At 74.9% G+C, this 56,343-nt stretch carries 46 protein-coding genes (2 of these 46 running past the window's edge); 26 read left to right on the plus strand and 20 right to left on the minus strand.

The genetic code is table 11. The features are described from left to right. The 12 genes from nuoL to M0638_RS00340 form a co-directional block, all read left to right on the plus strand. Positions 1-268, plus strand: partial view of an NADH-quinone oxidoreductase subunit L gene (gene nuoL / locus M0638_RS00285; protein WP_248664935.1) — the final stretch only. It extends 1,649 nt beyond the left edge of the window; only the last 268 of its 1,917 coding nucleotides appear in the window; the start codon falls outside the window, past its left edge; its stop codon occupies positions 266-268. Continuing rightward, positions 265-1,785 (plus strand): NADH-quinone oxidoreductase subunit M, encoded by a 1,521-nt coding sequence (locus M0638_RS00290; RefSeq protein ID WP_248664936.1) that lies wholly within the window; start codon positions 265-267, stop codon positions 1,783-1,785. The genes nuoL and M0638_RS00290 overlap by 4 nt, the downstream gene beginning before the upstream one ends. After that, positions 1,782-3,203, plus strand: a complete 1,422-nt coding sequence (nuoN, locus tag M0638_RS00295; RefSeq protein ID WP_248664937.1) for an NADH-quinone oxidoreductase subunit NuoN — start codon at positions 1,782-1,784, stop codon at positions 3,201-3,203. The genes M0638_RS00290 and nuoN overlap by 4 nt, the downstream gene beginning before the upstream one ends. After that, the gene (locus tag M0638_RS00300; protein WP_248664938.1) at positions 3,200-3,997 is read left to right on the plus strand and encodes a biotin--[acetyl-CoA-carboxylase] ligase; all 798 of its coding nucleotides are present in this window, start codon (positions 3,200-3,202) and stop codon (positions 3,995-3,997) included. The genes nuoN and M0638_RS00300 overlap by 4 nt, the downstream gene beginning before the upstream one ends. 2 nt (positions 3,998-3,999) lie before the next feature. Then, positions 4,000-4,800, plus strand: coding sequence for a type III pantothenate kinase (locus tag M0638_RS00305; RefSeq protein ID WP_248664939.1), 801 nt, complete (start codon positions 4,000-4,002; stop codon positions 4,798-4,800). Between the two features lie 153 nt (positions 4,801-4,953). Next, positions 4,954-6,597 carry a ribonuclease J gene (locus tag M0638_RS00310; protein WP_248664940.1) on the plus strand — a complete coding sequence of 548 codons (1,644 nt, stop codon included), beginning with the start codon at positions 4,954-4,956 and terminating at the stop codon, positions 6,595-6,597. A gap of 3 nt (positions 6,598-6,600) precedes the next feature. After that, positions 6,601-6,864 carry a DUF1467 family protein gene (locus M0638_RS00315; RefSeq protein WP_248664941.1) on the plus strand — a complete coding sequence of 88 codons (264 nt, stop codon included), beginning with the start codon at positions 6,601-6,603 and terminating at the stop codon, positions 6,862-6,864. A 691-nt stretch (positions 6,865-7,555) separates the two neighbouring features. Next, positions 7,556-8,890 (plus strand): proline--tRNA ligase, encoded by a 1,335-nt coding sequence (gene proS / locus M0638_RS00320; protein ID WP_248664942.1) that lies wholly within the window; start codon positions 7,556-7,558, stop codon positions 8,888-8,890. A gap of 16 nt (positions 8,891-8,906) precedes the next feature. Further along, complete coding sequence (locus M0638_RS00325) at positions 8,907-10,160, plus strand: lipoprotein-releasing ABC transporter permease subunit (RefSeq protein WP_248664943.1); 1,254 nt, start codon at positions 8,907-8,909, stop codon at positions 10,158-10,160. Then, complete coding sequence (locus M0638_RS00330) at positions 10,153-10,881, plus strand: ABC transporter ATP-binding protein (protein ID WP_408902661.1); 729 nt, start codon at positions 10,153-10,155, stop codon at positions 10,879-10,881. Before M0638_RS00325 ends, M0638_RS00330 begins: the two co-directional genes overlap by 8 nt. Positions 10,882-10,987: 106 nt before the next feature. After that, positions 10,988-11,191 (plus strand): hypothetical protein, encoded by a 204-nt coding sequence (locus M0638_RS00335; protein ID WP_248664944.1) that lies wholly within the window; start codon positions 10,988-10,990, stop codon positions 11,189-11,191. A 130-nt stretch (positions 11,192-11,321) separates the two neighbouring features. After that, entirely contained in the window at positions 11,322-12,002 is a 681-nt protein-coding gene (locus M0638_RS00340; RefSeq protein ID WP_248664945.1) for a hypothetical protein, read from the plus strand. 59 nt (positions 12,003-12,061) lie between these two features. Here M0638_RS00340 and M0638_RS00345 read toward each other — a convergent pair whose 3' ends face one another. Then, on the minus strand, positions 12,062-12,442 hold the full coding sequence (locus M0638_RS00345) for a response regulator (RefSeq protein ID WP_248664946.1): 381 nt from the start codon (positions 12,440-12,442) through the stop codon (positions 12,062-12,064). Positions 12,443-12,862: 420 nt separating this feature from the next. On the opposite strand from M0638_RS00345, the gene M0638_RS00350 reads away from it, so the two are divergent. Beyond that, complete coding sequence (locus M0638_RS00350; RefSeq protein WP_248664947.1) at positions 12,863-13,783, plus strand: NAD(P)-dependent oxidoreductase; 921 nt, start codon at positions 12,863-12,865, stop codon at positions 13,781-13,783. A 101-nt stretch (positions 13,784-13,884) separates the two neighbouring features. Here M0638_RS00350 and M0638_RS00355 read toward each other — a convergent pair whose 3' ends face one another. Continuing rightward, positions 13,885-14,112: a hypothetical protein gene (locus M0638_RS00355; protein WP_248664948.1), complete on the minus strand. Its 228-nt coding sequence runs from the start codon at positions 14,110-14,112 to the stop codon at positions 13,885-13,887. 143 nt (positions 14,113-14,255) lie between these two features. Continuing rightward, complete coding sequence (locus M0638_RS00360) at positions 14,256-15,770, minus strand: amidohydrolase family protein (RefSeq protein WP_248664949.1); 1,515 nt, start codon at positions 15,768-15,770, stop codon at positions 14,256-14,258. Positions 15,771-16,235: 465 nt separating this feature from the next. Here M0638_RS00360 and M0638_RS00365 point away from each other — a divergent pair, with 465 nt between their 5' ends. Further along, the gene (locus M0638_RS00365; protein WP_248664950.1) at positions 16,236-17,240 is read left to right on the plus strand and encodes a tripartite tricarboxylate transporter substrate-binding protein; all 1,005 of its coding nucleotides are present in this window, start codon (positions 16,236-16,238) and stop codon (positions 17,238-17,240) included. A gap of 48 nt (positions 17,241-17,288) precedes the next feature. Here the strand turns inward: M0638_RS00365 and M0638_RS00370 are convergent, their stop codons facing one another. From M0638_RS00370 to M0638_RS00380, 3 genes are all read right to left on the minus strand, one after another. Then, positions 17,289-17,438, minus strand: coding sequence for an entericidin A/B family lipoprotein (locus M0638_RS00370; RefSeq protein ID WP_248664951.1), 150 nt, complete (start codon positions 17,436-17,438; stop codon positions 17,289-17,291). Positions 17,439-17,643: 205 nt separating this feature from the next. Beyond that, positions 17,644-18,735: an aromatic amino acid exporter YddG gene (yddG, locus tag M0638_RS00375; RefSeq protein ID WP_456316018.1), complete on the minus strand. Its 1,092-nt coding sequence runs from the start codon at positions 18,733-18,735 to the stop codon at positions 17,644-17,646. Next, positions 18,728-19,534, minus strand: coding sequence for an SDR family NAD(P)-dependent oxidoreductase (locus M0638_RS00380; protein ID WP_248664953.1), 807 nt, complete (start codon positions 19,532-19,534; stop codon positions 18,728-18,730). The genes yddG and M0638_RS00380 overlap by 8 nt, the downstream gene beginning before the upstream one ends. Before the next feature lie 126 nt (positions 19,535-19,660). Here M0638_RS00380 and M0638_RS00385 point away from each other — a divergent pair, with 126 nt between their 5' ends. The 3 genes from M0638_RS00385 (at position 19,661) to M0638_RS00395 (ending at position 22,361) form a co-directional block, all read left to right on the plus strand. Then, a complete protein-coding gene (locus M0638_RS00385; protein ID WP_282571749.1) occupies positions 19,661-20,596 on the plus strand; it encodes a YicC/YloC family endoribonuclease in 936 nt (311 codons plus the stop codon). Between the two features lie 169 nt (positions 20,597-20,765). Next, on the plus strand, positions 20,766-21,386 hold the full coding sequence (gmk, locus tag M0638_RS00390; protein ID WP_248664954.1) for a guanylate kinase: 621 nt from the start codon (positions 20,766-20,768) through the stop codon (positions 21,384-21,386). A gap of 48 nt (positions 21,387-21,434) precedes the next feature. Then, positions 21,435-22,361, plus strand: a complete 927-nt coding sequence (locus tag M0638_RS00395) for an AEC family transporter (protein ID WP_248664955.1) — start codon at positions 21,435-21,437, stop codon at positions 22,359-22,361. A gap of 142 nt (positions 22,362-22,503) precedes the next feature. Here M0638_RS00395 and M0638_RS00400 read toward each other — a convergent pair whose 3' ends face one another. The 7 genes from M0638_RS00400 to M0638_RS00430 all read right to left on the minus strand — a co-directional run bounded on the left by M0638_RS00400 (position 22,504) and on the right by M0638_RS00430 (position 33,501). Beyond that, positions 22,504-24,552: a tetratricopeptide repeat protein gene (locus M0638_RS00400; RefSeq protein ID WP_248664956.1), complete on the minus strand. Its 2,049-nt coding sequence runs from the start codon at positions 24,550-24,552 to the stop codon at positions 22,504-22,506. 170 nt (positions 24,553-24,722) lie between these two features. Then, positions 24,723-25,517 carry a 16S rRNA (adenine(1518)-N(6)/adenine(1519)-N(6))-dimethyltransferase RsmA gene (rsmA, locus tag M0638_RS00405; RefSeq protein ID WP_248664997.1) on the minus strand — a complete coding sequence of 265 codons (795 nt, stop codon included), beginning with the start codon at positions 25,515-25,517 and terminating at the stop codon, positions 24,723-24,725. A 183-nt stretch (positions 25,518-25,700) separates the two neighbouring features. Then, positions 25,701-27,188 (minus strand): peptidylprolyl isomerase, encoded by a 1,488-nt coding sequence (locus M0638_RS00410; RefSeq protein ID WP_248664957.1) that lies wholly within the window; start codon positions 27,186-27,188, stop codon positions 25,701-25,703. Positions 27,189-27,255: 67 nt separating this feature from the next. Next, positions 27,256-29,676 (minus strand): LPS-assembly protein LptD, encoded by a 2,421-nt coding sequence (locus M0638_RS00415; protein ID WP_248664958.1) that lies wholly within the window; start codon positions 29,674-29,676, stop codon positions 27,256-27,258. A gap of 4 nt (positions 29,677-29,680) precedes the next feature. Next, positions 29,681-30,811: an LPS export ABC transporter permease LptG gene (lptG, locus tag M0638_RS00420; protein WP_248664959.1), complete on the minus strand. Its 1,131-nt coding sequence runs from the start codon at positions 30,809-30,811 to the stop codon at positions 29,681-29,683. Continuing rightward, entirely contained in the window at positions 30,808-32,046 is a 1,239-nt protein-coding gene (lptF, locus tag M0638_RS00425) for an LPS export ABC transporter permease LptF (protein WP_248664960.1), read from the minus strand. Before lptF ends, lptG begins: the two co-directional genes overlap by 4 nt. A gap of 315 nt (positions 32,047-32,361) precedes the next feature. Continuing rightward, entirely contained in the window at positions 32,362-33,501 is a 1,140-nt protein-coding gene (locus tag M0638_RS00430) for a branched-chain amino acid ABC transporter substrate-binding protein (protein ID WP_248664961.1), read from the minus strand. A 379-nt stretch (positions 33,502-33,880) separates the two neighbouring features. On the opposite strand from M0638_RS00430, the gene M0638_RS00435 reads away from it, so the two are divergent. Further along, entirely contained in the window at positions 33,881-34,900 is a 1,020-nt protein-coding gene (locus M0638_RS00435; protein ID WP_248664962.1) for a YMGG-like glycine zipper-containing protein, read from the plus strand. A gap of 17 nt (positions 34,901-34,917) precedes the next feature. Further along, complete coding sequence (locus M0638_RS00440; protein WP_248664963.1) at positions 34,918-38,355, plus strand: caspase family protein; 3,438 nt, start codon at positions 34,918-34,920, stop codon at positions 38,353-38,355. Between the two features lie 57 nt (positions 38,356-38,412). Here M0638_RS00440 and M0638_RS00445 read toward each other — a convergent pair whose 3' ends face one another. The 3 genes from M0638_RS00445 to M0638_RS00455 all read right to left on the minus strand — a co-directional run bounded on the left by M0638_RS00445 (position 38,413) and on the right by M0638_RS00455 (position 40,833). Beyond that, on the minus strand, positions 38,413-38,817 hold the full coding sequence (locus M0638_RS00445; protein ID WP_248664964.1) for a hypothetical protein: 405 nt from the start codon (positions 38,815-38,817) through the stop codon (positions 38,413-38,415). Between the two features lie 329 nt (positions 38,818-39,146). Further along, on the minus strand, positions 39,147-40,013 hold the full coding sequence (locus M0638_RS00450) for an ABC transporter permease (protein WP_248664965.1): 867 nt from the start codon (positions 40,011-40,013) through the stop codon (positions 39,147-39,149). Then, positions 40,003-40,833 carry an ABC transporter ATP-binding protein gene (locus M0638_RS00455; protein WP_248664966.1) on the minus strand — a complete coding sequence of 277 codons (831 nt, stop codon included), beginning with the start codon at positions 40,831-40,833 and terminating at the stop codon, positions 40,003-40,005. Before M0638_RS00455 ends, M0638_RS00450 begins: the two co-directional genes overlap by 11 nt. A gap of 493 nt (positions 40,834-41,326) precedes the next feature. Between M0638_RS00455 and ypfJ the strand changes: the two genes are divergently transcribed. Continuing rightward, positions 41,327-42,220: a KPN_02809 family neutral zinc metallopeptidase gene (ypfJ, locus tag M0638_RS00460; RefSeq protein ID WP_248664967.1), complete on the plus strand. Its 894-nt coding sequence runs from the start codon at positions 41,327-41,329 to the stop codon at positions 42,218-42,220. 222 nt (positions 42,221-42,442) lie between these two features. Here ypfJ and M0638_RS00465 read toward each other — a convergent pair whose 3' ends face one another. Continuing rightward, entirely contained in the window at positions 42,443-42,853 is a 411-nt protein-coding gene (locus M0638_RS00465) for a DUF1674 domain-containing protein (RefSeq protein ID WP_248664968.1), read from the minus strand. A gap of 197 nt (positions 42,854-43,050) precedes the next feature. Here M0638_RS00465 and htpX point away from each other — a divergent pair, with 197 nt between their 5' ends. After that, on the plus strand, positions 43,051-44,013 hold the full coding sequence (htpX, locus tag M0638_RS00470; protein ID WP_248664969.1) for a zinc metalloprotease HtpX: 963 nt from the start codon (positions 43,051-43,053) through the stop codon (positions 44,011-44,013). A gap of 317 nt (positions 44,014-44,330) precedes the next feature. Here the strand turns inward: htpX and M0638_RS00475 are convergent, their stop codons facing one another. Then, a complete protein-coding gene (locus M0638_RS00475; RefSeq protein WP_248664970.1) occupies positions 44,331-46,238 on the minus strand; it encodes an ArnT family glycosyltransferase in 1,908 nt (635 codons plus the stop codon). 126 nt (positions 46,239-46,364) lie between these two features. On the opposite strand from M0638_RS00475, the gene M0638_RS00480 reads away from it, so the two are divergent. The 3 genes from M0638_RS00480 (at position 46,365) to M0638_RS00490 (ending at position 50,618) form a co-directional block, all read left to right on the plus strand. After that, a complete protein-coding gene (locus M0638_RS00480; protein ID WP_248664971.1) occupies positions 46,365-47,930 on the plus strand; it encodes an RsmB/NOP family class I SAM-dependent RNA methyltransferase in 1,566 nt (521 codons plus the stop codon). A 284-nt stretch (positions 47,931-48,214) separates the two neighbouring features. Then, positions 48,215-48,886 carry a ribulose-phosphate 3-epimerase gene (gene rpe, locus M0638_RS00485; RefSeq protein WP_248664972.1) on the plus strand — a complete coding sequence of 224 codons (672 nt, stop codon included), beginning with the start codon at positions 48,215-48,217 and terminating at the stop codon, positions 48,884-48,886. Positions 48,887-48,971: 85 nt separating this feature from the next. Continuing rightward, on the plus strand, positions 48,972-50,618 hold the full coding sequence (locus M0638_RS00490; RefSeq protein ID WP_248664973.1) for a heparinase II/III family protein: 1,647 nt from the start codon (positions 48,972-48,974) through the stop codon (positions 50,616-50,618). 548 nt (positions 50,619-51,166) lie between these two features. Here M0638_RS00490 and M0638_RS00495 read toward each other — a convergent pair. Then, positions 51,167-52,255, minus strand: coding sequence for an amidohydrolase family protein (locus M0638_RS00495; protein WP_248664974.1), 1,089 nt, complete (start codon positions 52,253-52,255; stop codon positions 51,167-51,169). A gap of 122 nt (positions 52,256-52,377) precedes the next feature. On the opposite strand from M0638_RS00495, the gene M0638_RS00500 reads away from it, so the two are divergent. After that, positions 52,378-53,487: a glycosyltransferase family 4 protein gene (locus M0638_RS00500; protein WP_248664975.1), complete on the plus strand. Its 1,110-nt coding sequence runs from the start codon at positions 52,378-52,380 to the stop codon at positions 53,485-53,487. A 25-nt stretch (positions 53,488-53,512) separates the two neighbouring features. Here the strand turns inward: M0638_RS00500 and M0638_RS00505 are convergent, their stop codons facing one another. Continuing rightward, positions 53,513-54,334, minus strand: a complete 822-nt coding sequence (locus M0638_RS00505) for a hypothetical protein (protein WP_248664998.1) — start codon at positions 54,332-54,334, stop codon at positions 53,513-53,515. A 456-nt stretch (positions 54,335-54,790) separates the two neighbouring features. On the opposite strand from M0638_RS00505, the gene purH reads away from it, so the two are divergent. Beyond that, positions 54,791-56,343, plus strand: partial view of a bifunctional phosphoribosylaminoimidazolecarboxamide formyltransferase/IMP cyclohydrolase gene (gene purH / locus M0638_RS00510; protein ID WP_248664976.1) — the 5' portion only. The gene runs 25 nt beyond the window's last position; the window shows 1,553 of its 1,578 coding nt (coding positions 1-1,553); the start codon lies at positions 54,791-54,793; its stop codon lies beyond the right edge, outside the window.

Genomic DNA, 56,343 nt, shown 5'->3' on the forward strand with positions numbered 1-56,343 from the left:
CTACCTGTTCCTGCTGAACAAGTGGTACTTCGACGAGCTGTACGACGCGATCTTCGTCCGCCCGACCCGTCGGCTCGCCATGTTCCTCTGGAAGGTCGGCGATGCGCGCATCATCGACGGCGTGCCGAACGGCGCCGCGGCGCTCTCGGTCGACGCCTCGCGCGGGCTGGTGCGGCTGCAGAGCGGCCGCGTCGCCAGCTACGCCTTCGCGATGCTGATCGGCCTCGTCATCCTCGTCTCCCTGTTCCTGATCGGGCGCATCCGATGAACGCCGCCGGCTTCCCGCTGCTCTCGCTGCTCACCTTCCTGCCGCTGGCGGGGGCGGTGTTCATCATGTCGGTGCGCGGCGACGACGCCACCGTCGCGGCCAATGCGCGCTGGACGGCGCTCTGGACCAGCCTGCTGGTCTTCGCCCTCAGCCTGATCCTCTGGTTCCGCTTCGACACCTCGACCGCCGACTTCCAGTTCGTCGAGCAGATCGACTGGCTCCCGGAATTCGGCGTCGGCTACCACATGGGCGTGGACGGCATGTCCGTCCTCTTCGTCCTGCTCTCCACCCTGCTGACGCCGCTCTGCATCCTCGCCTCCTGGGAGTCGGTGCAGACCCGCGTGCGCGACTACATGATCGCCTTCCTGGTCCTCGAGACCATGATGGTCGGCATGTTCTGCGCGCTCGACTTCATCCTGTTCTACATCTTCTTCGAGGCCGTCCTGATCCCGATGTTCCTCATCATCGGCGTCTGGGGCGGGCCGCGCCGGGTCTACGCGGCGTTCAAGTTCTTCCTCTACACGCTGCTCGGCTCGGTGCTGATGCTGCTGGCGATCCTCGCCATCTGGTACCGCTTCGGCACCACCGACATCCCGACCCTCTTCGCCCAGCCCGCGCTGCCGACCTCCTGGCAGGCCTGGATCTTCTTCGCCTTCCTCGCCAGCTTCGCGGTGAAGGTGCCGATGTGGCCGGTCCACACCTGGCTGCCCGACGCACACGTCGAGGCGCCGACGGCGGGCTCGGTGATCCTGGCCGGCGTGCTGCTGAAGATGGGCGGGTACGGCTTCCTCCGCTTCTCCCTGCCGCTGCTGCCCAACGCCAGCGCCGAGTTCGCGCCGCTGATCTTCGCCCTCTCGGTGATCGCCGTCGTCTACACCTCGCTGGTGGCGCTGGCGCAGGAGGACATGAAGAAGCTGATCGCCTATTCCTCGGTCGCCCACATGGGCATCGTCACGATCGGCCTCTTCACCTTCAACCAGCAGGGCCTCGCCGGCTCGATCTTCCAGATGCTGAGCCACGGCGTCGTCTCCGGCGCGCTGTTCCTCTGCGTCGGCGTGCTCTACGACCGCGTCCACAGCCGCGAGATCGCCCGTTACGGCGGCGTCGCCAAGATCATGCCCTCCTACGCGCTGGTCTTCATGCTGTTCACCATGGCCAGCATCGGCCTGCCCGGCACCGCCGGCTTCGTCGGTGAGTTCCTGGTGATCGTCGGCGCCTGGCACGCCAGCCCCTGGCTCGCCTTCGGCGCGGCGCTCGGCATGATCCTCGGCGCCTGCTACATGCTCTGGCTGTACCGCCGCGTGATCTTCGGCCGCATCACCCGCGACGACCTGCGGGCGCTGCTCGACCTCAGCCCGCGCGAATACGCCGTCTTCGCGCCGCTGATCCTGCTGACGCTGTGGATGGGCGTCTATCCGCAGTCCTTCCTCTCCTTCTTCGAGGTGAGCGTCGCCGCGCTGATCCAGCGCCACGAGGCCGCCCTCAGCCTGCCGCGCCTCGCGGGGATCGCGCCATGAACTGGACGCTCGCCATGCCGGAGCTGGTGCTCGCCTGCGCCGGCCTCGCCATCCTGCTCGTGGGCGTGATCCCGCGCGCCAACATGAACCAGATCGTCTCGATGCTGGTGATCGGCGCGCTGCTGCTGGCCGGCGTGCTGCTGCTCGGGCAGGAGGACGGCATCGCCTTCGGCGGCCAGTACGTCGCCGACGCCTTCGGCCGCTTCATGAAGCTGCTGGTGCTGGTCGCGGCCGCGCTCGGCCTCGTCCTCGCCCTCGACTTCAACGAGAGGGAAGGGCTCGCGAAGTTCGAGTTCCCGGTCCTGCTCCTCTTCGCCACCGTCGGCATGATGATCATGGTCTCGGCCAACGATCTGATGTCGCTCTATCTCGGGCTGGAGCTGCTCTCGCTCTCCCTCTACGTGGTCGCCGCCTTCAACCGCGATTCCGGGCGTTCCGCCGAGGCCGGCCTCAAGTACTTCGTGCTCGGTGCGCTCGCCTCCGGCCTGCTGCTCTACGGCACCACGCTGGTCTACGGCTTCGCCGGCACCACCAACTTCACCCGCCTCGCCGAGGCGCTGAACGCGCCCGAGAGCGCCCCCACCGGCGTCGTGCTCGGCATGGTGTTCATCGTCGCCGGCCTCGCCTTCAAGATCTCGGCCGTCCCCTTCCACATGTGGACGCCGGACGTGTACGAGGGCGCGCCGACGCCGGTCACCGCCTTCTTCGCCTCCGCGCCCAAGCTCGCCGCCATCGCGCTGCTGGTGCGCGTGCTGATGGGGCCCTTCGGCGACCTCGCCGCGCAGTGGCACCAGATCCTGGTGCTGCTCTCCGCCGCCTCGATGATCCTCGGCGCCTTCGCCGCGATCGGCCAGCGCAACATCAAGCGCCTGATGGCCTACTCCTCGATCGGCCATATCGGCTACGCGATGATGGGCATCGCCATGCACTCCCGCGTCGGGCTGCACGGCACGCTGCTCTACATGGCGATCTACCTGTTCATGAACGCCGGCACCTTCGCCGTGCTGGTCGCCATGCGCCGCGGCGGCCGCACCGTCGAGCGGATCGACGACCTCGCCGGCGTCGGCCGCACCGACCCGGCCATGGCCTTCTGGATGGCCGTGTTCATGTTCTCGATGGCCGGCATCCCGCCGCTCGCCGGCTTCTTCGGCAAGCTCTACGTCTTCCTGGCGGCGGTGCAGGGCGGTGTCTGGTGGCTGGCCGTGATCGGCGTGCTGACCAGCGTCGTCTCCGCCTACTACTACCTGCGCATCATCAAGGTGATGTACTTCGACGCGCCGGCAGGGGCGCTGGACGCGCGTCCGGCCAGCCTCTCCATGGTGATGGCGGGAGCGGGCATCCTCAACATCCTGTTCTTCCTGTTCCCCGCCCCGGTGCTCGCGGCGGTGCAGGTGGCGGTGGCGGCGCTGATGGGGTGACGGCCGCGCCGTCCTCCCCGGGGGCCACCCCGCTGCGGCCGCCTCCCGACTGGCGGCTGGAATTGCACGATTCGCTGCCCAGCACCGCCGACCTGATCGCGGCGCGCGCCGCCGGGGGGGAGGCGGAGGGGCTGGCCGTGCTGGCCCGCCGGCAGACCGCCGGCCGGGGCCGGCAGGGCCGTTCCTGGGTGGGCATCGAGGGCAACCTGTTCCTCAGCGTGCTGCTGCGCCCCGAGACGATGCTGCGCGAGGCGCCGCAATGGTCGCTGCTCGCCGGCGTCGCCCTGGTCGATGCCGTCCTCCCGTTGCTGCCCGATCCGTCCCGGCTGCGCCTGAAGTGGCCGAACGACCTGCTGCTCGGCGGTGCCAAGCTGGCCGGCATCCTGGTCGAGAGCAGCGCCGGCCCGGAAGGGCGGCTCGCCTGGCTCAATCTCGGCTTCGGGGTCAACCTCGCCGACGCGCCGCCATTGCCGGACCGGCCCGTCACCAGCCTCGCCGCCGCCGGGATCGCGCCGCCCGCGCCGGAAGCCTTCGCCCCCCGCCTCCTGGCGATGCTGGACCGCTGGCGCCGCGTTCCAGCCGCCGAGGGCTTCGCCCCGGTCCGGGCCGCCTGGCTGCGCCACGGCCCACCCCTGGGCAGCGCGATCTCGGTGCGCCAGGCGGATGGAATCCGTTCCGGCCACTTTGCCGGCCTCGACGGCGATGGCAGGCTGCTGCTCGAGGCGTCCGGCCGCCTCCTCGCCCTTTCGGCCGGCGAGGTGGCGGCCGGGGAGATCGCGGCTCCGGGAGGATAGCCATGCTGCTGGCCATCGACGCAGGCAACACCAACGTCGTCTTCGCCGTGCACGATGGCGCGGAATGGCGCGGCCGCTGGCGGATCGCGATGCGGCCCGACCGCACCAGCGACGAGTACGCCGTGTGGCTGCTCGCCCTGCTCCAGCACACCGGGCTGCAGCCGGCCGCGATCGGCCGTTGCGTCATCGGCACCGTGGTCCCGGCCGCGCTCTACAACCTGCGCCGCCTCTGCCGCGAATGGTTCGACTGCGAACCGCTGGTGGCCCGCGCCCGGCTCGACTGGGGCTTCGAGATCCGGGTGGACAACCCGGAGGATGTCGGCGCCGACCGGCTGCTGAACGGCCTCGCCGCGCACCACCTCTACCACGGCCCCCTGGTGGTGATCGATTTCGGCACCGCCACCACCTTCGACGTGGTGGACCGGGACGGCTCCTATCTCGGCGGCGTGATCGCCCCCGGCATCAACCTTTCCATCGAGGCGCTGCACCAGGCGGCGGCCCGGCTGCCCCGGATCGGCATCGGGCGGCCGCAATCGGTGATCGGGCGCAACACCGTCGCCGCCATGCAGTCCGGCATCTACTGGGGCTATGTCGGCATGGTGGAGGGGCTGGTGGCGCGCACCATCGCCGAGTACGGCGCCCCGCTCCAGGTGGTCGCGACCGGCGGCCTCGCCCCGCTCTTCGCCGAGGGCACCACCGTGATCGGCCGCATCGACCCCGACATCACCCTGGAGGGGCTGCGCCTGTTGGCGGACCGCAACCCGGTCCCCATCTCTGCCAGAACCGCCCGCGACTCCGTCTGAGAACCAGTGGCAGACCGTCCGATCAGGCCCGAGGCCGACCGGGAAAGCCCCGCGATTTCAGCAGGTGTTCTTGCGCAGGCCCGATTTCCTGACAAACTCTGACCCGATCGGATACCCGACATTGACGAACTGCCACGCGCCATGGATGCCCTGATGCAAGACGGGGACGATTTCGCGTTCATCCCCCTGGGCGGCACCGGTGAGATCGGCCTCAACCTCAACGTCTACCGCTGCGACGGGCACCTGCTCGCCGTCGATTGCGGCATCGGCTTCGGTGGGCCGGAGAACCCCGAGATCGAGGTGATGGTGCCGGACCCGGCCTGGCTGGCCGAGCGCCGCGGCCGCCTCGTCGGCCTCGTCATCACCCACGCCCACGAGGACCATGTGGGGGCGGTGGCGCATCTCTGGCCGCAGCTCCGCTGCCCGGTCTACGCCAGTCCCTTCGTCTCGGCGGTGCTGCGGCGCAAGCTGGGCGAGGCGGGGATCCTGGGCGAGGTGACGCTGCACACCATCCCGCTCGGCGGCCGCTTCACCCTGCCCGGATTCGACCTCGAATTCCTCCGCGTGGCCCATTCCGTGCCCGAGGCGCAGGCGCTGGCGCTGCGCACCCGCCACGGCACGGTGCTGCACACGGGCGACTGGAAGCTCGACCCCGACCCGCTGATCGGCCTGCCCACCGACGAGGAGGCGTTCCGCCGCCTCGGCGACGAGGGCGTGCTGGCCATGGTCTGCGATTCCACCAACGCGCTGGTGGAGGGCCATTCCGGCTCCGAGGGCGATGTCCGCCGCAGCCTGACCAGCCTGATCCGCGGCCTGCGCGGCCGCGTCGCCGTCACCTGCTTCGCCACCAACCTCGCCCGCGTCGAGAGCATCGCCAAGGCCGCCGAGGCGGCCGGCCGGCAGGTCTCGCTGTTCGGCCGCTCGCTGCGCAACGCCGAGGCGGCGGCGCGCGAATGCGGCTACCTCCAGGGCGTCGGCCCCTTCGTGCCGGAGGAGGAGGCGGGCTTCCTGCCCGACGATTCCCTCCTCATCATCTGCACCGGCAGCCAGGGCGAGCCCCGCTCCGCCCTGGCCCGCATCGCCGCCGACACCCACCCGCACATCTCGCTGGGGGAGGGGGACACGGTGATCTTCTCCTCCCGCCAGATCCCGGGCAACGAGCGCGCCATCCTGCGCATCCAGGACGAGCTGTCGCGCGCCGGGGCGAAGGTGATGACCGACAGCGACCACATGGTCCACGTCTCCGGCCATCCCGCCCGCGACGAGCTGCGCCGCCTCTACGCCCTGGTGCGGCCGCGCTACGCCGTGCCGGTGCACGGCGAGTGGCGGCACCTCTCCGAGCACGCCGCGCTGGCCAAGTCGCTCCAGGCCGCCCCGGTCCTGGTCGAGGATGGCGACGTGCTGCGCCTCTCCCCCGGCGTGCCGGAGGTGGTGGAGGGGGTCCCCACCGGCCGCCTCGCCATCGACGGCGACCGGCTGCTGCCGGTCGAGGGCGGGGTGCTGGCGGCGCGCAAGAAGATGCTGCTCAACGGCGTGGTGATGGCCTCGGTGGCGGTGGACGGCGCCGGCCGGGTGCTGGGCACGCCGCAGGTCTCCGCCCCTGGCCTGTTCGACATGGCCGACCTCGCCCCCGGCCAGATCGCCATCGAGCTGGCCCGCACCGTCAACGACCTGCCGGCCGCCCTCAAGCGCGAGGACGACCAGCTGCGCGAGGCGGTGCGCAGCGCCCTGCGCCGCGCCGTGGGCCGCCGCCTGCGCAAGCGGCCCACGGTCGAGGTCCATCTGCTCCGGGTCTGAGCCATGGGCTGGGTCAGCGGCACCGTCGTCTTCTTCCTGATCTGGTGGACGGTGCTGTTCGCCGTCCTGCCGATCGGCACGCGGCCCGAATCGGAGGGCAGTGCCGCCAGCGGCGGCTGGCGCGGCACGCCCGAGCGGCCCGGGCTCGGGCGCAAGATCCTGATCACCAGCGCGGTGACCGTCATCCTCTGGCTCGGCGTGGAGCTGATCGTCAGCAGCGACTGGCTGAGCTTCCGCCATGGCTGGCTGGCGATGCCGGAATCGTGAGGTTGATTGCCCAAGAAAAAGGCGATTGCCCGCCTTGTCGGCAGCAATCGCCCGGATTGGATGCAGCGGCCGTCTGAACGGCCAATTTCGAGGCGTTTCCTGCCCGATTTTTCGTTGAGCCGGCACGGCCAGGGACGCACTCTGCGTCTCAGAGAGGGGGTTGGTCCTCTCTCTGCCGTGTGACTGGCGTTTCCTCCCTAAACTTGGGCCGTGCTCCAACGAGCACGGCCTTTTTTTATGCCTGCTGTCATGCCGCGAATTCGGCAGCATGCCTCGGATCGTATGCAGGTGCCGCGGACACTAATCCGCGATACCCGCCGGGCCAAGCGAAAACCGGCAGAAACGCGCCGAATTCCGCAGATGAATGCATCCGACTCGTGGTGCGCCGCAATATTCTTGCCGGCGCGTTGCCCCGACGCCCCCGGCATCGCCGGAACGGCATACGAGGGCCACCCCCGGTGCCGGCTTGGCCATGCCCGCCACGGACCACCCTCTCTGCGCCGGTCGGGCATCCTTCCCCCTGGCGGAGTGCTGCCGCGCCCCTTAGCTTCCCGCCCGCGCCTGCCGCCCGGTGCGGCCGGATGGCTGGCCCGACGCCGGGCGCCGCGTTCGCCGGCGCCGGCGCCCGGCCTGGCCCAACGCCCGCCCGCCGGCGGTTTGTCCGGCCAGCGGTTTGTCCGAAGGAAACACAGTGCGTCTTTCCCGTGCCTTCCTGCCCACGCTGAAGGAAACCCCGGCCGAGGCGCAGATCGCCTCGCACCGGCTGATGCTGCGCGCCGGGATGATCCGGCAGGAGGCGGCCGGCCTGTATGCCTGGCTCCCGCTCGGCTGGCGGGTGCTGCAGAAGGTCACGCAGATCGTGCGCGAGGAGCAGGACGCGGCCGGGGCGCAGGAGATCCTGATGCCCACCATCCAGCCCGCCGAGCTGTGGCGGGAATCCGGCCGCTACGACGACTACGGCAAGGAGATGCTGCGCATCCGCGACCGGCACGAGCGCGAGATGCTCTACGGGCCGACCAACGAGGAGATGGTCACCGACCTCTTCCGCGCCTACGCGAAGAGCTACCGCGACCTGCCGCGCAACCTCTACCACATCCAGTGGAAGTTCCGCGACGAGGTGCGCCCCCGCTTCGGCGTGATGCGCGGCCGCGAATTCCTGATGAAGGACGCCTACTCCTTCGACCTCGACAAGGAGGGCGCGGTCCGCTCCTACCGGCAGATGTTCGTGGCCTACCTGCGCACCTTCGCGCGCATGGGCCTCAAGGCCATCCCGATGGTGGCCGACACCGGCCCGATCGGCGGCAACCTCAGCCACGAATTCATCATCCTGGCCGAGACCGGCGAGAGCCAGGTCTTCCTGCACCGCGACCTGCTCGACTACGACGTCATGGGCCAGGCGGTCGACTACCAGGGCGATCTCTCGCCCATCGTCGACTTCTGGACCAGCCGCTACGCCGCCACCGACGAGAAGCACGACGAGGCCGCCTGGGCCGCCGTGCCGGCCGAGGCGCAGGTGACGGCGCGCGGCATCGAGATCGGCCACATCTTCTACTTCGGCACCAAGTACAGCGCCCCCATGGGCCTGCAGGTCACGGGGCCGGACGGGGCGCTGGTGACGCCGGAGATGGGCTCCTACGGCATCGGCGTCTCGCGCCTCGTCGGCGCCATCATCGAGGCGAGCCACGACGAGGCGGGGATCGTCTGGCCGGACGCCGTCGCCCCCTACGCCGCCTCGATCCTCAACCTCAAGCCCGGCGACGCCGCCTGCGACGCGGTCTCCGAACGGGTCTACGAGGCCCTGGGCCGCGACGCCCTGCTCGACGACCGCGCCGACCGGCCGGGCGCCAAGTTCGCCGATGCCGACCTGATGGGCCTGCCCTGGCAGGCGATCATCGGCCCGCGCGGCGCCGCCGCCGGCAAGGTGGAGCTGAAGCGCCGCGCCACCGGCGAGCGGCTGGAGCTGCCGGTGGAGGAGGCGATCGCCCGGCTGCGCATGCCCACCCTGCCGCCCGTCGCCGGCTGCTGACGACGCAGGGCACGCCATGTTCGGGGCCTTCGAGCGCGCGGTCGCGTTCCGCTACCTGCGGGCGCGCAAGGGCGAGCGCTTCGTCTCCATCATCGCGATCTTCTCGCTGGTGGGCATCGCGCTCGGGGTCGCGACGCTGATCATCGTGATGAGCGTGATGGGCGGCTTCCGGCAGGAGCTGCTCGGCCGCATCCTCGGCCTCAACGGCCATCTCGGCGTCTACAGCGCCGAGGGCCCGGCGCTGCGCGACTTCGACCCGATCGCCGAACGAATTCGGACCCTGCCCGACGTCATCGCCGCGACGCCGATCGTCGAGGGGCAGGTGCTGTTCACCTCGGAGGCGGGCGGCGCGGCGGGCGGCATCGCCCGCGGCATCCGCCCGGAGGACCTGCGGGCCAAGCGCATCGTCGCCGACCACATCCGCGCCGGCTCGCTCTCGCGCTTCGAGGGCGACGACGTGGTGGCGATCGGCACCCGACTCGCCCAGCGCATGGGGCTGCGCGTCGGCGACCGGCTGACGCTGATCTCGCCGCAGGGCCGCGCCACCGTGGTCGGCACCGTGCCGCGCCTGCGCTCCTACGAGGTGGTGGCGCTGTTCGAGATCGGCATGAACGAGTACGACAGCGGCTTCGTCTTCCTGCCGCTCGCCGCCGCCCAGACCTATTTCCAGACCCGCGACGCGGTGAGCCAGATCGAGGTCTTCGTGCGCGACCCGGACCGGGTGGGCGACACCGGCCTCGCCATCCGCCGCGCCTTCCCCGACCGGGCGCTGCGCATCGTGGACTGGCAGAACGTCAACTCCTCCTTCTTCGCCGCGGTGCAGGTGGAGCGGAACGTGATGTTCCTGATCCTGACGCTCATCATCGTCGTGGCGGCGTTCAACATCATCTCCTCCCTCATCATGCTGGTGAAGGACAAGGGGCGCGACATCGCCATCCTGCGCACGGTGGGCGCCACGCGCGGCGCCATCATGCGCATCTTCCTGCTCTGCGGCGCCTCGGTCGGCATCATCGGCACGGCGGCCGGCTTCGCGCTCGGCGTGGTGTTCACGCTGAACATCGAGCACATCCGCCGCTTCCTCGAATCCCTCAGCGGCACCAACCTGTTCAACGCCGAGGTCTACTTCCTCACCCAGCTCCCGGCGGTGCTGAACTGGCGCGAGGTGTCGCAGGTGGTGGGCATGGGCATCGCCCTGTCGCTGCTCGCCACCCTCTACCCTTCCTGGCGCGCCGCCCGCACCGATCCCGTCGAGGCCCTGCGCAATGAGTAGCGACGCCGATCGGGTCCACGTCCTGGAAGCGGGCCTGGCCGAGGCTGCCCCGCCGCTGCGCCTCGCCGCCGTGGAGCGCCGCTTCCGCACCGAGGCGGGCGAGCTGCCCGTGCTGCGCGGCGCCGACCTCACCCTGCGCGCCGGGGAGATCGTGGCGCTGGTCGCCCCCTCCGGCACCGGCAAGTCCACCCTGCTGCACCTGGCCGGCCTGCTGGAGCGCCCCGACGCGGGCGAGGTGTACGTCGCCGGCGAGGCCGCCGGCCGCCTCTCGGACGATGCCCGCACCGCGATCCGCCGCCGCTCGCTCGGCTTCGTCTACCAGTTCCACCACCTGCTGCCCGAGTTCACCGCCGAGGAGAACGTGCTGCTGCCGCAACTCGCCGCCGGCACCTCGAAGGCGGCGGCGCGGGACCGGGCGCGCGCCCTGCTGGCCTCCTTCGGCCTCGCCGGGCGCGAGCACCATCGCCCCGGGCGGCTCTCGGGCGGCGAGCAGCAGCGCGTGGCCATCGCCCGCGCCCTGGCCAACGCCCCGCGCATCCTGCTGGCCGACGAGCCCACCGGGAACCTCGACGTCGGCACCTCGGACCGGGTTTTCGGGGAGCTGATGGCGGCGGTGCGCGGCAACGGCGTGGCCGCCCTGGTCGCGACCCACAACCCGGACCTCGCCGCGCGCATGGACCGGGTGGTCACCCTGCGGGACGGAAAGGTAATTTCGGCGTGAATCGGAAAGGTTCCCCCAATTTGCCGTGAAGTGTTGCACAGACACCCCGGCCTAACCACCTCCACGCTACGGCTCTTCTCCCCCCGACCAGCCGGAGCGACAAGCGATGCGGATCTTCCCCCTGGGCTGCAGCATGCTTCTGGGTGTCGTCCTGTTGGCCCTGGCCGTCGGCCTCGGCTTGGTCTCGCGGCAGCTGGCGGCGCAGGCCGTGGCCCTCGTGCTGCTGCTGGCGGCCTTCGGCCCGGCCATGTTCCTGCCGCTGGTCGATGTCGAGGCCCTCGACCGCAGGCCACGCCGCCTGCTCGCCTGAGCCTCGCCGTCCACTGCCCGCCGGCCAGCGGCGTCCGGTCCTTTTCCCCCGGCTTTTTCTCCCACCGGCCCTTTCCGCCGCCGGCCCTTCCCCCGAAGATCCGGTGGCCCCGGCCGAGGAGCCGTGCCCGATGCCGAAGGGCGACCCGAACGACCTGACTTGGCGCTACGTCACGCTCGCGCTGGACCGGGCGACGCGCTGGGCGAAGTCGCACGACTACGCCTGGCAGGGGCGATCCTGCTATCTCGTCAGCGCCCGCGCGCTCGAATACGTCATCGAGACACGGCGCGGCCTCGTTCTGCCCGGCGGCGCGCCACCCGTTCCCACCACCAACCATCGCGACCAGGAATTGGCCTACGCCGACCACTACCTGCACATGCGCGGCATGGCCGGACTGCACGGGCCGGAGGCCCGCACCTATCTGGAGGCCCAGACCCGGACCTACGACAACCTCAAGCGCAACGTGGTGAAGGCGCTGGGCGGCAAGGGGCAGGGGCTGGAGGACCGGATCAACCGCGGCGTCGCGCGGGTGATCGATTCGTATCTGCGTGAAAGCGCCGAGCCGCTCTCCGCCCCCAACGCCGACTCGGAATACTGGGCCATGGCGGGCATCGAGGACGGGCTGGTGGACTACCGTCTCAACCCGGACACCGACAACGATCCCTGGTGGATGGACCAGTACCGGGACACGCCGATCGCGAAGCTGCGTCTCTGGCTGCGCGACCTGCCGAACCGCGCCCACCGCATCGAGGAATGGGGTGCCGGCGGCCTCCGCGCCTTGCCGGGGCGGCTGCGGGAACTGGCGGACTGAGCAACGCCTGGGGCGGTCGCGGCGCCCCGCGATCCGAACGGCTCCACCGGAATCCCGCGTCAGTTCGCTTGTGCCGCCATCCCGTCGCGCAGCATCTCCGAGACCGCCGCCACCAGGTCCGATACCGGGAACGGCTTGAACAGGTGCCGCTCTGCCATGGCGAGGACAGGGCGGCCGGCGAGGCGCTGGGGGCGGCCGGTCATCAGCAGCAGCCGCACATCGGGCTCCAGGCTGCGCAGCTTGCAGGCGAAGGTCAGCCCGTCCATTCCCGCGCCCAGGTCGATGTCGGTGACCACCACCGGCGGCGGGCCGTCATTGGCCATGACGGCCAGCGCCTCCTCGGCCGTGGCCGCGGCGACCACGTCCATCCCGGCATCGATGAGGCTGCCCGCCACCGTCTCGCGCAACAGCGCCTCGTCCTCGACCAGCAGAACATGCATGTCGGCCTACCTTTCCCCCCGCACCCTCCGCCACCTGGTCTGCGACCGCTGCCGGACATTGGACCGGCAGATGCCATCGTTTCAACCGAGCTGACGATCGCGATCCCAATCCATGTCGCCGGCCGGGCCGCCGGCCGGCATGCCCCGCCGGAGCCGGGCGCTGCATGTCGCGGCGTCGAGCGGCCGGTGACGTCGCTCCCGGCCCGAGGAGGCAAAACCTCGCGCCGGGGCCGGGTTGCCGCCTGTCACGGACGCTTGTCCTCGAACGGGTGTCGGCGCATCCCGGCGTGGCCGAACGGCCGCTCCGCCGCGCCCCGCCCATGCTCCCCGTCCGCCCGCCGCCGGAGGCGGGGCGCGCCGAAGGACGGGATTGCCGGATGCCCGCGGCCCGCCAAAGATCGGCGCCGGAGGATTCGGTTCATGACCAGCGACAAGACCCGGGCGGAAACGGTCGGCTTCATCGGGCTCGGCATGATGGGGCAGCCCATGGCGCGCTGCCTGCTCGGCAAGGGCTTCCGCCTGGTGGCCTACGACGCCAACCCGGCCAGCCTCGCCACGCTGCGCGAGGCGGCCGCGCCGGGGACGCTCGACCAGGCCGCGACGCCGGCCGAGGTGGCCGGGCGCAGCGACGTGATCGTGCTGATGCTGCCCTCCAGCCCCGTGGTCGCCGCCGTGATGCGCGGCGGTCCCGGCGTGCCGGGCCTGCTGGCGGCGCTGCGCCCCGGCACGCTGGTGATCGACATGGGCTCCTCGGTGCCCGGGGAGACGCGCGCCCTGGCCGAGGAGGCCGCCGCGCGCGGCGCCGCGCTGATCGACGCGCCGGTCTCCGGCAGCGTGGTGAAGGCCAGGGCCGGCACGCTGGCGATCATGGCCGGCGGCGACGATGCCGCCTTCGCCCGCGCCCGCCCGGTGCTGGAGGCGATGGGCGAGACGATCATCCGCACCGGCGCGGTGGGTTCGGCGCACGCGATGAAGGCGCTGAACAACTACGTCTACGCCGCCGGCCTGCTCGCCACCGCCGAGGCGCTGCAGATGGGCGCGGCGCTCGACCTCGACCTCGGCATCCTGGCCGACGTGCTCAACGCCTCCTCGGGCCGCAACGTCGCCACCGAGACCAAGGTGCGGCAGCACATCCTGACCGGCACCTATGCCGGCGGCTTCCAGCTCGGCCTGATGCGCAAGGACCTGGAGACGGCCGGCGCCATCGCCGCCGAGACCGGCGTGCGGGCGGAATCCCTCGCCCTCTGTCGCGAGGTCTGGACCCGCGCCCTGGCCGCCATCGGGCCGGGCGCCGACAACACCGAGATCCACCGCTTCCTGCTCGCGCAGGCACGGTCGTGATGACGGGCTGACGGCGCCCCGGGCAGGAAAGGCGGGGCAGCCGGGGCGGAGCGGATCGGGGCAGGGCGGGCCGCCCCGCCCCGTCCCGCATCAGGCCGGCGTCAGGAACGCATGCCCGACTGGACCTGATGCGGGCCGGTCCTTCCCTCCTCCCCGGCCCCGGGCTTGTCGACCGGCTGCAGCGTCTCGCCGGCATCGGTCTCGATGTCCTGGCCGAACTGGCCATGGTTGCCGGGCAGGCCGCGGTTCTTCGCCTCGCGCGCGGCGGCTTCCGCCGCGGCATCGGCCACCGAAGCCGGGTCGGGCCTGGCGTATTCGCTCTTGCTCATGCCTGGGGCACTCCACTGTCGCCTCGACATGAGACGCGCGGGGAGGCTCCCGGTTCTGCGCCGGCATCCGGCCCGGCCGCCCGCCGGCGCGCTGCGCGGACGCCGCGCCGGGGCCGCCGGGATGCGGGGCCCCGCCGGACGGCTCAGCCCGCCGCCGGATCGTCGCAGAGGTAGCGGCGCAGATGGTAGGGCGAGGATGCCAGCCCCGGGCAGAAGCTCGCCACCACCGGCTCCAGCGCCTCGAACAGCCAGCGCTGCTCCGCCGTCACGGCCTCCAGCCGCTCGCGCGCCGCCTCCGCCTCGCGCGCCAGCGCCGCGAGGTCGATCGTCGTGTGCTTCCCGTCCCGGAACACGAAGCGGCCGCCGATCATGACGTGGCGCACGCCGGTCCCGTCCTCGGCGTGGACGAGCTGGTTGGCGGTCCAGTTGTGCGGGATCCAGCAGGTGGAGGCGAGGTCGAGGAACACGATGTCGGCCTTCATCCCCGGCGCGATGGCGCCGATGTCGTCGAAGCCCAGCGTCCGCGCCGAGCCGCGCGTCGCCGCGTCCAGCACCTCCTCCACGCTCGCCCATTGCCGCGGGTCCGGCCCCTGCACCTTGGAGAGCATCGAGGCGTAGCGCATCGACTCGTACATGTTCTGGTTGTCCGAGCAGCTCGCCCCGTCCGTGCCCAGGCCGACGTTCACGCCGAGGTCGAGCATCCGGCGCAGCCGGAACATGCCGTTGCCGAGCCGCATGTTGCTGCCCGCGTTGTGCGCCACCGAGGCGCCGCGATCGGCCAGCAGCCGGATGTCGTCGTCGTCCAGCCAGATGCCGTGCGCCACCGAGAAGTCCGGCCCCACCAGCCCGAGCCGGTCGAGATGCTGCACCAGGGTCCGCCCGTAGCGGCGCATGCCGGAGACGGCCTGCACCTTGCTCTCGCCGACATGGCTCTGGAGGGTCACGCCGTGCTCGCGCGCGAGCCGGGCGCAGCCGCACAGGAAGTCGTCGGCGCAGTGCAGCGGGATGGTGGGCGCCACCGCCGCGCGGATGTCCCGTCCCGCCCAGCGCCAGTGGCGCAGGATGTCGGCGATCGCGGCGAGCGTCGCGTCGCCGGGGGCGAGGCGCTGCCTCTCCACCGCCTCGCGCAGCGGCAGGGGCAGGGCCTCCAGCAACCCCGGGATCGCCTCGTACATGGTGCGGTCGGCCACCATCGGCGCGACCACGGCGCGCATGCCGACCTCGGCATAGGCTTCCGCCACCGCGTCCATGCCGTCGCGGCTCGGCAGGGGGAATTCGTAGAACAGGTCGTAGGCGGCGGTGCAGCCCTTGGCGACCATCTCGGCGGCGCAGATCAGCGTGGTCAGCTTCTTCTCCGGCACGCCGCGGCCGCCGTTGATCCAGGGGCCGGCGGCGAGCAGCAGCTCCAGCGTCCAGCGGTCGCCCTGGCCGCGCGCGAGGCCGCCATGCCCGTGCGTGTGCGCGTTCACCAGGCCCGGATGCATCAGCAGGCCCGACGCCTCGACCACCCGCGCCGATTCCGGCGCCGCCACGCGCTCGCCCACCGCGCGGATCACGCCGTCCTCGACCAGCACCTCGGCGGGCGCCGCGCGCCGCCTCGTGGCATCCGCCAGCAGCGCGCCGCGGATCAGCACGAAGCCCGGTTCGTTCTCGGCCATGGATCACCTCGCTTCCGTCGCGCGCCGCCTCCCGGCATCCGGCCCGCCGCCGCGCGGCGCTCCCGGACGCGGCCGCGCGCCGGGCGGGATCACAGGCGAGCCGGCCCGCGCGCGCAACCCGTCCCGTCGCCCATCCCGTCGTCCGGTGCGATCATCGGCCCTGGCGCCGTCCCGTGGGGGCGATGGCTGCCCTCCCCACGGCACCGTCCGGAAGCTGCCTGCCGACGACGCGACCGGGCACCGCCTGCTCCCGCGCCGACGGCCATCATCCCGGCGGCCATCATCCCGACGGCACCGCGCGCCGCGCTTCCCAATCGGGCGGCCTTGCCCGATCCTGGGCGCTAGAGCCGATCCAGCCTGACTGTATCAGGTCGGAACGGCTCTAGCCTTTTGATTTTTCGCATTTTCCGAGCCGCTGAGCGAGGACGCTCAGCTTGAAAATGCTCTAACGTCCGGGAACGAACCATGCAACGCCGCACGCTGCTCATCACGACCGGCCTCGCCGTGCCCGGCATCCTGGCGCCGCGCCACCGGGCCGCCGCGCAGGGTGGCGCGGCCGACGTGCCGGACCGGCCGGTCACCATCGTCGTGCCCTTCGCCGCCGGCGGTCCGACCGATACGGTGACGCGCCTCGTCGCCGAGGCGATGGGCCGGGATCTCGGCCAGACGGTGGTGGTGGAGAACGTCACCGGCGCCGGCGGCACGATCGGCGCGGCACGCGTCGCCAATGCGCGGCCGGACGGCGCGACGCTGCTGATGCATCACATCGGCCACGCCACCGCCGCCACGCTGTACCGGCGCCTGCCGTACAACGTGCAGACCAGCTTCGAGCCGATCGGGCTGGTGACCGAGGTGCCGGTGCTCGTCACCGCGCATCCGGGCTTCCCGGCGGAGACGCTGCCCGAATTGCTGGCGGTGATGCGGCGCGACGGCGAGAGGCTGAACCTCGCCAATGCCGGCATCGGCGGCTCCGACCAGCTCGCCGGGCTGCTGCTGATGCGCGCGGCCGGCGCGAAGGTGACGGAAGTCTCGTTCCGCGGCACGGCGCCCGCGCTGACGGAGCTGATCGCCGGCCGCGTCGACCTCTATTGCGGTCAGGCGACCGGGCTGGTGCCGGCGGTGCGCGACCGGCAGATACGCGCCTACGCCGTCACCACGGCGCGCCGCCTGACCGGCCCGGGCCTCGGCGACATCCCGACCGTGGTGGAACTGGGCCAGCCGGAGCTTCAGGTGAGTGTCTGGCACGCCCTCTACGCGCCCCGCGGCACGCCGCCTGCCATGGTGCAGCGCTTCTCGCGCGCATTGCAGGCGGCGCTGCGCGACCCCAAGGTGGTGGAACGCTTCGCCGACCTCGTGACCGAGCCGGTGGCGCCGGAGCGGGCGACGCCGGAAGCCCACCGTCAGTTCCTGGCCGCCGAGGTGGCGCGCTGGCGGCCGATCATCCAGGCGGCGGGCGTCTACGCCGACTGACGCCCAGGGGCTCTCGGCGCAGGGGCTCTCGGCTCAAGGGCCCTCGGCTCAGGGCCTCAGGCGCTCGGCGCTGTTGGTCACGGCGCGGCCGGCGGCGGAGACGTCCTCGCCGGCACCGGAGACGGTGTTGCAGGCGCCGAGCAGGGCGGTGACGCCGAGCATCAGGCAGAGGGCGAGGACCTTGGCGGAACGGTGCATGGTGCGAACCTCCTGACGGGACCAGGGAACGATCCGGCGCGGCGACAACACGCATCGCCTGCCGCGGTTCCCGGCCGGCGGCGACGGCCCGCGCGCCGCCGCGTCCCGGCCCCGACGAAAAGAGGTCCAGGAGGGCCTCGCCCTCCTGGTGGATGGGGTCCGGGGAAGGCAAGGCCTTCCCCGGGAGGCCGGCGAAGGCGGTGCCTCACCCCCCGCCGTCGCGCGCCGTCGCCGCCAGCATCCCGCCGCCCGCCACGAGCAGGGTGGCGATGCCGACCGAGGCGCCGAACGCGCCCTCGCCGGCGAGGATCAGCAGCAGCGTCGAGGCCACCGGCACGGCGTAGGCGAGGGTGCCGAGCAGGCGCGGGTCGCCGCGTTTCATGCCGACATCCCACAGGAAGAAGGCCGCGCCGACCGGCCCGAGGCCGAGCAGCAGCACGGCCAGCCACTGCCCGGCCGTCGGCGCCACGCTCCGCTCGAACCCCAGATGCGCGAGCGCGGCCAGGATGGCGGCGCTGGCGCAGAAGCCGGCCACCGCCTCGGTCGGCACGGCGGCGAGGCGTCGCGCCAGCACCGAGTAGAGCGCCCAGACCAGCGCGGCGGCGGCGGCGCAGGCGAAGCCCAGCGGGGCGTCCGGCCCGGCCGCCGCGCCCGCGCCCTTGTCGAGCAGCAGCAGCGCGCAGCCGAGCAGCCCCAGCGCCACGCCGAGCAGCCGGCGCGGCCCGAGGCGCAGCCCGAGCAGCGGCGCCGAGAGCAGCACGATCAGCAGCGGCCACAGGTAGTTCAGCAGGTTCGCCTCGACGGCCGGCGCCAGGGCCAGCGCCGCGAAGTAGAGGGCGTGGTAGCCGAACAGCCCGCCAACCCCGTGCAGCCAGGCGAGCGGCGGCTGGCGCAGCGCGCGCAGCCGGCCGCGCAGGGCCACCACCGCGAGGCCCAGCACCGCCGCGATGCCGAAGCCCAGCGCCGTCAGCTCGAAGGGCGGCAGTCCGGCCGCGCCGCGCGCCAGCAGGGCGAGCGTCGCCCACAGCATCAGCGCGCCGATGCCGGCCAGGGTGGCACCCTGGCTCGCGCCGCTACGCCGCGGGCCGCTCCGGCCCGCGGCGTCCCGCGCGCTGCCGGCCCGGCCCTCGGCACCGTGACCGGCGGCACCGGAGGGGGCGCCGTCGGGATCGGCCCGGCCGGCGCTGCCGCCGCCCGCGGCCTGCCGTGTTCCCGTGGCGCCCGAGGAGGGCAGGGGGAGCGTCCCGCCGCCGGCAGCATCCTCCGCCCCAGCCGCGACTTCCCGCCGCTCAGCCATGCAGCGCCGCGTCCGCCGCCTTGGCCGGCAGGCGCGCGAACAGCGCCGCGCGCCAGGCCGGCGGCAGCCCGCCCACCAGGCGCGCGCCGAGATACAGGGGCCGGGGAAAGGCGATCCGCACCCGCCCGGCGGCGAGGCCGCGCAGCGTCCGGCGCGCCGCCTCCCCGGGCTCCATCAGCATCGGCATGGGGAAGTCGTTCCTCGCCGTCATCGGCGTCCGCACGTAGCCCGGGCAGACGGCGCTGAGCCGCACGCCGCGCCGGCGCTCGGTGGCGTCCAGCGCCTCCGTCCAGCGCTGGACCGCCGCCTTGCTGGCGCAGTAGGCCGGCGCCCCCGGCACCGCGACGAAGGCGGCGATCGAGGCCACCACCGCCACCCGCCCGCGCACCCCGCCCGGCCCCGGCGGCCGCGCCGCCAGCACCGGCAGGGCCGGCAGCACCGTGTTCAGCACGCCGTCGATGTTGGTCGCGAACACCGCCCGCGCCTGTCCCGGCGGCTCCACCGCGCCGCCCGTGCCGGCCGAGATGCCGGCATTGGCGACGACGAGGTCGAGCGGGCCCGCGCCGCCGACCCAGCCCGCCATCGCATCGGCGTCGCGCACGTCGGCCACGCGCGGCAGCACCTCGGCCCCGGCGGCGCGGCATGCCGCCGCCGTCGCCTCCAGCCGCGCCGCGTCGCGGCCGCCGAGGTGCAGCGTCACGCCCGGCGCCGCCAGCGCCTCCGCCAGCGCGCGGCCGAGGCCCGAGGAGGCGCCGGTCAGCAGCACGTGCCGCCAGGGCCAGGACTCCGTCTCTCGCATGGCGCGCATGCACTCCTCTGAATCCCGGCTGCGCCGGGTGGCGAATCCCGGCCGCGCCGGCGGCAAATCCCGGCCGTGCCGGCTGGCCCTTGCATCCCGGCCGTGTCGGGTGGACAAGCCGGGCCCATGGCCACCGCGACCCCCGACGCCCCGCCCCTGTCCAGCATGACCGGCTTCGCGCGGGTGGACGGGATGATTCCCGGCGGCCCGGACGGCGCCGAGGGGCTGCCCTTCGCCTGGGAATTGCGCAGCGTCAATGGCCGCGGCCTCGACATCCGCCTGCGCCTGCCGCCCGGTCTCGACGCCGTCGAGCCGGCGCTGCGCGAGGCGGCGCAGGCGCGGCTGAAGCGCGGCAACGTCTCGGCGACGCTGACGGTGAAGCGCGAGGACCGCGCCCCGCGCCTCGTCGTCGATCCGTCGGCGCTGGCGCAGGCGCTGCGCCTCGCGCTGGACGTCGCGGACAGCATCCCCGGCGCCCCGCCGCCGCGTGCCGAGGCGCTGCTGGCCCTGCCCGGCATCCTCCGCACCGAGACCGCCGAGGAGAGCCCGGCCCAGCTCGAATCCCGGCGCGCCGCGGTGCAGGCCGGCTTCCTCGCGGCGCTGGACGGGCTGCTCGCCTCCCGCCGCGCCGAGGGGGCGCGGCTGCATGCCATCCTGACCACGCTGCTCGACGAGATCGCGGCGCTGCGCGCGGTCGCGATGGCCGAAGCCGCCACCCAGCCCGAGGCGCAGCGCGCGCGCCTGGCCGAGTCCCTCGCCGCGCTGCTCGGCGGCGAGCGGCGCGTGGCCGAGGAGCGGCTGGCGCAGGAAGTCGCGCTGCTGGCCACGAAATCCGACGTGCGCGAGGAGCTGGACCGGCTCGACGCGCACCTCCACGCCGCGCGCGCGCTGCTCGCCTCGGGCGAGGCGGTCGGGCGCAGGCTGGAGTTCCTGACGCAGGAATTCGTGCGGGAGGCGAACACGCTCTGCTCGAAATCGGCCTCGATCCCGCTGACCCGGATCGGCCTCGACCTCAAGGCCGCGATCGAGCGGCTGCGCGAGCAGGCGGCCAATGTCGAGTGAGCCTCCGGCCGCCTCCGGCCACGCGGCGGCCGGCGCGACCGGTGCCCCGCCCGGCCCCTTCGCCGGTCCCGCCCTCGCCGCTCACGCCGGCGGCCCCTCCGGTGCTCCCTCTGGAGGCCCCTTTGGCGGCCCCTCCGGCGGCCCGCAGGCCGCGACGGGCGGCTCGGTGATGAACCGGCGCGGCCTCTGCCTCGTGCTGGCGGCGCCGAGCGGGGCGGGCAAGTCCTCGGTCGGCCGCGCCCTGCTCGCCACCGATCCCAGCATCGCCCTCTCGGTCAGCGCCACCACCCGCGCCCCGCGCCCCGGCGAGGTGGACGGCGTGCACTACCACTTCCGCAGCCACGCCGAATTCGAGGCGATGATCGGCCGCGACGAGCTGCTGGAGCATGCCCACGTCTTCGGCCGCCGCTACGGCACGCCGCGCGCCCCGGTGCTGGCGGCGCTGGAGGCCGGGCGCGACGTGCTGTTCGACATCGACTGGCAGGGCCACCGCCAGCTCCGCGCCTCGCTCGGCGACGACGTGGTGGGCATCTTCCTGCTGCCGCCCAGCGTCGGCGAGCTGCGCCGGCGGCTGGAGGCGCGCCAGCAGGACGTGCCGGCCGAGATCGAGCGCCGCATGCAGGCCGCGCGCGACGAGATCGTCCACTGGGACGAATTCGGCCACGTGCTGGTCAACCGCGACTTCGATTCGACCGTGGTCGCGGTACGCACCATCCTCGCCGCCGCGCGCCTGGCGCGGGCACGCCAGCCCTGGCTGCCCGGCTTCGTGGGCGCGCTGATGCGTGAATAGGGGCGGGACCCCGCCCGCCGCCAGGAGATCCCGGGAGGGCCATCGGGCATGACCGGCGTGCTGGTCCTGGTGGCGCCGATCTTCGCGCTGGTGGCGCTCGGCGCCGTCGCGGCGCGCTTCCGCTGGCTGACGCCCGAGGGCTTCCGCGGCGTCAACGACTTCGTCTTCACCCTGGCCTCGCCGGCGCTGCTCTTCGCCAACGGCATGTCCGGCCAGGCGGGGCGGGCGCAGGTGGCGGTGGTGTTCTTCGCCGCCTGCTTCGCCGTGTACGGGCTGGCGCTGCCGATCGGCCGGCGGCTGCTGGGGCTGGACCTGACCGCCGCCGGCCTCTTCGCCCTCAACGCCGTGTTCGGCAACACGCTGATGCTCGGCGTGCCGATCGTGCTGGCGGCCTACGGGCAGGCGGGGCTGTCGCTGCTGCTCGGCATCGTCGCCCTGCACGCGCTGCTGCTGCTGCCCGTCGCGACGGCGGTGGCGGAACTGGGGCTGGGCGGCGGTGCCTCGGTCGCGCGCATCCTGTACGCCACGCTGCGCTCGGTCCTGCGCAACCCGATGGTGGTGGCGGTGGCGGCGGCCTTCGTGCTGCACCATCTCGGGCTGGTGCTGCCCGACCTGCTGCGCCGCATCCTGGAATGGGTGGGCGGCACCACCTCGCCGCTGGCGCTGTTCTGCCTCGGCGGCAGCCTGGTGGGCTTCGGCGGCGTGCGGGAGCTGCGCGACAGCGTCGTCGCGAGCGTGCTGAAGCTGCTGGTGATGCCCGCGCTGGCGCTGCTGCTCTGCCGGCTGGCGGAGATGACGCCGCTGGAGACGGCGGTGGTGGTCACGGCGGCGGCGCTGCCCACGGGTGCCAACGCCTTCATCCTGGCCCGGCGCTACACGGTGGGCGCCGACCGTTCCGCCTCCACCGTGCTGTTCTCCACCATGGTGTCGGTGCTCACCCTGGCCTTGCTGCTCGGCTGGTTCGGGGTGGGCTGACCCCGCACCGGCCCCGACCCGCGCGGAGCGGCCGTGCGCCGCACCGGCGCGCCATCCCGGCCCGCAACGGCGCGGACCGGCATCACGCCGCGCGGGCCGCCGCGCGCGTGCCGCGCGCGGCGCTCCCGGCGCCATGGCGGGGTCAGGGCGAGGCGGGCTTCGCGGCCGGGGCGGGGCGCGTGCCGGCGCGCGGTTCCTCCCGTCCCGCATTCCGGCCGCCCTCCTCGCGCCGCCGCTCCCGATCCCGCTCGCGGCTGCGCTCGCGATCCCGTTCCCGATCTTCGGCCCGATCGCTGGCCCGATCACTGGTCCGATCGTTGGCCCGGTTCCTGGTCCGGTCCCTGTTGCCTTCCCCGGTCCGGTCCCGGTCGGTGGCGCGCGGCCTGTCCTCGCGCTCGGCCCGGCCGCGCCGCTCCTCCCGACGGGGCTCCGAGGCTTCCCGGCGGGCCGGCCTGTTCCGGTCCGCCCGGTTCCCGCGCGGTGGGGTCTCCGCGCCGCGGACGGCAGGCGGCGCCGGTCCGGGCGCCGGATCGGCGGACGGCGCCGGCGTCGCCGTCGCGGGGGCGGAACCGGGCGCGTTTCCCGGGGCCTCGCGGGGCGGCGAGGCCATGCGGGCCGCGCCGCCGGGTGGTGGGCCATCGGAGGTACCGCGGGGGCCGGGAGCCGCCGCCGGCGGCGCCGCGCCCGCCGTCCTGGCGGGGCTCGCCGGCGCGCCCGGACCGCGTGCCGCGGCGGCGCCGGCCGCAGCGCCTGCCGTCCCGGCGGCGGCACCAGCGGCGGCATTGGCGGCAGCGCCGGCGGCATTGGCGGTCGGTCCGCCCGGCTGGGGCGCCGGGTCGGCGGGCGGCGTGGCCTGGGCCATCATGGCGAGCACTTGGCTGCGCAGCCCGGCGGCGGCCTCGCGGCCGTCCCGCTCCGGCTCCGTCCGCATCGCCACCGAAAGCCAGTGCTCGGCCGAGCGGGCGGCGGCCATGTCGAATTGCGGTCCCTGGAAGACGCGCATGTAGAAGTGGCTGCCGAGCAGGAAGGGGGCGCGGCTCTGGCCCGCCTCGGCCGCCGCCTGCCACCAGCGCTCCGCCGCCGCGTCGTCGCGCGCCACGCCGTCGCCCACCCGGTACATGCGGCCGAGCAGCATGGCGGCCTCGCCGCGTCCCTGGGCCGCCGCCGCCTCCAGCCAGCGTACCGCCTCGGCCGGCTCGCGCGCCACGCCACGGCCCTCGTGCAGGCGCCGGCCCAGCTCCGCCTGCGCGTCGGCGTCGCCGGCCTCGGCGGCGGTGCGGCAGAGGGCGAGGCCCTGCGCCGGGTCGCGGCCGACGCCGCTGCCCTCGAGATAGGCCAGCCCCAGCGGGCAGAGCGCCGGGATGTGCCCGGCGGCGGCCGCGCGCCGGTACCAGCCGACCGCGCGCGCCATGTCGCGCCGTCGGCCGCCCTGGCCGCGCGCGAGGCAGTCGCCGGTCAGGCGCTGCGCCTCGGGGTCGTCGCGGTTGGCCGCCTGCTCGAACAGGTCGCAGGCCCGCTTCGGGTTGCGCCGTGGGCCGGCGAGGAGCTGCCGGCCTTCCTGCACCAGATCGGCCGTCGTGGGGCCGGCGGTCGCGGGCGGCGGCACCTCCGTCGGTGCCGGCGGCGCGTCGGCGGCGCCGGACGCGTCGGCAGCGGGCGGGGCCGCCGCCGAGGCGGGCGTCGGTGCCCCGTTGCCGCCACCCGACGCGGGGGCGGCCGTCGGCCCGGCGGGGGAAGGTGGCTGGGACGCCGCGAGGGGCGCCGCCGAGGCGGGTGCCTGGGGCGATGCGGGTGGCGGCGCCGGACGGGCCGCCGCGCTGTCGGGCGCCGCCATGCCCGGCTCGGTGGCGCGGGGCGCGGCGGCGTCGGCAGGCGGAAGGGGGGCGGCGGGTTCCGGCGACGGGCTCGGCGCCGCCACCTCGGATCGGCGCGCCCGTGGCGGCCGTGCCTCCGGCGTGGCCGCCGGCGACAGCGGCGCACGTGCCGGCGCGGCCTCGGCCGGCGTCGCCGCCGGTTCGGCCGACCCCGCCGCCCGTTCCGGCGGCGATGCCGGCCTCGGCGCCGGCTCCGGCGCCTCGGGCAGGTCCGCGCCCGCCGGCCGGTCCGCCGGCGCGGCGACCGGCTGCCCGGCCGGCGCCTCGCCGCCGGCGGCGAGGCCGGGCTGGACCAGCGCCCCGCCCAGCAGCAGCAACGTCGCCGCCCGGCACAGCCCGATGCTGGCCCTGGAGCGGATCGCCGGCGGCCGGCCAGGCCCGGAGGCGCGAAGCCGCGCGGAAAACGACGAGAGGGAGCGGAACGCAGCCGCAACCGGACCGCGTTCCGCTCCAGGCAACACCCCGCGCACCACCATGGTGCCCCTCCTCAGCCGCGCGCCAGCAGCGCGCGGGCCAGCGTATCGAACTCGGCCACCGAGAGCGTCTCCGCCCGCCGCTCGCCGGCGATGCCGGCCGCCGCCAGCAGCGCCTGCGGCTCGCCGAGCGGCTTCAGCGCCGAGCGCAGCATCTTGCGCCGCTGGCCGAAGGCCGCCGCCGTCAGCCGCTCCATCGCGCGGAACAACGCGGGCGACGGCGCCTCGGGGCGCGGCACCAGGCCGACCACGGCGGACCAGACCTTGGGCGGCGGCGTGAAGGCGCCGGGCGGCAGCCGCAGCAGCATCGTCGCCTCGCAGCGCCACTGCGCCAGCACGCCGAGCCGGCCATAGGCCTCGCTGTCCGGCGGCGCCACGATCCGCTCGGCGACCTCCTGCTGGAACATCAGCGTCATCGACTCGAAATCGGCCGCCCGCCGCAGCCAGCCCACCAGCAGCGGCGTGCCGACGTTGTAGGGCAGGTTGGCGACGATCCGGCGCGGCGCGGGCAGCAGCGCGGCCGCGTCCACCGTCAGCGCGTCCGCCTCCAGCACGCGCAGGCGCCCCGGATGCGCCGCCTCCAGCTCGGCGAGCGCCGCGACGGCGCGCCGGTCCAGCTCCACCGCCAGGACGTGCGCGGCCGGCGTGGCGAGCAGGGCGCGGGTCAGCCCGCCCGGCCCCGGCCCGACCTCCAGCACCTGCCGCCCCGCCATCTCCCCCGCCAGCGCCGCGATGCGGGCGCACAGGCCGGGGTCGAGCAGGAAGTGCTGGCCGAGCGAGCGGCGCGGCTCGATGCCGTGCCGCAGCATGGTGTCGCGGATCGAATCCGTCACCGCCGCCGGTCCGGATCCGGTCCGGAGGGGGGCCAGGGGGCTTCGCCCCCGGCGGGAAGCGCGGAGGGGCGACGCCCCCGCGCCGGGACCCGGGGCAGCGCCCCGGTGCCGCGCCGCCCGGTCAACGGCCCGGTCAACAGCCCGGTCAACGGCCCGGTCTCAGGAGCCGCGCATCTCGATCTGCGCGCGGCGGCGCAGGTCGCGCTGGAGCTGGCGCGAGACGTTCTCGGCCCGGTCGCGCACGAGCTGGGTGCGCGCCTGGTCCGGCGTCACCTCGGCGAGGTTGCGGGTCTCGCGCGAGCAGACGGCGATCACCATCACGCCGTCCTGCGAGATGATGGGCTGCGACGCCTTGTTGATCGGCAGCCCGGCCAGGAGCTGGCGCAGCGGCGGCGGGTTGATCGACTCCAGCCGCACCTCGCCCGGGTCGCTCGGGCGGACATTGCCGGCGGCGCGGTTGGCGGCGTCCACCTGGTCGCAGGTGGCGGTGTTCTGCATCGCCTTGGCGCGGTTGACGACGGCGATCTGCTGCTCGGTCGGGTTCTGCGGGTCGAGCGGCGCGCTGAAGGGCCAGAAGGCCTGGCGCATGCTCATGATGGTGGCGTCGTCGCGCCCGACCAGCCGCTTCTGCCGCAGGCCGACGATCTGGAAGCCGCCGGGGACGCGGATCGGGTTGCTGATCGCGCCCACCGGCATCTGCGAGACGATGCGCGCCACCTCGGTGTCGAGGTTGGAGGGCTGCACCCAGCCGAGATCGCCGCCCGAGAGCGCGGTCTGCGCCTGGGAGAACTGCGTGGCGACCACGGCGAAGGGCGTGCCGGAGCGGAGCTGGCTCACGATGTCGTCCACGAAGCGGCGCAGCTCGGCCTCGCCGCCCGGCGTGTCGAGGGGGACGAAGATCTCGGAGACCTGGTACTCGGGCTGGCCGGTGCGGGCGCGGATGGAGGCGAGCAGGTCGCGCACCTCGGCCTCGGAGGGGTTGGCCTGCTCGCCGAGCATGGCGCGGATCAGCCGCGCCCAGCCGATCTGCACGCGGATCTGGTCGAAGAAGACGCGCGGCTCGGCGCCGGCGGCGCGGATCTGGGCGACGAGGCCGCCGGGCGGCAGGCCGTTGCGCCGCTCCACGTCGGCCACCGCGTCGGCCACGTCCTCGTCCATCACCGGGATGCGGCGGCGCTGGATCTCCTGCATGCGCAGGCGCTCGTCCACCAGCAGGCGGGTCACCTGGGCGTTGAGCCGGTTCAGCACCTCGGGCGAGGCCTGCAGGCCGGCGTTCAGCGCGAAGAGGCGGCGGCGGCTGTCCACGTCGGCGCGGCTGACCACGTCGCCGTTGACCACGGCGACGATGCGGTTGGCCCCCGACATGTCCGGCGCCGGGCCGGCGGCGGTGCCGCGCGGGCCGGCCTGGGGGCGGCCGTTGTGGGCACCGGGCGCTCCCCCCTGGCTCCCCCCCGGCGGCGCCGCGCGGGAGGCGCCCGGCGGCGGGCCGGGCTGCGCGAGGGCCTGGCCCGGCAGGACGACGGCGAGTGCGGCGGCGAGCGCCGCGGCGAGCGCATTGGAGGCGAGCAGGTTGGGGGGGGCGAGCGCGGCGCGCGGCGGGGCCGGTCGGGAAGGGGCCGGACGGGTGGGGGGCGGGGCGCTCGGCATGGCAGGGGGTGGTCTTTCGTGGGCGGGGCGTGTGGGAGGGCGTTTCGGTTGGGCGTCCGGCCCGGGCTCAGAGGGCCCGGAAGCCGAAGTCGCCGATGGTCTTGAGGCCGATGCGGAACAGCAGCAGCGTGTTCGAGGCGTATTGCCGGCCGTTCGACGGGTCCTCGGCGAAGCGCCGGAGGTAGCGCAGGTCGAGGATGAAGCACTCGTCCTCGTACAGGGCCGAGACGTAGGCCGAGACGGGCCGGGAGATGGCGATCCCATAGCGGCCCGTGGCCCCGAAGGTCCAGCGCCCGATGCGGGTGTTGATGCCCGCCGAGACCTCCTCGCGCGGCTTGCCGGTGGGCGTCAGGTAGGGAAGGGAAGGGGTCAGCAGGTAGCCGCCGCTCAGGCCGACATTGCCCATCTGCACGTTGGCCGAGACGTCGGTGAAGTTGGTGTTCCAGGTGTCGTTGTCGAAGCGGGCGCGGCCGATCAGCGAGAGCCAGGGCACCGGCGAGAGGGTGGCGCGCGCCACCGTGTCCGAGGAGCGGCCCTCCAGCCCCGAGCCCTCGAAGAAGGTGGAGTCCCGGTGGAAGCGGAAGGAGCGGCCGACCAGCCCCTCGATCTGCCCGCCATTGGGGAACAGCCAGGCGCCGCGGAAGGCGGCGTCGACGCGGCTGCCGCCCTCCAGCCGGTCGCGGCCGGTGAAGCGGTTGAGGGCGAAGAGGTTGGCATCGGTGAATTCGAGGTCGATGCTGTCCTCGTTCGGCCGGTTGCGCTGCGCGCCGGTGTTGGGGCCGGTGACGAGCTGCACGTGCGGCTCGATGATCTGGGTGCCGTACTCGCCGGCGCTGCGGGCGAGCGGCCAGCGCCAGTCCACGGCGAGGCGCGGGATGGCGTCGCCGTTGGTGCCGTTGGCGCGCGGCAGGTCGACCGGATCCGCGGCCTGCCCCTGCGCCCAGTAGCCGCGCGTGTCGATCTGCGCCTGGAAGTTCCACAGCCCGCCCGCGTTGTCGGTGCGCGGCAGGCTGTAGTTGAGGCGCCCGGCCAGGCGGCGCGTGTCGGCGCCGCTGTCGCGCAGCACGTTGAGCGCGCTGACGTCCCAGGTCAGCCGCCCGCCGATGCGGTCCGCCGCCATCTGCCGCTCGTAGTAGGCGTTGGGCAGCACGTAGGGCGTGTTGCGGGTCAGGTCGACCTGCGGGCGCAGGCCCTGGTAGGCGCGCATGTCGATGCGGGCGTAGGCCGAGGTGTCCCAGAAGCCCTCCGTGTAGATCACGGTGGGCAGCACCGGCCGGGCGCCGAAGCGGTAGATGCGCAGGTAGAGCTCGTTGGAGGCGCGGTTGACGTCGAAGCCCGCGCGCCAGTTCTCGTCGAGGGTGAAGCGGCCCTTGGCGAAGATGTGCCCGTTCAGCCCCGGCGCGCCGTTGGAGTAGCCCGAGATGTCGTTGGTGCGCAGGTAGGCGATCGAGCCCTGGGCCTGGATCTCGCCGAAGTTGAACCGGCGCCGGTATTCGAGCGAGAGGCTCGGCGGCACGTCGGTCGCGAAGATCGGCGCGATCGTCAGGTCCTGGGCGTCGTCGATCGCCCAGTAGTAGGGCGTCTCGGCGAAGGCGCCGAGGAAGCGCGTGTAGCCGAAGGTGGGGAACAGGAAGCCCGAGGCGCGCGGCGTCGAGGGGTCGGGGTGCGAGAGGTAGGGCGTGTAGAAGGTCGGGATGCCCGCGAACTGCACCGTGGCGTCGCGGTACTCGATGCGGTGCGCCTCCTGGTCGTGGCTGGCCACACGCGCGCGCACCTGCCAGAGCGGCGCGCGCATCGGGTCCTCCCGGCACAGGTCGCAGGAGGAATAGACCACGCGGGCGAAGTCGGTGACGGTGCCGCCGTGCCGGCGCGCGCCGTTGGCGGCGACGCGGCCGTTGGCGGCGAGCAGGCCGCGCAGCCCCTCCAGCACGCCCTCCTTCATGTCGCCGGTCAGCTCGGCGTAGTCGGCGAACAGCACCTGCCCGTCCGGCTCCATGAGCTGGACGTGGCCGCGCGCCGTGGCGACGCCGGTGTTACGGTTGTAGGTGAACTCGTCGGTGCGCAGGATGCGCTCGCCCTGCCACGCCTCGACATGGCCGCGCGCGGTGACCACGCCCGCCTCGCGGTCGTACTGCACCTCGTCGGCGGTGAAGGTGACCGGGCTGTTGCGGTCGGCCGGGGCGCGCGCCCCGCCCACGGCGGCGCCGATCGGGCCGCCGCCGGGAAGGCCGCCGGGGCGGGGGGGCGGCGTGGCGGGCGCGGCGGGCGGCGCGGCGACGCCGGCGGTCGCCGCGTCGATGCCCTGCGCCCTGGCCGTGCCGGACGGGCCGGCCAGCGGCACGGCCATGCCGGCGCACAGGCAGCCCGCCAGGATGAGCCGCCCGCGCCGGCGCGCCGGCGCGGCGTCGCAGCGCAGCGCCCGGCGGACGCGGCCGGGAAGGTCCGCGGGCATGGCGGCGCGGGAAGGTGCAGTGGCGTCCGCGCGCATGGTCTCAGCCATCCTCGAGGTGCAGCAGCAGGGTCAGGGCCAGCAGCAGGCCGGCGACGGAAGGGGCCCAGGCGGCGAGCACCACGGGCAGGGTGCCCGCCTCGCCCAGCTCGTCCGACACCTTGTCGAGCACGAACAGGGCGAAGCCGGCGGCGACGCCGGCCGCGATCATCTGCGCGACGCCGCCGCGCCGGGTCGAGCGCATGGAGAAGCCGGCGGCGAGCAGCGCCATGCAGGCGGCCAGCAGCGGCAGCGCCAGCAGGCTCTGGAAGTGCAGCCGGTGGCGGACCGCCGAGAAGCCGGCCGCCTCCAGCACGCCGATGAAGGCGGGCAGGGTCCAGAAGCTCAGCGTGTCCGGCGTCGCGAAGCTTTCCTCGATCCGGTCCGGCGTGAGGTCGGTGGGCAGGACGATGCGCGCCTGCGCGACGCCGGTGCGCGTCGCGCCGAACACGGTCGCGTCCTCCAGCTCCCAGCGGCCGCCGTAGAGCCGCGCCACCGGCGCCTCGATCCGCTCCAGCGGCTGGTCGCCGGGCGAAAGGCGCCAGACGCTGACGTCGTTCAGCACGAAGCCCGAGGCCGTGCCGGCCTGCCGGCCCGGCCGCGGCGCCGGCCGGCCGCTGAGGATGGCGACGCCGTGCGGGTCGAGCCCGGCATCCGCCTGGCGGAGCCAGAGCTTGCCGCCCGCCAGCGCCGTCATGCCGCCGCCGCTGCGCAGGTAGGCGGCGTCCAGCCGCTCCGCCCGCGCCAGCAGCACCGAGGAGAGGGGCGAGACCAGGGTGGTGGCGGCGATGCCGAAGGCGATCGCGACCAGCACCGGGCCGGCCAGGAAGCCCCAGGCGGAGATGCCGGCGGCGCGCGCCACGATCAGCTCCGAGGAGCGCGTCAGCCGCCAGAAGGCGACGATGCCGCCCAGCAGCAGCGCGAAGGGCAGGATCTGCATCGCCACGAAGGGCAGGCGCATGGCGGCGATGGCGGTGACCAGCGCGAAGCTGGCGTCCGGCCGCGTCGCGGAGCGGCGCAGCAGCTCGATGAAGTCGAACAGGGCGACGAGGCCGGTCAGCGCCGCCAGCATGGCGAAGGCCATGCCGGCGAAGCGGCGGGCGACGTAGAGCGACAGCGTGCCGGCGATGTTCATGCCCGGCCCATCGCCGTCACCCCGCTCCTGCCGCCCTGGACCGCCGACTCCGCGCCGGGCGCCGTTCCGGCGAAACCGGCCGACGGCTGCGGCCGGCGCGGCGCGCGGCGGGGCACGCCGGGGGCGCCCGCCACCCACCAGGCCGCGACGAGGCCGGGGGCGATCGCGTGCAGCCAGATCAGCGGAATCAGCGTCGGCCGCTTCGCCGCGAGGTTGCCGACCGCCAGGCCGAGCGCGAGCAGCCCGACCACGATCAGCACCCCCGCCGCGATGCGCAGCGCACCGCCGTGGCGGCGGAAGCCGCCGGTCAGCGACACGGCCAGCGCCACCATGGCGAAGGAGATGGCGGTGAGCGGGGCGGAAAGGCGCTGGTGGCCCTCGGCGCGGTACTTGTCGATGTCGCGCTGCGGCAGCCGCTCGGCGGGATCGGGGTTGAACAGCTCGTCGAGGCTGCGCTCGCGCGAATCGCGGTTGCGCGTCTCCTCGGAGCGGGTGGCGCGGGCCAGGTCCACCGTGTTCTCGGCGAAGCTGAGCGAGGAGAGGCGCGAGGTCGCGGGCGTGCCGGGCGGCGAGCCGGCGGGGGGCGCCACGCGCTCCACCTGCTGGCGCACGCCGTTGATCAGCGTCACGCGCGGGCCCTGCGGCGTCGAGGCGATGCGCCCCGCCTCGGCCAGGATGGTGACCGGGTTGCCGCGGTCGCGCGCGTCGTGCACCAGGATGCCGTGCAGGGTGCCGTCGCGGTCGCGCCGCCGCGCGTAGACGGTGAGGTCGCCGCCCACCGAGGAGAACACGCCCTCCTGCAGCAGGATGGCCGCCATCTGGTTGCGGATCTCGTACTGCCAGGTGCGGAAGGCGGTGTGGCTGATCGGCACCAGCCAGAGGTTCAGCCCGTAGCAGAGCAGGGTCGAGAGCAGCGCCAGCGCCAGCACCGGGCGGGAGAGCCGCCACTGCGACAGCCCCGCCGCGCGCATCACCACGAGCTCGCGGTCGGCGGCGAGGCGGATGTAGCAGAACAGCGCCACCACGAAGGTGGTGATGGGCAGGATCACCGCGAAGAAGCTCGGCAGCATCAGCGAGGTCAGCTCGACGAACACGGCCAGCGAGAGGCCGCGGTCGAGCACCAGCTCGATGAAGCGGAGCGACTGCGTCAGCCACACCAGCGCCGCCAGTCCCACCGTCACGGCGAACAGCGAGACCAGGAGCTGGCGCAGGATGTAGCGGTCAATGCGGGGCATCGGTGGCGGGGCGTCCGGGGCGGGTATCGGGCCAGGCGTTGTCGGCGGCGGGCCCCGCTGGCGGAGCCGCGTTCCGGCGACCGCTTCGCGAGCCCGTCGGGCGGCGGACACTACCAGCCGCACCGGCAGGGTCAAAGCATGGCGCGTCCGCGCAACGGAACGGCCGGACAACATCCTGTGTTAACAGGGGGATGTCCGCCGGAGCTGATCCCCCGCCGCAGCGGTTGCCGCCCGGCCGGGAACGGGCGCGGGCCGCGGGCGCCACGCCGCGCCTCCCCGCGGGCTCTCCCTCCCGGCCTCCCGGCGCCGGCGCGTTCAGCTCATCTCGGCGTAGGAGCCGTTGCGCCAGATGTAGAACACGTAGTCCGGCACGGTGACGTCGCCCTTGGCGTCGAAGGAGACCGGCCCGAGCACGGTGTTCCAGGGGCCGCCGGCCTTGATGGCCTGCGCCACTTGGCGCGGCTGGGTGCTGTTGGCCTTGGTCGCCGCCTGCGCCCAGATCTGCACCGCGGCGTAGGTGTAGAGGGTGTAGCCCTCGGGATCGATGCCCTTCGCCTTGAAGCGCGCCACCACCTCGGCCGCCGAGGGGCGCTTGCGCGGGTCGGAGGAGAAGGTCATCAGCGTGCCTTCGCCGGCGCCGCCGGTGATCTGCCAGAACTCGTTGGTCACCAGCGCGTCGCCGCCGATCAGGGTGACGTTCATCCCCTGCTCCTTGGCCTGGCGCAGGATCAGCCCGGCCTCGGTGTGGTAGCCGCCGATGTAGATCACCTCGATGCCGGCGGCCTTCATGCGCGAGACGATGGCGCTGTAGTCGCGTTCGCCCGGCGTGTAGGCGGCGTAGAGCGTCTCGGTCGTCCCGGCCGCGTTCAGCGCCTTCCTGGTCTCGTCCGCCAGCCCTTTGCCGTAGGCCGAATTGTCGTGGAGGATGGCCACCTTCTTGCCGCGGAAATGCTCGGCGATGTACTTGCCGGCCACCTGGCCCTGCTGGTCGTCGCGGCCGCAGGTGCGGAAGGTGTTCCAGCCGCCCTGGTCGGTGAAGACCGGGTTGGTGGAGGCGGGGCTGATCTGCAGGATCCCCTCCTCGGCGTAGACCTTGCTCGCCGGGATCGAGGAGCCGGAGCAGAAGTGCCCGGCCACCATCCTCACGCCGCGGCTGGCGAGCTGGTTGGCGAGCGAGACTGCCTGGCGCGGGTCGCAGGCATCGTCGCCCACCTCCAGCGCGATGCGCTGGCCGAGCACGCCGCCCGCCTTGTTGAGGTCCTCCACCACCTGCTCGGCGCCCGCCTTCATCTGCGCGCCGAAGGCGGCGTACTGGCCGGTCATCGGGCCGGCTACGGCGATGCGCACCGTGCCCGACGAGGGCCCCGATTGGGCGAGCGAGATGCGGGGGGCCAAGCCGGCCACGCCCGCGCCGGCGGCGAGCATGGCGCCGAGGGTCTGCCTACGCGTCGTCATCGTCGGTCTCCGGATTCGGCGCGGCCCGCCGAGGGGGCGGCCGCCTGCATCGGCACGGAGGTTAGGCGAGGCGATCGGGCCTTGCCCAGCGGCTTGCCCGGGCAGGCCGCGCCGCCGGCGGCGCCCGTCTCACGGCCCGCACCGGTGCGCTGCCGGAAGTGCTCGGGCCGGCCGGGGGCGGGCCGCGCTCCCGCCCGGCCCTGGTGGCGGTCGGTGGGTGGGACCGTCAGGCGCGGGGGAGGGCGGCCGCCCCGCCCGCCGCCCCGTCCAGGACCCGCTCCGATCGCGGGCGGCTCGTTTCGAGCCCGTCTTGCGGCGTTGTCAATCGATCTGTAAGTTTCTCGAAGTTACAATAGGTTGCCGTTCTGGGGAGCGTAGCATGCCGTCGCACACCACCCCGTCCGCCCTGCGCCGGGGTACCGCCATGCTGACCGCGACCGCCATCCTGGTGGCCGGCTGCACCACGCAGATGCAGCGCATCGGCGCGGATGACGGCACCGATGCCTGCCGGCCCCAGCTGGTGGCGCTCGACTCGACCGGCAATTTCTTCGGCGAGGACATCGTCAAGGGCGCCGTCACCGGCGCGGTGGTGGGCGGCCTGATCGGCGGCCTCGCCTCCGGCAATTGGCGCGGCGCCGCGATCGGCGCGGCGGCGGGCGGCGTCGCGGGCGGCGTCGGCGGCTACCTCGCGGCGCGGCAGCGGCAGGCGCAGGACCAGGCGGCGCTGAACGCCAGCATCGCCGGCGACCTCTACCGGGAGGTGGGCGAGCTGGAGAAGACGCAGATCGCCTTCGACCAGCTCATGGACTGCCGCTTCGGGCAGGCGCAGCAGATCCGCGCCGACTACCGTTCCGGCCGCATCCCGCGCGCCCAGGCGGAGGCGGCGATGGCGGTGGTGCGCGGCCGCGCCCAGCGCGACCTGCAGCTCGCCCAGTCCATCAACGAGCGCATCGGCACGCGCGGCGCCGAATTCGACACGGCGGTCGAGAGCGTGGCCCCCGGCACCAAGGCGCAGGTGGCCAGCCGCTACGGTGCCGGCGGCCGCCCGATGGTGACGCTGGTCACCGCCCAGCCCGTGGCGCTGCGCCTGCGCCCGGATCCGCGCGCCCCCGAGATCGGGCAGGTCACGGCGCGCCAGTCCGTGCAGGTCAAGCCGGCGGCCGGCGGCTACGCCATGGTGGTGCTGCCCGACGGCCAGCGCGGCTACGTGCCGGCCTCCCAGGCCTTCGGCGCGCGCGGCGCCTCGATGCGCGCGGCCGCGCCGCCGCCGGCCGCGCAGAACAGCGACGTGCGGACCCTGGCCGCCAGCACCATCGTCCGGCGCGACAATTTCAGCGACAGCGTCAGCACGGCCCAGACCGCCATCGCGGGCGGCGGCTTCGAGCTGGCGCCGGCCTGACCGGCGGAGGCGCGGCGATGCGCGGGGCCGCGGCGTCCCACCTCGCGGCCCGGCTGGCCCTGGTGCTGGCCCTGGTGTCGGCGCCGTCGCTGCCGGGCGGCGAGGCCGGGGCGCAGCCCGCCGGACGCCGCGGCGTCGCGCCCGGCAACCCCTACCAGACGGCGCCGCAGGCGACGCAGCCGGGCGCGAGCCAGCCCGGCCCGCAATCCGCGCCGGCAGCGGCCGGCACGGCGCCCGCTGCCGCGCCGCCGCGCCTCGCCGACGCGCCGGCCCAGCCCTTCCTGCGGCTGGAGGCCGGCGCCCACACCGCCGCGGTCTCGCGGCTGGCGACGGATGCGTCGGGCCACCTTCTCGCCAGCGCCTCGGCCGACAAGACGGTGCGGCTCTGGTCGCTGCCGGACGGCGCCCCGCGCGGCGTGCTGCGGCCGCCGATCGGGCCGGGCGTCGAGGGCGAGCTCTACGCCGTGGCGCTGAGCCCGGACGGCGCCACCGCCTACGCCGCCGGCTTCACCGGCCAGAGCTGGGACGGCACCTTCGCGATCTACCGCTTCGACACGGCCACCGGCCGCCTCACCGCGCGCTTCACCGGCCTGCCGGCGCCGGTGGAGCACCTCGCCGTCTCCCCGGACGGCAGCCGGCTCGCCGCCGGGCTGAAGGGCAGGGCGGGACTGCGGGTCTGGAACACGGCCGACGGCGCCCCGGTGTTCGACGATGCCGGCTATGGCGGCCCGGTGCGGATGGTCGCCTTCGACCCCGCCGGCCGCCTCGTGACCAGCAGCGCCGACGGCCGGGTGCGCCTCTACGGCCCGGACGGACGCAGGCTGGCGGAGCGGGCCCCGCTGCCCGGCGCCATTCCCTACGGCATCGCCTTCTCGCCCGACGGCGCGCTGGTCGCCCTTGGCTACGAGAACCGGCTGCGCGTCGAGATCCTGTCGGCCACCGACCTGCGCACCGTGCTGGTGCCGGACCCCGGCCGGCTGCAGGGCGAGGGCTTCCCCGGCGTCGCCTGGGCGGCGGACGGCCGGGGCGGGGTGCAGCTCTACGCCGCCGGCTACGCCCGCACCGGGCCGGGCGCCTTCGTGGTGCGCCGATGGACGGATTTCGGCCTCGGCGCCGGCAGCGACGTCGTGGCCGCGCGCGACAGCATCGCGCACCTGCTGCCGCTGCCCGGGGGTGGGGTCGCCTATGCGGCGCTGGACCCGGGCTGGGGCCGGATCGCCGGCGACGGCACGGTGGCGCTGGCGCCCGCCTCGCCGGCCGCCGACTTCCGCAACACCGGCCTCGCCCTGGCCGTCTCCCCGGACGGGCTGCGGGTGCGCTTCGCGCTGCGCGCCGACGCGCCGCCGCTGGTGTTCGACGCCGCCAGCCGCCAGCTCGGCACCGAGGCCGGCGCCCCGCCCACGCCGCCGCAGGCCGCCGGCACGCCTGCCGCGCCGCCCCCGGGCGCGCCGCCCGTCGCCGTCCCGGCCGGTCCCCGCCCGCTCTCTCCCGGTCCGATCTCCCCCGCTCCGATCTCTCCTGGCCCACCCGCCGCCCTCCCGGCGGGCGCCGGCGACAAGGACTCCGGGGGGCGGCGGGGCGTGGTGGTGACCGGCGGCGAACGGGGCGTGGTGGTGCCCGAGGCCGGGCAGGCCCCGGCGGCTCGACCCGGCGCCGGCCTGCCCGGCCTCGCGGGCAACGCATCCGCCCCGCCCGGCCCGGCCCTGCTCGCGCCGAACTTCGCCGGCCCCTTCGTGCCGGCCCGCACGGAAAGTCCCCGGCTGCCCTTGTCGGGCTGGCGCGACACCAACCGGCCGCGCCTGGGCAACGCCCCGCTGATGCTGGGCGAGGGCGAGTTCTCCCGCTCGGCGGCGCTGCTGCCCGGGGGAGGCGGGGGGGATGCCGGCGTCCTGCTCGGCACCGACACGCATCTGCGCCTGTTCGACGCCGCCGGCCGGCCCGTGGACGCGCTGCTGGCGCCCGCCCCGGCGCTCGGCGTCACCGTGGTCGGCACCGTCGCGGTGGCGGCCTTCGCCGACGGCACGATCCGCTGGTACGACCTGCCGCTCGATCCCGCCGGCGCGCCGCAGCCGGGCGCGGGCGGCCTGCGCGAGCGCGCGGCGCTGTTCGTGCACGCCGACGGCCGGCGCTGGGTGGTGTGGACGCCCGAGGGGCTGTTCGACCACGCCGCCGAGGGCGGGCAGGACCTGGTGGGCTTCCACCTCAACGCCGGCCGCTCGCGCACCCCGGAATGGGCGAGCTTCGCCCAGGCCTACCGGCCCCTCTACACGCCTGCCGCGGTGCAGGCGCGGCTGCGCGGCGATGCCGGCCCGGCGCAGCAGCGCATGGCCGAGCTGGGCGACGTGCGCGGCCGCATCGGCCGGCAGCCGGTGCTGGCGCGGCGGCGCCTCTGCGCGGTGCGCGGCGACACCTGCACGGCGCTGCGCTGGAACGCCGCCGCCCTGCCGGAGGGCGCCACCGCGCTGCGCCTGACCTTCGCCGCGCAGGATCGCGGCCTCGGCACCGGCCCGGTGGACGTGCTGGTGAACGACCGCCTCGCCGCGCGGGCGGAGACGCCGGCCCAGGGCGGCGAGGTGACGGTGGAGGTGCCGCTCGACCCCGGCCCGAACCGGCTCGCGACACGCCTCTACGCCGGCGACCGGGCCCTGTTCGCGCAGGGACCGGCGCTCGACCTGCGCCGGCCGGAGGACTACGACGCGCCCGTCTCCGCGGGCCGCCTCCTCGTGCTGGCGGTCGGCGTCGACACCTATGCCAACCCGCAGCTCAACCTGCGCTACGCCGTGGCCGATGCCCGCACCGTGAGCGACACGCTGCGCGCCGCCGCCCAGGGTCTCTACCGCGAGGTGAAGGTCACGACCCTCACCGACGGGCAGGCGACGCGGCAGGGCGTGCTGGACGCGCTGGCCGCCATCGCCGCCGAGGCGCAGCCCGAGGACACCTTCGTGCTCTATGTCGGCGGCCACGGCGTGCTGACCGACACGGACCACCGCTTCCTGTTCCTGGGCTCGGACGTGCGCGACACCTCCTCCTTCGCCGTGCTGCGCCAGCAGGCGCTGGACGAGGGCGCGCTGGTCGCCGCCCTCGCCCGCATCCGCGCGCGGGACGGCTTCCTGTTCGTCGATACCTGCCATTCCGGCCAGATCACCGTGGACAGCCTGGCCGCGGTCGGCAACGAGACCGGGCGCTTCATGCTCGCCGCCTCCACCTCGGCGCAGGAGGCGCTGGACAGCTACGACGACCGCAACGGCGTCTTCGCCTACGCGGTGCGCGAGGCGCTGAGCGGCCGCGCGGCGATGGACGCGGACCGGCGGGTCAGCGCCCTTTCGCTCGGGGAGTACGTGATGCGCCGCGTGCCGCAGCTCGCGGCGCAGCGGCAGCACCGGCAGGACGCCGTGTTCCGCACCGCCGCGCGCGACCTGCGCAGCTTCCCGCTCGGGCAGGTGCCGCCGCGCTGAGCCGGCCCGGAGCATTTTCAAGCCGGGTGTCCCTCACCCGGCGACTCGGGAAATGCGTCAGATCGAAGGCTGGCGCCGCAGCCGGCGCCGCCGGCCGCTCTCCAGCTCGTCCGCCGCCAGGGCGGTGACGATGCCGTAGAGCATGTGCAGGCCGAGTCGCTCCGCCATCACCGGCGGGGCGGGCGCCGTCTCCCCGCGCCGGCCCTCGGCGAGGCCGAGCAGCGGCGTGCCGCTGGCGAGGTTGGCGGCGTAGAGCCCGGCGCCGTAGAGGCTGCCGAGGACGAGCGGCGAGGCGGGCGGCAATTCCCGCCGCAGCAGGCCGTAGGCGAGGCCGAAGCCGGCCGAGGCGGCGAGGTGGCCGGCCTCCTCGACCGGCGTGACGCCGCGCCGGCCGGGCAGGGCCAGGGACATCGCCAGCCCGCCGAGCAGGCCGCCGAGGGCGGAGGCTTTCCAGTGCTGCATGGGGCGTTGCTTCCTCCAGGGCCGGGGCTCCGCCCCGGACCCCGCCCAAGGGATCTTCGGGGGTGCTGCCCCTTCGAACCCCGCCGGGGGCGAAGCCCTCCGGACCCCCCATCGGATTTTCGGCCTCGATGGTCGAACCGTCGAGACTGAACGCCAGCGGAGGTTCAGGAACCTGGTCGAACGCATGCGTTCGACCCTGGCGGGTGGGGGCCGGGGCGGGCAAAGCCCTCCCCGCGGCGGATGGGCCCAGGGAAGGCGGCGCCTTCCCTGGCGGGGTCCGGGGCGGAGCCCCGAATCGCCCCCGCTTATCGCACGCCCATCCCCGCCGTTCAGCCCCCCACGGCGAGACGCTGGTCGTTCTGCCCGCGCATGGCCCAGCCCGTGGTGCGGTTCTCGATCGCGACCGCCACCACGTACATCAGCACGCCCATGACGCCGGTCACGAGCAGCCCGGCGAAGACCAGCGGCACGTCGAAGCGCGAGGAGGCGACCATCATCAGGTGGCCGATGCCGGAATTCGCCGCCACCGTCTCGGCGATGATCGAGCCGACGAAGGCGACGGTGATCGCGATCTTCAGCGAGGCGAAGAAGTAGGGCATGGCGCGCGGCAGCCCCACCTTGAGGATGATGTCGCTCTGCCGCGCACCCAGCGCGCGCAGCACGTCGCGCAGCTCCGGCTCCACGGTGGCGATGCCGGTGGCGACGTTCACCACGATCGGGAAGAAGGAGATCAGGAAGGCGGTGATGATGGCCGGCACGCTGCCGATGCCGAACCAGATCACCAGGATCGGCACCACTGCCACCTTGGGCACGCTGTTGAAGCCGATCAGCAGCGGATACAGCCCGTGGTAGAGCAGCGCCGAGGAGCCGATGGCGACGCCGAGCAGCAGGCCGAACACGATGGCCAGCGCGAAGCCGATCACCGTCGTCACCAGCGTCTGCCAGGAATTCTCCAGCAGCGGCCACCACCACTTGACGATGCTCATGGCGATGGCGGAGGGGGCGGGCAGGATGAACTCGGCCACGCCGGAGACGCGGCAGCCGATCTCCCACACCACGAACATGCCGATGGTGACGAGCCAGGGCAGCATGCTCTGCAGCCGCCGGCGGCGGCGGGCGGCGGCCACCTGCGCGGCGAGCCGCGCGGCGGCGGCGGGGCTGAGCGCGTGCGTGGCGCCGGGCTGGTCAAGCGGCATGGGTCAGGTTCTCCGCATCCGCCGGGGCCGCCTTGCGCGCCTCGTCGATCTGGTTGCGCAGCGTGTGCACGAGGTCGGTGAAGGCGGGCGCGTAGGTGTCCTCCAGCCGGCGCGGCCGGCCGAAGGGCACGACCTGCTCGGCGATGATGCGGCCGGGGCGGGAGGACATCACCAGCACCCGGTCGGCGAGATAGACCGCCTCGCGCAGGTCGTGGGTGACGAGGATCACGGTCGGGCGGCGCTCGATCCAGACGTCCTGGAGGACGGACCAGAGATCCTCGCGGGTGAAGATGTCGAGCGCGCCGAAGGGCTCGTCCAGCATCAGCAACTGCGGGTCGTGGATCAGCGCGCGGCAGAGCGAGGCGCGCTGCTGCATGCCGCCCGAGAGCTGCCAGGGGTAGCGCTTCTCGAACCCCGCCAGCCCGACCGAGGCGAGCAGGGCGCGCGCCTTCGCCTCGTAGGCGGCGCGCTCGGCGCGCAGGCGCCGCCGGTGCGGCTCCACCACCTCCAGCGGCAGCATCACGTTCTGCAGGATGGTGCGCCAGGGCAGCATGGTCGGGTTCTGGAAGCCCATGCCGGCGATCGAGAGGGGGCGGTCCACCTCGCGCCCGGCCACGATCACGCTGCCCTCCGTCGCCGGCCACAGGCCGGTGACGAGGCGCATCAGCGTGCTCTTGCCGCAGCCGGAGGGACCGACCACGGCGATGAACTCGCCCTTCTCCACCATCATCGTGGTGCCGCGCAGCGCCAGCGTGCCCTCGACGCCGCCATAGCGCATCGCGACGTCGCGTATCTCCGCGAAGGGGCGCGTGCTGCTCATCGGCGGCGGCCCTGGCGGGGCGCCTGCCTGCCTGCTTGTTGTGCAGCCATGTCCTGTCGTCCTTTTCCCAGCGCCGCCCCCGCCCGCCCGGCGCCATCCGCCGGGGCCCGGCGAGCGGCCGGCCCCGTGCCGGTGCCCGCCCCGCCGCCCTCGCTGCGCACGATGCCGACGATTCCACCCGCCGTGGCGCCGACCGCGATTCCGACGGGCAGGGCCGGCAAGGGCAGCAAGCCGCGTGCCAGCCGCCGGCCTGTCCAGGGGGATCGCCCCGCCGCCGACCGTCCACTCCCGCCGCGGCCCGCCGCGGAGGACAGCGTCCGCGCCGCCACTTACGGGCGCGGCGAGGGAGGGATATGACAGGAACGTGCGCGGTTACAGCGGCGGGCGGCGCGCCGCCGGCGCCGCGGCCTGCATCCGGGGCGATGCCCATGCGTTCCGGGAGGATCACAGGCACGGCACCGCCGGGGCGCGGCGGCAGGGATCGGGGGATGCGATGCGTCTGGAAGGCGAGCGCGAGAGCGGCAACGTCGAGGACCGGCGCGGGGCGGGCGGCTTCTCGCGCGGCGGCATCGTCCCGATCGGCGGCGGGCTGGGCGGCCTCGCCATCCTGCTGATCGCCCTGTTCCTCGGAGTCGACCCGAGGGTGCTGCTGCCGGGCGACGAGCCCGCCCCGCAGACCCAGCAGGTGGACCGCCGCGCGCCGCCCGGCAGCGCCCCGGGCCAGCAGCAGGGCGGCGGCACCGAGGATCCGGCCCGGCGCTTCGTCGCGCAGATCCTCGGCTCGACCGAGGACGTCTGGAAGGACGTGTTCCGCCAGGCCGGCCGCCAGTACCGCGACCCGACGCTGGTGCTCTATTCCGGCATGACGCAGTCCGGCTGCGGCACGGCGCAGGCCCAGGTCGGCCCGTTCTACTGCCCGCTGGACCAGAAGCTCTACATCGACCTCGGCTTCTTCCGGGAGATGCAGGAGCGGCTCGGCGCCCCGGGCGATTTCGCCCGTGCCTACGTGATCGCGCACGAGGTCGGGCACCACGTGCAGAACCAGCTCGGCACCCTCCAGCGTGTGGACGAGCTGCGCCAGCGCGTGGACCGGGCCGACAGCAACGCCCTTTCGGTAAGGGTGGAGCTGCAGGCCGACTGCTACGCCGGCGTCTGGGCGGCGCGCGCCAACGCCGAGCGCAACATCCTGGAGCAGGGCGACATCGAGCAGGGCATGAACGCCGCCAGCGCCGTGGGCGACGACCGGCTGCAGCGCCGCTCGCAGGGCTATGCCGTGCCCGAGAGCTTCACCCACGGCAGCTCGGCGCAGCGCGTGAACTGGTTCCGGCGCGGCCTGCAGAGCGGCGACCCGCGCCAGTGCGACACCTTCGGCGCGCAGAGCCTTTGACAGCCTGCCTCTGACAGCCTGGGGCGCGGCGTCCATCGGCCCGCCCGGGGCGGCCCGCCCGGGGCCCTCGCCCCGGACCCTGCGCCTCGTCGGGGAAGCCTCTCCCCTGCCGTCCGGCGTGACGGGCAAGGCGGCGGCGCTACCCGGCCCGGACGGCCGGGCCACGGCCGCCGTTGCGGCGCCGGCGGGCGACGGGACCGGAGCCCCGCCGCCCGCGCCGGTTCAGAAGTCGCTGACCCGGCCCTTGCGCTCCCAGTCGCCGTAGCGCGTCGGCTCCGGCCCGGCCGGGCCGCCGACCTCGGGCGGCAGCGCCTTCTCGTGCAGCCGGACCGGCGCCTCCGAGGGCGGGTCGCCGACCGGCGGCGGGCTCGGGTCGCCGGGCTGCGGCATGTCGTGGCCGGGCGGCGGCACCTGCGGCGAGGGCGGTACGTCCGGCTCCGGGGTGGTGGGCGGCGGCGGGATGTCGGGCGGCACCGGCTGCGGCGGCACCACCGGCGGCAGGCCGGGAAGCTGCGGCGGCGGCTCGGTCGGGTCGTTGGGCGGCCGCGCCGGCGGATCGGACATGGCGTGCGACCCGGTCGCGAGGAAGCCGGCGGACGGATCGCGCCGCGGGCCATTGAGGTGATTCGTCATGAGCGCCATCTGGTGGGTCCCCCCTGGCATGGACAAGCAGTAACGCGCGACAGTCCCCCCAGGTGCCGTGCCGACGGTGCCGTGCCGGCGGATACCATCGGCGGGCATGACCGGCGGCGACGGCCGGGTCGCCCGCCCCCGCGCGACCCGACGCACGGCAGCGGCCACCGGGACAAGGCTGAGCGGAAGGAGGAACGATGAACGGCTACCTGCGCACCGCGATCCTGCTGGCCGGGATGACGGCGCTGTTCGTGGGCGTCGGCTACCTGATGGGCGGGCGGCAGGGCATGGTGATCGCCTTCCTGGTCGCCTGCGCCACCAACGCCTGGGCCTACTGGAACAGCGACCGCGTCGTGCTCTCCATGCACAACGCCGAGCCGATCTCGCCCGAGAGCGCGCCGCGCCTCTACCACATGGTGGCGGCGCTGGCGCAGCGCGCCGGCCTGCCCATGCCGGCCCTCTACGTGATCCACGAGGACCAGCCCAACGCCTTCGCCACCGGCCGCAACCCCGAGAACGCCGCGGTCGCGGTGAACACCGGCCTGCTCGACCGCATGTCGGAGGAGGAGGTTGCGGGGGTGGTGGCGCACGAGCTGGCGCATATCAGGCACCGCGACACCCTCATCATGACGGTGACGGCGACGCTGGCCGGCGCCATCGGCATGCTGGCGCAGTTCGGCTTCCTGTTCGGCGGCCGCGACGAGGACGGCCGCCGCTCGCCCTTCGGCCCGATCGGGGCGATCCTGATGATCGTGCTGGCGCCGATCGCGGCGATGCTGGTGCAGACCGCGATCAGCCGCTCGCGCGAGTACGAGGCGGACCGGCTGGGCGGCGAGATCTGCGGCAACCCGCTCTGGCTGGCCGGGGCGCTGGGCAAGCTGGAGCAGTTCAAGCACGGCATCGTCAACCCGACCGCCGAGGCGCATCCGGCCAGCGCCCACATGTTCATCATCAACCCGCTCTCCGGGCTGCGCTTCGACAATCTGTTCTCCACCCATCCGCCCACGGAGAGCCGCATCGCGGCGCTGCGGCAGCAGGCCCAGGCGTCGGGGAGGGGCGGCGGGTACGGGAGTGGTCGGCCGTCCTACCCGGCCACCCCTTCGCCCGGCTCCCCCTGGGGGCGGGCGCCGGGCGGCCCGCGCCGCGGTCCCTGGGGATGATCCGGGCCGCCGCGTCCGTCGCTGCCGGAACGGTGCGCCCTGCCGCTTGCAGGCGCCCCGCCGCCCGCCCAGCGGCGGGCCGTGGCGCGGCGGCCGGGCCGCGGGCGCGCCGCCCGCCACCGCGTCCGACGCCGGCGGACCGGCACGCGCCTAGAGCCGATCCAGCCTGACTGTATCAGGCCGGAACGGCTCCAGCCTTTTGATTTTTCGCATTTTCCGAGCCGCTGAGCGAGGACGCTCAGCTTGAAAATGCTCTAGGCGCGCCGGGAGCGGCGCCGGCGACCATCCCCGCCCGATGCGCGACGCTGCCGCCCCGCCTACGGCGCCGTCCGGTACAGCACCAGCGCGAGCTGCCGGCCGCGCGAGTAGTTGATGCCGGGCACCATGCCGATCTCCTGCACCGTCAGGCCGAGCGCCGCCACCGCCCGCATGAAGTCCGGCTGCGCCCGGTCCGCCACCGCCGCCACCCGGCCCGGCCCGCCCGCTAGGAAGCGCGCCGCCGCCCCGCCATCCGCCAGCAGATGCGTGCCCGTGCCCATGGCGAACATCAGCGACGGCTCGTGGAAGCCGACCACGGCGAAGCGGTCGCCCGGCAGGGCGCCGACATGGTCGCGCACCATCGCCGCGACCCGGGGCGCCACCCACACCATGCGCAGCCGCGGCAGGGTCAGCTCCAGCACCGTGGCGTAGAGCGGGATCGCCAGCAGCACGCCGGCCATCGCCGTGCTGGCCCAGTCTCGCCCCAACCCTTCCCGCCCCAACCCTTCCCGCTGGCCGCCGCGTCCCCGCGCGCCGCGCAGCAGCACCCAGAGCAGCAGCCCGGCGAAGGGCAGGGTCAGCAGCGCCGCCGGCAGCACCTCCCCGTCCACGAGGCGCGGCAGCAGCGGCCCGGCGAGGCCGAGCGCCAGCGCCGTGCCGACCATCCCGGCGGTCGCCAGCCAGCCCAGCCAGCGCGGCGCCGGGCGGCGCAGCGGGTCCATCGCCCAGCGCGCCGCCAGCAGCATCACCGCCGGGTAGGCCGGCAGCACGTAGTGCGGCAGCTTGGTCGCGGTGGCCTCGAACAGCAGCCAGGTCGGCACCGCCCAGGCCAGCAGCAGCCGCACCGGCGGCTGCGCCCGCGCCAGCCAGGCCGAGGGCGCCGCCCGCGTCGCGATCCAGGCGCCGGGGAAGCCCGCCACGGCGAAGGCCAGCAGGTAGTAGCCCGGCGGCCCCCAGTGGCTCTCCTCGCCCGAGCCGAGCTTGGAGAGCATGTCGCCGCCCACCGCCTCCGAGAAGAAGCGCCCGCCCGTGGCGATGCCGATCGCCACGAACCAGGGGGCGGCGGCCAGCAGCATCAGCGGGACGCCCCAGCCCGGCCGCAGCGCCCGCAGCCAGGAGCCGCGCCCGGCCGCCGGCAGGCCGGGACCCGCTCCGCCGGTCCGGCCGCCCTCGCGGCTGGCGGCGGGGCGGGCGTCGCGGCGCCAGGCGCGGTCGGCCACGGCCAGGGTGATGCCGGCCAGCAGCGGCACCATCGGCGCGATCGGTCCCTTGAGCAGGATGCCGACGCCGAGCGAGAGCCAGAACCCGGCCGCCGCCCCCGGCCCGAAGGCCGCCGGCTGGAGGTAGGCGCGGCCGAACAGCCCCATCGCCAGCACGATGGTGGCGAGCAGCGCCGCGTCGGTCTTGGCGATGTGCGCCTCGGCCACCAGCACCAGGGAGCTGGCCAGCATCGCGGCGCCGAGGAAGGCGGCGCGCCGCCCGACCAGGGTGCGGCCGAACTGGAAGGTGGCGAGCACCGCCACCAGCGCCCCGAGCAGGCTCGGCAGGCGGTAGGGCCAGATCTGCGTCCGGTCCCCGATGCCCAGCGCCTCCACGGCGTGCACCGCGGCGGCCTGCGCCCAGTGGATGCCGGCGGGCTTCTTGTTGCGCTCGGTCTCGCCGTAGCGGATGCGCACGTAGTCGCCGCTCTCCACCATCTGGCGCGTCGCCTGGGCGAAGCGGCTCTCGTCGCGGTCGCCGGGCGGCAGGGTGAAGAAGCCGGGGAGCCAGAGCAGGGCGCAGAGCAGCGTCAGCACCAGCGTCGGCCGGCGCGTGTCGGGCAGCCGCGCGGGCAGGTCCAGCAGTGCCGCGAGCGGGCGCAGCGGACGGTTCCAGGGGCGGCCCCAGGGGCGGCCCCAGGGGCGCCTGCCCGGCCGGTCGCCGCCGGCGGGCGTGGGCAGGTCGAGCCTGTGAGGGACTGGCGGCACGGCGTTTCCTGGTCGAGCACGGGAGCCGGAAAGGGAACCCCGGAGAAGGGGAGGGCGGCATGCCGCGCATGGCCGGGCGCGATGCCGCGGATTTCCCCTGGCGACGATCTGCTCTAGAGGGCGCGGATGGGCAAGCCCGCCGCGCCGAAGAACCCGCATTCCGATAACGCAGGCCGCGCCGCGCCCGGCAATCCGGCCCGTGCCGAGTCCGGCAATCCGGACCGCGCCGCGCCCGGCAATCCGGCCCGTGCCGCGCCCGGCAATTCGGACCGCGCCGCGTCCGGCAATTCGGACCGTGCCGCGTCCGGCAACCCGGGCCGCGCCGGTGGCGCCGCCCGCGCCGGCGGGCCGGCCGACGAGGGGCGCGGCCGGGCCAACGGGGGGGCGCCGACCGGCGGGGGCGGCGAAGGCGCGCCCCGCGCCGGCGGCAACGCCCGCCGTTCCGCCGCGCGCCTCGCCGCGCTGCGCCTGCTGGAGGCGGTGCTGGAGCGTCACCGGCCGCTGGAGGAGGCGCTGGACGCGCTGCCGCGCCTCGATGGCCGCGACCGCGCCGCCGGCCACCGCATCGCCGCCGCCGTGCTGCGCCGCCTCGGCACGCTCGACGCCGCGCTGGAGCCCTGGCTGCGCCGCGAACCGCCGCCCGTGGTGCGCCACGCGCTGCGCATCGGCGCCGCCGAGCTGCTGCTGCTCGGCACCGCGCCGCACGCCGCCGTGGCCTCGGCGGTGGGGCTGGTGCCGCGCTCGCTCTCCGGCCTCGCCAACGCCGTGCTGCGCCGCGTTGCCGAGGCGGGGACGGCGGCGCTGGACGGGCTGGACGTGGAGCGGCTGGACACGCCGGCCTGGCTCTGGACCGCCTGGCACGACGCCTACGGCCCCGCGGTGCGCCGGATCGCCGCCGCGCACCGGGCCGAGGCGCCGCTCGACCTCACCCTTGCCCCCGGGGCCCCGGGGGCGGCCCCGCCGCCCGGCGGCGAGCTGCTCCCCACCGGCAGCCTGCGCTTCCCCGCCGGCACCCGCGTCACCGAGCTGCCCGGCTTCGCCGAGGGCGCCTTCTGGGTGCAGGACGCCGCCGCCGCCCTGCCGGCGCGGCTGCTGGCGGCGCGGCCGGGCGAGCGCGTGGCCGATCTCTGCGCCGCCCCCGGCGGCAAGACCGCGCAGCTCGCCGCCGCCGGCGCCACGGTGACGGCGGTGGAGCGCGAGCCGCGTCGCGCCGCCCGGCTGCGCGAGAACCTCGCCCGGCTGCGCCTGAACGCCGCGGTGGTGGAGGCGGACGTGGTCGAGTGGGCGGCCGGCGGGGAGGCTGCCGGGCGGTTCGACGCCGTGCTGCTCGACGCCCCCTGCACCGCGACCGGCACCATCCGCCGCCACCCGGACGTGGCCCGGCTCAAGCGCCCGCGCGACGTGCCGAGTGCCGCCGAGGCGCAGGGCCGCCTGCTCGCCGCCGCCGCGCGGCTGCTGGCGCCGGGCGGCCGGCTGGTCCTCGCCACCTGCTCGCTGCAGCCGGAGGAGGGCGAGGCGCATCTGGCCGCCGCCGCCGCGCTCGGCCTGCGGCACGATCCCTTCCGGCCGGAGGAGCTGCCCGGCCTGCCGGAAGCGCTGACCGGCGCCGGCACGCTGCGCACCCGGCCCGATTTCTGGTCGGAGCATGGCGGCATGGACGGCTTCTTCGCCGCCCGCTTCCGGCAGGCCTGACGCCGGCGGCCGGACTTTCTCCGGCGGCGGGGCGGGCCGGCCCCGCGGATCGCGGCATGCGGGCCGGGCGGATCACGGCCCGGCGCCCGGTATGCCCGGCCGCCCGAGCGGAGGCCGCGCACCAGCCCTTCCGCCGCCATCCACCGTTGCGTGCGGTAACGGACGCGTTGCAATTCGTCACGCCCCGTTCGTTCCGCCCCGCTGCCGATTTTGTGCGCGCGGCGACCGGGCGGCGAGTCGGCACCCGGTTGCCGCCCGCGGAGGGCGGGGGCTAGAAGCCCCCGATGCGCCCCGTTCGAATCGCCCCGTCCCTGCTTGCCGCCGACTTCGCCCGACTGGGCGAGGAGGCGGATGCGGTCGCCGCCGCCGGGGCGGACTGGCTGCACCTCGACATCATGGACGGGCACTTCGTACCCAACATCAGCTACGGCCCGGTGGTGCTGAAGTCCCTGCGCAGGCGGTGCTCCCTCTACTTCGACGTCCACCTGATGATCGCCCCCGCCGACCCCTTCCTCGCCGCCTTCGCCGAGGCGGGCGCGGACGGCATCAGCCTGCACCCGGAGGCCGGGCCGCACCTGCACCGCTCGCTGCAGACCATCCGGTCGCTGGGCAAGAAGGCCGGCGTGGTGCTGAACCCGGCGACGCCCGTGAGCGCCGTCGAGGAGGTGCTCGACCTCTGCGACCTGATCCTGGTGATGACGGTCAACCCCGGCTTCGGCGGCCAGGCCTTCATCCCGAGCCAGCTGCCCAAGATCGCCCGGCTGCGCGCGATGATCGACGCGCACGCGGCGGCGGGCGGCCAGCCCATCGCGCTGGAGGTGGATGGCGGCGTCACGGCCGAGACCGCGCCGCTGGTGATCGAGGCCGGCGCCGACACGCTGGTGGCGGGCACGGCGGTGTTCGGCCGGCCCGACTACCGCGCCGCCATCGCCGCCCTCAGGGGGCAGGCCGGGTGAGGGCGCCCCACGGGGCTGCCATGAGGGAGGGCGGGAACATGGTGCGGCGGGCGGAATGCCCCACGGCGCGCGGCGGGGGCGGCCGATGAAGGAGGTGCTGCGGCGGACGCTCGGCCGCCTGCGCCCGATCCGGGTGCCGGACGCGCCCGCGCGCGCCTTCCGCGACCTCTGGCCCGGCGATTCCAGCCGTGGCGCCCAGCTGCTGCGCGGCGAGTTCGAGGTGGCCGGCACGCGGCGCCCGCTGCAGGTGATGGCGGAGGGCGGCGAGGGCTGGAACGCCGAGTCCGGCCCGGCCGCGTGGCGCGCCGCCTCGCTCGGCTTCGCCTGGCTGCGCGACCTGCGCACCCTCGGCACCGACCCGGCGCGGCTGCGCGCGCGGGCGCTCGCGGCCGACTTCCTCGAACGCGGCATGCTGGAGCCGATGGCGCAGTCCGCCGAGGTGGCGGGGGCGCGCATCTCGGCCATGCTCGGCAACTGGGACTTCTTCGCCGCCACCGCCGAGGACGGGCTGCGCCGGCAGCTCATGGTGCGGCTGGCGCAGGACGGGCGCCTCGTGCTCTCGCAGCTTCCCCTGGAGGTGGACCACCGCGGCGCGCTGGTCGCGGTGAAGGGCGGCATGGCGGCCGCCATCGCGCTCTCGGAGGAGGCGTGGCTGAACCGCTGCCTGCGCATGCTGCCCGGCGAGATCGAGCGCCAGTTCCACCCCGACGGCGGCCATGTCGAGCGTTCGCCCGGCCAGCAATTGCTGGCGTTGCAGGACCTGATCGAGATCCGCAACCTGCTGAACGGGTCGGGCATCGAGGCGCCGGCGATGCTGACCGTGGCGATGGACCGCGCCGCGCCGGCGCTGCGCATGTTCCGCCACGGCGACGGCGCGCTGGCCCTGTTCAACGGCACCCGCATCGAGAGCCCGAAGGAAGGCGGCGGCGCGGTGATCGACCTCGTGCTGACCCAGGCGCAGTCGCGCGGGCGCGCCCCCACCGAGCTGCCCGATGCCGGCTTCCACCGCCTCCAGGCCGGGCGGACGCTGGTGCTCGCCGAGTGCGGCGCGCCGCCGCCGCGCCGGGGCAAGGACCCGGCGCGCGGCGGGCTGCCGCGCGGCGCCGACCGCTACGCCCATGCCGGCACGCTCTCCTTCGAGGTCTCGGTCGGGCGCGACCGGATGATCGTCAATTGCGGCGCGGCGCCGGCCGGCGACCAGGCGTGGCGCGACGCGCTGCGCTCCACCGCCGCGCACTCGACCCTGATCCTGGCCGACACCAACAGCAGCGAGCTGCGCGAGGACGGCATCGGCCGGCGGCCGGAGTCGGTGACCGCCGAGCGGCACGAGGCGGGCGGCGCGCAATGGCTGGAGGCGAGCCACGACGGCTGGCGCCAGGCCTTCGGCGTGGTGCACCGGCGCCGGCTCTACCTCGCGGAATCCGGTGACGACCTGCGCGGCGAGGACATGGTGGAGGGCGAGGACACGCCGGCCTTCGCGGTGCGCTTCCACCTGCACCCCTCGGTGGACGTGCGTCCGCAGGACGAGGAGGGCACGGTGCTGCTGCGCCTGCCCTCGGGCGCGACCTGGCGGCTGCGCGCCAAGGGGGGGCGGCTGGCGATCGAGGAGAGCATCTATCTCGGCCACGATCCCGGCCCGACGCGGCAGGTCGTGCTGCACGCCGCGGCCGGCACCGGGGCCGTGCAATGGGCGCTGTCGCGGCGCAGCGTCGGCGGCGACGAGGACGCGTAGGGCAGGGGACGTCGCGGCGCGCCCCCGGCCTGCCCGCCCTTGGCCCGATCGCCCCTGGCCCGATCGCCCAGGCCTCGTGGGCCCGGACAGGCGCGCATGCCGCGGGCCCTGGTCCTCGGGCGGCTCCACGCCGCCGGGCGTGGCCACCCTCCGGCGATCCGCTCCGGCGCATTCCCTCCGGCGCATTCCCGGGCCGGGCATACTCGCCCGGCGCCTCGGAGGATGCGCCGGAGCGAAGGCCGGAGCTTTTTCAAGCCGGGTGTACTCACCCGGCGACCCGGAGAATGCGAAAGACCAGAAGGCTGGAGCCGTTCCGGCCTGATGCGGTCAGGCCGGAACGGCTCTACGGCGAACCGCGGTCCGGTTGGGCCTGTGGTTCGCTGCAACTCGTTGTTCTCGGCGCGGATTCACGCCGCTGGGCGTGTCCGCCCGCCGGCGATCCGCTCTAGAGCATTTTCAAGCTGAGCGTCCTCGCTCAGCGGCTCGGAAAATGCGAAAAATCAAAGGCTAGAGCCGTTCCGGCCTGATACAGTCAGGCTGGATCGGCTCTAGGGCCGCAGGCGCGGCAGCAGGGCCTCGGCGTTGCCGGACTCGATCGCGCGCAGGGTCTCGGGGGCGAGCCCGCTCCCTGCCAGCCCCTGCACCTGCTCGCTGCCGAGCCGGTAGGGAAAGTCGGTGCCGAGCAGCACCTGCCCCGCCGGCACCACCTTCAGCAGCGCGGCCATCGCGACCGGGTTGGCCGCCTGCGCCGTGTCGTAGTGGAAGCGCGCGAGCGCCGGCAGCACGGCGCCGCCGGCGAGCTGGCGGGAGACCGCCGGCGGCCGCGCCTGGAATTCCAACCGCTCGATCAGGAAGGGCATGGTGCCGCCGGCATGCGAGAAGACGAAGCGTATCCCGGGAAAGCGCGCGGCGGTGCCGCTGAACATCAGGCTGGCGATGCTGCGCGTGGTGTCGGTGCCGAACTCCACCACCGTGTCCGGAATGCCCGGCAGCAGGTTGGTGCAGCAGGCGGCCGAGATCGGGTGCGTCGCCGCCACCGCGCGGCGGCGCTCCAGCTCCTCGTAGAGCGGGTGGAAGGCCTGGTCGCCCAGCCAGCGGTTGTCGTAATTGGTGAAGAGGTAGACGCCGTCGGCCTTCAGCGCGTCGAGCGCGTGCGCCGTCTCGGCCAGGCTGCCCTCGATGTCGGGCAGCGGCAGCGCGGCGAAGAAGCCGAGGCGGCGGGGGAATTGCTGCGCCAGCCCGGCCGCGTACTCGTTGCAGGCGCGCACGAGCCGGCGCCGCTCCTCGCCCTCGACGAAGGTGAAGGCGGGCGTGGTGACGGAGAGGATCGCGACGTCGATCCCGGCCCGGTCGAGATCCTCGATCGTCCGCGCCGGCGTCCAGTTGCGTGCCACGGGCGGCAGGTCCAGCTTCGCGAGCGCCGCGTCGCGATAGGCCGGCGGGGTCAGGTGATGATGGATATCGATGCGCCGCTGCCCGGGGCCGGGTCGGGCGGGGGCCTGGGCCCCGGCCGGGATGGCCGGCAACGTGGCGGCGCCGAGGGCCGCCGCCGCGCCCCGCAGCAGCGCGCGGCGCGGCATGAGGCAGGCGCAGCGGCCGGCCGGATGGCTGCCCGGGTCGCACGAAAGGACCGGCATGGTCTGGCGCCTCCTCCGTCGTTCGTCTTCGGCGATGTTGCCGCGCCTGTCCGGCGAATCGATCGCATGGCGCCGGCATGGCCGCAAGGTGCCGGGCGCGGCCGCGCGCGAGGGGTGGCGCCGTGAAGATCGCGCAGGTCACCAACGTCGATTTCTCGCTGCGCCACTTCCTGCTGCCGCTGATGCGCGGCGCGCGGGCGCGCGGGCACGAGGTGGTGGGCATCTGCGCCGAAGGGCCGCTGCTCGACCTGCCGCGCGCGGAGGGTTTCCGCATCGTGCCGGTGCCGATGGCGCGCAGCCTGGACCCGCGCGCCCAGGCCCGGGCCTACCGCGCCCTGCTCGACCTGTTCCGCGCCGAGGAATTCGACCTCGTGCACGCGCACATGCCGATTTCCGGCCTGCTGGCGCGCGCGGCGGCGCGGGCGGCGAAGGTGCCGCGCGTGGCCTACACCTCGCACGGCTTCCTGTTCAACCAGCCGGGGCCGCTCTGGCGGCGCGGCCTGTCGCTCGGCCTGGAATGGCTGGGCGGGCGACTGACCGACACCTTCCTGACCGTGAGCGAGGAGGAATCGGCCGATGCGCGCCGGCTGCGCATCGCCGCCGATGCGGTCGGCATCGGCAATGGCCGCGACCCGGCGCTGTTCTGCCCCGATGCCGCCGCGCGCGCCGCGCTGCGGGCGGAATTCGGCGTGCCGGAGGATGCCTGCGTCGTCGTGATCGTCTCGCGGCTGGTGCGGCACAAGGGGCACCGCGAGCTGCTGCGGGCGATGGAGCAGGTGCCGGGCGCCGTGCTCTGGGTGGTGGGCGAGCGGCTGCCGAGCGACCACGGCGAGTCGCTGGATGCCGACTTCGCGCGGGCCCAGTCCGTGCTGGGGCGTCGCCTGGTGCGGCTCGGCTACCGCCACGACGTGGCGCGCGTGCTGGCGGCGGCCGACGTGTTCGCGCTGCCGAGCCACTTCGAGGGCCTGCCCATGTCGGTGATCGAGGCGATGCTGACCGGCCTGCCGGTGGTCGCCACCGACATACGCGGCCCGCGCGAGCAGGTGGTGGAGGGGCGGACCGGCCTGCTGGTGCCGCCGCGCACCGTGCCGCCGCTGGCCGCGGCGCTGTCGCGGCTGGCCGGCGACCCGGTGCTGCGGGGGCGGATGGGCGAGGCGGGGCGGGCGCGGGCGCTGGAACGCTTCGACGAGGCGAAGGTGGTGGGGCGGACGCTGGACCTGCTGGGGCTCTGACCCGGCGGCATCCCGCCGCGCGCGTTCAGGGCGTCCCGCCGCCCCCCGCCTGGGACGCCCCTGCCTGGGCCGCCCCTGCCTGAGCCGTTCCCACTTGAGCCGCCCCCACCTGAGCCGTTCCCGTTTGGGCGGTTCCCGTCTGGGCGGTTCCCGTCTGGGCGGTTCCCGTCTGGGCCGCACCCGGCGGCGCGGCCGCCGCGTCGGGCGGCGGAGCGATCGCCTCGGAAGCGACGCGCGGCACCGGCACGATGGCCGCGTCCGCCGGGGAGCCGGCGCCGCCGACCCGCCCCGCCGCCATGGCCGGCCCCGGCGCGGCCGCCTGCGCCGGCGCGGCGGCGGGCGGCTCGGACGCGACGGTGTAGTCGGGCACGATGCGCGCCTGCGCGCCCGCGATCACCAGCACCTTCTGGCCGATCGCGAGCGGCGTGGCGTCGCGCTGGGTGACCGAGACCAGCTCGCTGTTGGGCTTGCGCACGACATACTCGTAGGCGGTGGTGTCGCCGGCCGCGCGCTCCACCGCGCTGCCGATGAGCCCGCCGGTGAGCGCGCCGCCGAGCGCGCCGAAGGCCGAGCCGACGCCGCCCGGCGTCTGCGCCCCGGCGATGCCGCCCGCCGCGGCGCCGGTGGCCGCCCCGGCGGTGCCGTCCGCCGCCACCGCCACGCGCCGCACGCCCACCACGATGCCCTGCTCGACCTTGTTGGCCTGCTGCACGGCCCGCGAGGCGTAGGTGTCGGGAGAGTAGTCGCCGCCGCATCCGGCCATGGCGAGCGGCAGGAGGACGATGAGGGGCAGGGCCGGGAAGGCGGGGTGCGGCACGGCGAGGACGCGCCGGATCGATCGCGGCAAGGCGGGATTTCCTGCTCGATGGGTCCGCCGGAGTGATAGGGGCGGGTCCCCGGCCTGTCACCCCTGCGGCCGGTGCCGGGAACGGCCCATGCCCCGGGCGCATCTTCGGGCGCCGTCGCCCGACCGTGGGGCACGCCTCCGGCCCTGCCGGACCGTCACTCCCGGCCCTGTCGGGCCGTCCTCTCCCACCCTCGCCGGGCCATTCCTCCCCGCCCTGCCGGGCCGGCCCGCCGACGCCTCGGCCGGCCCGCGGGCATGCGCATGCCCGCGCGGCATGGCGGAACGGCGCCGCCCGGGTGCGTTACCCGTTTGCCCCCGGGCGGTACCGGGGCTAATCCCCCGCGCAGATCGGCCCGCCTGCCAGCCCCGTCCGCCAGCCCCGCGGCCGGCCGGGCGGCCTGCCCTCCACCGGCAGGCTGCCGTGGCCCCGCGCCGCTTCCCTTCGAAGGTCCCGCCATGACCGACACCGTCGCCATCCGACGCGCCCTGCTCTCCGTCTCCGACAAGACCGGCCTCGTGGAATTCGGCCGCTTCCTGGCCGGCAGGGGCGTCGAGATCCTCTCCACCGGCGGCACGGCGAAGGCGCTGCGCGAGGCGGGCGTCGCGGTGGTCGAGGTCTCCGACCACACCGGCTTCCCCGAGATCCTGGACGGGCGGGTGAAGACGCTGGTGCCGCAGATCCATGGCGGCATTCTCGGCCGCCGCGACCTGCCCGCGCACCAGGCGCAGATGGCCGAGCACCGCATCGCGCCGATCGACCTCGTGGCGGTCGACCTCTACCCGTTCGAGGCGACGGTCGCGCGCGGCGGCAGCTTCGAGGACTGCATCGAGAACATCGACATCGGCGGGCCGGCGATGATCCGCTCGGCGGCGAAGAACCACGCCCATGTCGCCGTGCTGACCGGCACCGCGCAGTACGACGCGGTGCGCGCCGAGGTGGAGGCCAGCGGCGGCACCACCCTCGCGCTGCGCCGCCGCCTCGCCGCCGAGGCCTATGCCCGCACGGCCGCCTACGACGCCGCCATCGCCGGCTGGTTCGCGCGGCAGAACGAGGTGGAGTTCCCGCCGCGCCTCGCCTTCGCGGGCACGCTGCGACAAACGCTGCGCTACGGCGAGAACCCGCACCAGCGCGCCGCCTTCTACGTCGATGGCTCCGGCCGCCCCGGCATCGCCACGGCGGCGCAGGTGCAGGGCAAGGAGCTCTCCTACAACAACCTCAACGACACCGACGCCGCCTTCGAGTGCGTGGCCGAGTTCGAGGAGCCCGCCATCGTCATCGTCAAGCACGCCAACCCGTGCGGCGTGGCGACGGCGGCGAGCCTCGCCGCGGCCTGGGACGCGGCGCTGCGCTGCGATCCCGTCTCGGCCTTCGGCGGCATCGTCGCCGCCAACCGCCCGCTCGACGCGGCGGCGGCCGAGCGGATCGCCGCGATCTTCACCGAGGTCATCATCGCCCCCGATGCCGACGAGGCGGCGAAGGCGATCCTGGCGCGCAAGAAGAACCTGCGCCTGCTGCTCACGGGCGGCGTGCCGGACCCGGCGGCGCCGGGCACCACCTTCCGCTCCGTCGCCGGCGGCTTCCTGGCGCAGTCGCGCGACGCCGGCCGCGTCGCGCTCGACGGGCTGAAGGTGGTGACGAAGCGGGCGCCCTCCGAGGCCGAGCTGCGCGACCTGCTCTTCGCCTTCCGCGTCTGCAAGCACGTCAAGTCCAACGCCATCGTCTACGCGAAGGGCGGGGCCACGGTGGGCGTCGGCGCCGGGCAGATGAGCCGGGTCGATTCCGCGCGCATCGCGGCCTGGAAGGGCGAGGAGGCGGCCAGGGCCGCCGGCCTGCCGGAGGGCCTGACCAAGGGTTCGGTGGTCGCGTCCGACGCCTTCTTCCCCTTCGCCGACGGGCTGCTCGCGGCGGCGGCGGCGGGTGCGACGGCGGTGATCCAGCCCGGCGGCTCGATCCGCGACAACGAGGTGATCGCGGCGGCCGACGAGGCCGGCCTCGCCATGGTGCTGAC

It is taken from the genome of Roseomonas acroporae (assembly GCF_023223525.1).
GTDB lineage: Bacteria > Pseudomonadota > Alphaproteobacteria > Acetobacterales > Acetobacteraceae > Roseomonas_E > Roseomonas_E acroporae.

What these genes read in the sequence shown, in the direction of transcription:
- M0638_RS00290 (WP_248664936.1), top strand. Translation starts at nt 265, where the DNA reads ATGAACGCCGCCGGCTTCCCGCTGCTCTCGCTGCTCACCTTCCTGCCG.
- nuoN (WP_248664937.1), top strand. Translation starts at nt 1,782, where the DNA reads ATGAACTGGACGCTCGCCATGCCGGAGCTGGTGCTCGCCTGCGCCGGC.
- M0638_RS00305 (WP_248664939.1), top strand. Translation starts at nt 4,000, where the DNA reads ATGCTGCTGGCCATCGACGCAGGCAACACCAACGTCGTCTTCGCCGTG.
- M0638_RS00310 (WP_248664940.1), top strand. Translation starts at nt 4,954, where the DNA reads ATGCAAGACGGGGACGATTTCGCGTTCATCCCCCTGGGCGGCACCGGT.
- M0638_RS00315 (WP_248664941.1), top strand. Translation starts at nt 6,601, where the DNA reads ATGGGCTGGGTCAGCGGCACCGTCGTCTTCTTCCTGATCTGGTGGACG.
- M0638_RS00325 (WP_248664943.1), top strand. Translation starts at nt 8,907, where the DNA reads ATGTTCGGGGCCTTCGAGCGCGCGGTCGCGTTCCGCTACCTGCGGGCG.
- M0638_RS00330 (WP_408902661.1), top strand. Translation starts at nt 10,153, where the DNA reads ATGAGTAGCGACGCCGATCGGGTCCACGTCCTGGAAGCGGGCCTGGCC.
- M0638_RS00335 (WP_248664944.1), top strand. Translation starts at nt 10,988, where the DNA reads ATGCGGATCTTCCCCCTGGGCTGCAGCATGCTTCTGGGTGTCGTCCTG.
- M0638_RS00340 (WP_248664945.1), top strand. Translation starts at nt 11,322, where the DNA reads ATGCCGAAGGGCGACCCGAACGACCTGACTTGGCGCTACGTCACGCTC.
- M0638_RS00345 (WP_248664946.1), bottom strand. Translation starts at nt 12,442, where the DNA reads ATGCATGTTCTGCTGGTCGAGGACGAGGCGCTGTTGCGCGAGACGGTG.
- M0638_RS00350 (WP_248664947.1), top strand. Translation starts at nt 12,863, where the DNA reads ATGACCAGCGACAAGACCCGGGCGGAAACGGTCGGCTTCATCGGGCTC.
- M0638_RS00355 (WP_248664948.1), bottom strand. Translation starts at nt 14,112, where the DNA reads ATGAGCAAGAGCGAATACGCCAGGCCCGACCCGGCTTCGGTGGCCGAT.
- M0638_RS00360 (WP_248664949.1), bottom strand. Translation starts at nt 15,770, where the DNA reads ATGGCCGAGAACGAACCGGGCTTCGTGCTGATCCGCGGCGCGCTGCTG.
- M0638_RS00365 (WP_248664950.1), top strand. Translation starts at nt 16,236, where the DNA reads ATGCAACGCCGCACGCTGCTCATCACGACCGGCCTCGCCGTGCCCGGC.
- M0638_RS00370 (WP_248664951.1), bottom strand. Translation starts at nt 17,438, where the DNA reads ATGCACCGTTCCGCCAAGGTCCTCGCCCTCTGCCTGATGCTCGGCGTC.
- yddG (WP_456316018.1), bottom strand. Translation starts at nt 18,735, where the DNA reads ATGGCTGAGCGGCGGGAAGTCGCGGCTGGGGCGGAGGATGCTGCCGGC.
- M0638_RS00380 (WP_248664953.1), bottom strand. Translation starts at nt 19,534, where the DNA reads ATGCGAGAGACGGAGTCCTGGCCCTGGCGGCACGTGCTGCTGACCGGC.
- M0638_RS00385 (WP_282571749.1), top strand. Translation starts at nt 19,661, where the DNA reads ATGGCCACCGCGACCCCCGACGCCCCGCCCCTGTCCAGCATGACCGGC.
- gmk (WP_248664954.1), top strand. Translation starts at nt 20,766, where the DNA reads ATGAACCGGCGCGGCCTCTGCCTCGTGCTGGCGGCGCCGAGCGGGGCG.
- M0638_RS00395 (WP_248664955.1), top strand. Translation starts at nt 21,435, where the DNA reads ATGACCGGCGTGCTGGTCCTGGTGGCGCCGATCTTCGCGCTGGTGGCG.
- rsmA (WP_248664997.1), bottom strand. Translation starts at nt 25,517, where the DNA reads ATGCTGCGGCACGGCATCGAGCCGCGCCGCTCGCTCGGCCAGCACTTC.
- M0638_RS00410 (WP_248664957.1), bottom strand. Translation starts at nt 27,188, where the DNA reads ATGCCGAGCGCCCCGCCCCCCACCCGTCCGGCCCCTTCCCGACCGGCC.
- M0638_RS00415 (WP_248664958.1), bottom strand. Translation starts at nt 29,676, where the DNA reads ATGCGCGCGGACGCCACTGCACCTTCCCGCGCCGCCATGCCCGCGGAC.
- lptG (WP_248664959.1), bottom strand. Translation starts at nt 30,811, where the DNA reads ATGAACATCGCCGGCACGCTGTCGCTCTACGTCGCCCGCCGCTTCGCC.
- lptF (WP_248664960.1), bottom strand. Translation starts at nt 32,046, where the DNA reads ATGCCCCGCATTGACCGCTACATCCTGCGCCAGCTCCTGGTCTCGCTG.
- M0638_RS00430 (WP_248664961.1), bottom strand. Translation starts at nt 33,501, where the DNA reads ATGACGACGCGTAGGCAGACCCTCGGCGCCATGCTCGCCGCCGGCGCG.
- M0638_RS00435 (WP_248664962.1), top strand. Translation starts at nt 33,881, where the DNA reads ATGCCGTCGCACACCACCCCGTCCGCCCTGCGCCGGGGTACCGCCATG.
- M0638_RS00440 (WP_248664963.1), top strand. Translation starts at nt 34,918, where the DNA reads ATGCGCGGGGCCGCGGCGTCCCACCTCGCGGCCCGGCTGGCCCTGGTG.
- M0638_RS00445 (WP_248664964.1), bottom strand. Translation starts at nt 38,817, where the DNA reads ATGCAGCACTGGAAAGCCTCCGCCCTCGGCGGCCTGCTCGGCGGGCTG.
- M0638_RS00450 (WP_248664965.1), bottom strand. Translation starts at nt 40,013, where the DNA reads ATGCCGCTTGACCAGCCCGGCGCCACGCACGCGCTCAGCCCCGCCGCC.
- M0638_RS00455 (WP_248664966.1), bottom strand. Translation starts at nt 40,833, where the DNA reads ATGAGCAGCACGCGCCCCTTCGCGGAGATACGCGACGTCGCGATGCGC.
- ypfJ (WP_248664967.1), top strand. Translation starts at nt 41,327, where the DNA reads ATGCGTCTGGAAGGCGAGCGCGAGAGCGGCAACGTCGAGGACCGGCGC.
- M0638_RS00465 (WP_248664968.1), bottom strand. Translation starts at nt 42,853, where the DNA reads ATGACGAATCACCTCAATGGCCCGCGGCGCGATCCGTCCGCCGGCTTC.
- htpX (WP_248664969.1), top strand. Translation starts at nt 43,051, where the DNA reads ATGAACGGCTACCTGCGCACCGCGATCCTGCTGGCCGGGATGACGGCG.
- M0638_RS00480 (WP_248664971.1), top strand. Translation starts at nt 46,365, where the DNA reads ATGGGCAAGCCCGCCGCGCCGAAGAACCCGCATTCCGATAACGCAGGC.
- rpe (WP_248664972.1), top strand. Translation starts at nt 48,215, where the DNA reads ATGCGCCCCGTTCGAATCGCCCCGTCCCTGCTTGCCGCCGACTTCGCC.
- M0638_RS00490 (WP_248664973.1), top strand. Translation starts at nt 48,972, where the DNA reads ATGAAGGAGGTGCTGCGGCGGACGCTCGGCCGCCTGCGCCCGATCCGG.
- M0638_RS00495 (WP_248664974.1), bottom strand. Translation starts at nt 52,255, where the DNA reads ATGCCGGTCCTTTCGTGCGACCCGGGCAGCCATCCGGCCGGCCGCTGC.